Here is a 57,671-nt window from a genome sequence, read left to right on the forward strand (position 1 = left end):
ACTGGCCGCGATAACATTGGATAAAACATTCAATGATCCAATGAAAATTCAGGCGGGCGGAAAAATCATCGGCAGCGTCGCAGGCGCCATTGCGACCAACAGCGCCAAAGGGGCTAACAGTGGGGCTAATGCCGGAGAAATTGTTATTCTCTTTAACCACCTGAACTCCATGAATGCCTACAATCTGGTCAGAGAACTACAGGAAGCCAATAAGCAAGGAACGCCTACCGAAGCAATCTGGAACAAATACAACAAACTGAGCGCCGCGCAACGGGCAGAAATGTTATCTCACTGTGCCGGGAATGGTGGGTTATGCACACTGACCTATCAGGCCGAAATGGAAGGTGGAACAAAAACAGCGGATGCTATTAGTGGCTTAAGATGGATGTTTAACTTATCGGCTGAGGATGCCCATCGTATCAGCCAGTTTGTGACGACAGAAAACCAGAACGATTTAGGGCTGTTATATAACTCGCTGCCCGCTTGGGAAAAAGGTGCACTAATAGCCAAAGAGGCCGTAGAATCTGCCGGTATTGGTGGTGCTATCGGCGGTAAAGCTTCAGTTGCTTCGATTGTTGGAGGAAATAAATCAACTAACATAGGGAAAGAAAGTAATGTACGTATTAATAGTGAATCATCTGTAAGACCAAATAATCAGGTAACTATTCCTAAGTCACGAGTTGGACATATTTTCCGCAAAGCGGAAGGACACATTGCTGATACTCCTGAAAACAGAAAATTAATATTGGATGTTGCAAATGATAAAACGGCTATTTTAGGTGGTGATCGTTATGGTAACAGTTGGTCTGCACGCACGTTGCCGGATGGAACTCAAGCTTGGGTTCAAACTCGTGGGGATACAGTAATAAATGCTGGGATAAATAATCCACCTAAATCATATGACCCTCAAACAGGACTATCTTCACTAAAACCAAGAGGTAGTAAAAATGGACAATAAGATGATTACAATAGAACAAGCTTACAAAGCTATGTTTTATTTTTTGGAGCATGAATACGAATTAACGAAGTCAGATGATATCGGTTGTTTATTGGGATCAATGGATTGGACGATCTGGGATGATTCAATTGGCCCAGCAGACCCAGCTATGTGGGAAGATTGGCTAGCCGCAGTTAAACGGACTTTATAATAGATTAGATCCCGACCAGAGAGTCGGGCTCTTTCCCTTCTTTGAATCTAGTTGTTTTGCAGTCATTACGATTACGGTGGCTACAGTGATAGAGGGAAGTTACCGCCAGCACCGCCGCTACCATCGGTTCCGTGACTTATGGCGCGAAGGCTTTAGCCTTAGTCGGAAAGAGGATAACGTCAAATGGATATAAGGTTCCCAATGGTTCTGAAAATGTAATTGCTAAAAGTAGGTTTAGCTCATCCAATAGTTCAGTCGCGCATCAATCTGGAACAAATACAACAAACTGAGCGCTGCGCAACGGGCAGAAATGTTATCTCACTGTGCCGGGAATGGTGGGTTATGCACACTGACCTATCAGGCCGAAATGGAAGGTGGAACAAAAACAGCGGATGCCATCAGTGGTCTGAGATGGATGTTCGGCCTGTCAGAAGAAGATACCCATCGTATCAGCCAGTTTGTGACGACAGAAAACCAGAACGATTTAGGGCTGTTGTATAACTCGCTGCCCGCTTGGGAAAAAGGTGCACTAATAGCCAAAGAGGCGGTAGAATCTGCCGGTATTGGTGGTGCTATCGGCGGTAAAGCTTCAGTTGCTTCGATTGTTGGGAAGAACCGTAATGTTGGCAACACAGTAGGTTCAAGCAAAACGAAAGAAACTCAGATATGGACAGAGACAAAGAAAAAAGAACCTGTAGCAAATGCTTATGGTCACTGGGATAAACATAAAAATGAATTCCCTGAATATCAAAATTCAAAACAATATGTCGAAGCCACCCATGACTTTATTAAAAATCCTCCAAAAGAAACTTTAATCAAAACCCGAGCTAATGGTGATACCTTGTATTACAATCCAAAAACAAATATTTTTGCAGTAAAAAATGTGGATGGCGTCCCGAAAACAATGTTTAAACCAAATCCAGTAGATCATGGATATGAAACAAATTTGGATTACTTCAATGCACAAAAATAATAGATTGTATGTATGCCGTGTGTGTGGCGCAGAACAGTTAGATCCTCCGTGGGGTGCAGATGGTGACTCACCAACATTTGATATCTGTGACTGCTGTGGTGTGGAGTTTGGCTACGAAGACGCTACTTTAGCAGCATTAAAGAATTACAGATCCAAATGGTTGGATAAAGGCGCAAAATGGAACTCTGAAAAATCCAAGCCAGAAGATTGGTCGCTAGAGGAGCAGATATCAAATATACCTAAAGAATATTTGTAAAATTTAAGAGCTTGCAAATGGATCTGTGTGCTCTCTTATCAATGGAATGATTATCCTCCCGTGTTAGCAATATGCTAACACGGGGAATTTATAGCCCATCATATCAGCCAGTCGGTTGATTATTAGGAAGAATAAACAACCTTATCAGCCGAATAAGGGTGCTGTTGGTAATATGGCAGAGTTTTTTAAACAACAAAGAATCACTTTCTCTTTTTACTGGTTTTCCCTTTTTTAGCGATCGCAAGCTGCTTTTTTTCGGTGATTAGCCAAAAAACATACCCCTCATTAATGTCAGATTTTTAAAAGGTGAAGAGTGATTACCCCTCCTATTCACGGCTATGTTTAATGCATGTATCGGAGGTTATTACCTCAGTTAATGTCACATTTACCTAGCCTACCACCACCATTTAAAAGCACAAATACAGAAATATTAAATTTTTTATTTAAGATTTAGATTTAACTATAAGTGTGATTTTTTAAAATAACAGTTAATTGCATTTAATCGAACTCCATTAACCGTTAACAAATAATTGAAAAGAAATCACAACAAAAATAATATCATCCACACAAATTGATGTTTAAACGCTCTCTGCGTTATTTTACAAAGCCAGCCATAAAAACAACATAATAAAAAACGGGAAAAACGGTTAATCTTGCATGATTTAAGCCCTGAAAAAAGGGAATTATCCGAAAGATAACAAAGGGGTTTCTTTATATCATCAAGCTATTTACCAGTTGATTTATAAAGATAAAAAGCGAGGCTATTTAAATGTAAAACACAATATCCCATGATGATTAAAATTAATAAAGATCAGATGTTAACAGTGGTAAAAATCCGGTTAAAACCTGATGCCGATTAAAACCAAAGGTTAAAATAATGGCTTTTCATAACAGTTCAAAACCTGACTACTATAAAACCATTAGTGAAAAATGAGAAAAAACTGACTTTATTAATTCTTTTTTATCCGTAAAAAGACGGATGAAAATGTGAATCAGATAATCAAACAATATATTTAAAAAAATGAGCCGACTTTAATAATGTTTTTAACCGGCGAATAAATTAACATTAACAATCTCCCTATCATTAGAATAGGGAGATTATATCTTAGATAATTAAGTAAAAAGAAAAACTAACATTGGGGAGCCAAGACTAATTTTTCTTTTCGCCAGAAACGGAAAAGAGATATTTTCCTACGTTGTAGAGTGAAGCGACGAACAAGATAGTTTGCTGTCAATTCCAGAGCCAAACACATCACGAAATAAATTAACGCGACAAATAAAAAGACTTCTGTCGGGTAAACCATGCTGCGGTTATTAACCTGGGCCGCCAGAAATGACAGTTCCGCCACACCAACGATATAAGCCAAAGAGGTATCTTTTATCAGCGCAATCCACTGATTAATAAAGGAAGGCACCATCATACGCAATGCTTGTGGCAACACAATGTACCAAAGCACCTGCCAGCGATTGAAACCTAATGATAGCCCTGCTTGCCACTGACCGGCGCCAATCGCAATAATCCCCGCTTTCACCCCATGAGCCAAGTAAGCCGATGTGATCAACGCCAGAGCGCAAACCACCGTGGTAATTTCTGGAATTTCCATACCGAGCATCACCGGCAACAGGAAGTAAGTCCAGAAAATCAGCATAATGACGGGAATTGCCCGGAAAAAGCCCAATACTGCCGCTAACAGGTTAACCCAAAATCCTTTCAGCATTGCCAAAGCAATACCGGCAACTGTACCCAATACAATTGAAATCGCCCCGGCTGTCAGGCTAATAATCAATGTCAACGCCGCCCCTTCAAGAGGACCATCCGGGAATGTACCTAGCAGTAGATAACGCCAGTTTTCTATAATGACTGAAAAATCCATTTTAATGTCCTCTCGCTATAGCTTGTTGTTGACGCCATTGCCCCCAACCTTCCATGACGGCAATGGTAGCGATATACAGCACCGTCGCCACACCAAAGGCTTCAAATGTTTTCAATGTTTCGGTCTCTACTTGACGGGAAGCATATGACAACTCAGCCACGCCAATTGCCATTGTCAGTGACGAGTTTTTCACAATGTTCATATATTGCCCTAACAATGGCGGCGTCGCGATCTTCAACGCTTGCGGCAACACCACATAACGCATTGCCTGCCAGCCAGTAAGTCCCAATGCATGAGCCGCATATTTTTGCCCGCGCCCTATCCCCTGAATACCAGCACGTAGCTCTTCCGCCACGAATGGCGCTGAATAGAGGGTTAAACCAATAAACCCAGCCAAGAATTCGAATGAAGGCCAAGACAATGGTAGACCTAATAGATTGATTTCATGAGGCGTGTTCAGCCAAAGCATCACCTCTTGCGGCAGTATTTGCCCTGAGGCGAAGTACCAGAAAAACAGTTGCACCAGCAAAGGCGTATTGCGAAATAACGTGGTGTAAGCGGTTACCGACCAACGGAGAATGTTCAGTTGGCTATCACGGGCAGCCGCCAATACAAACCCTAGCAAGGTGGAAGCGACAACGGTACAAGCGGATATCCACAGCGTAATCAGGAAACCCTGCCAAAGCCACCCCAAATATTGGGGAGCAAGCAACTGTTCTGTAACAAATAATTCAAACATATCTTACGATTACCCGGTATTACCAATGACAAAGCCCCGCAACAAAAGGCGAGGCTAAAATTATCAAGGACTTACTACTCATTAGGACTTAACTTGCTGCTCCAACGGCGCAAACTTAAAGTCACCTCTCGGTTGAGCTGATTTGGTTTCCGGGCCAAACCAACGGTTATAAATTTCCGCCGCTTCACCCTCTTTTTCCAGTTTCAGCAAAGTTTGGTTCACCGCTTCAACCAAGCGCTCTTGTCCTTTCGCCGCAGCCACTGCCTGATATTCACGGGTGATGCTAAAAGGAGAGATCTCAAATTCAGCTTTTTGCGCTTCCGGTACATTAGCCAGCAAACCGACTAACTTAGCGTCATCCTGCGTGATGGCCTGCACATTGCCGTTACGTAGCGCAGCAAAGGCCAGAGGCGTGTCGTCATAAGAGATCACTTTGGCTGTCGGATAATGTTCACGCAGTGTAATTTCCTGTACTGTTCCTTTATCAGCACCGATACGTAAGTTTTTAATGTCTTCGGGAGATTTTAAAACACCTTTACGGGCAATAAATTTTTGCCCAGTGGCAAAGTAAGGGATTGAGAAATCAACCTGTTTTGCACGCTCATCAGTGACGGTAAAGTTGGCGGCAATCAAGTCAACTTTCTTGGATGCCAACAGAGGTAAACGGTTTGCCGGGTTAGTTGGGCGCAGCTCTAATTTAACACCCAAGTCATTGGCAATCGCGTTTGCGATATCCACATCATAACCCGCCAGTTTTTTGGTTTGTGGATCAATAAAACCAAACGGTGGATTACTGTCGAAAACAGCGATCCGCACTGCTCCAGCTTTTTTAATATCATCCAGTTTATCCGCCTTCGCGGCGCCGGTAACCAGTGCTAACCCGGCCAATAACGTCGTAATAAGAACGCGAGATTTCATTAAACACCCCTGACGGTAATTAATTCTTTATTAATCATCACAAGCTATCAATTTCACTATAGTGCATGAAATAATATAAATAACTATATTTATAACTATTAAGAATTATTAGCAAAAAAATGCCGGCAATAATACCAGCATTGTCAGCAAGTTACTTGTTATCTTTCGTCAACAGCTTTTCCAGTTCATCACCACCTACATGCCGGAAATCCTGCCCTTTAACATAGTAGAAAATGAATTCACAGATGTTTTGACAACGATCGCCAATGCGTTCAATAGAACGGGCGCAAAGCAGGACGGTTAGTACACTTGGGATGGTTCGGGGATCTTCCATCATATAAGTCATAAGCTGGCGGACCACACCTTCATACTCTTTATCCACCTTTTTATCTTCATGATAGATACGAATCGCTTCTTCCACATCCATACGGGCAAAAGCGTCTAAAACATCATGCAGCATTTGGATGGTATGGCAGCCAAGAGACTCCAAGCTAACCAACAGGGGTTGATGCTGATGTGAGAATTTCTCAAGTGCCGTCTGGCAAATTTTATTTGCCACATCACCAATTCTTTCCAACTCAGCAATGGTTTTCGAGATTGACATAATTAGCCGCAGATCACTGGCCGTTGGCTGGCGCTTAGCAATGATGCGAACACACGCTTCATCAATCGCCACTTCCATCATATTGACCTTATGGTCATCCTCAATCACTTCACGCGCCAATGCGGCATCCTGATTATGCATCGCGGTAATCGCTTTGGTGAGTTGCTCCTCCACCAGCCCACCCATTGCCATCAGTTCGGTACGGATATGTGCCAGTTCAGCGTTAAACTGACCAGAAATATGCTTATTGAGATTCAGATTGTCCATGTTACGCCCCGTAATCAACCATAACGACCAGTAATATAGTCTTCAGTTTGTTTCATTTTTGGTGTGGTAAACAATGTGTCTGTATCACTGAATTCAATTAATTCACCAAGGTACATAAACGCAGTGTGGTCTGAACAACGCGCGGCTTGTTGCATATTATGCGTCACAATCACCACGGTATATTCAGATTTCAATTCGCTGATCAACTCTTCAATACGACCAGTAGAAATCGGGTCGAGGGCTGAACAAGGTTCATCCAACAGTAAAACCTCTGGACGGATCGCAATACCACGCGCAATGCACAAACGTTGCTGTTGCCCGCCAGATAGACTGTATCCGCTCTGATATAGCTTATCCCGGGTTTCATTCCATAACGCCGCTTTCGTCAAAGCCCACTGAACACGTTCATCCATTTCCGCTCTGGAGAGTTTCTCAAACAGACGAACACCAAACGCGATATTGTCGTAAATAGACATCGGAAATGGCGTTGGTTTCTGGAATACCATGCCGACTTTAGCTCGTAGTAGCGCCACGTCCTGTTTATCAGTCAGGATATTATTGCCATCCAGCAAAATTTCACCTTCCGCCCGCTGTTCGCCATACAGTTCATACATTTTGTTGAAAGTCCGTAACAACGTAGATTTACCGCAACCCGACGGGCCGATAAAGGCAGTCACTTTATTCTTTGCAATATTCAACGTTATGTTTTTCAGCGCGTGAAATTTGCCATAGTAAAAGTTCAGATTGTGAACCTGAATTTTGCTGCTAGCGATATCATTAACTATGCTCATTTACTTCTCTCTGTTGAAAATATCCGTCAGTGCTTTTTCTTGGCAAATAACACACGCGCCACAATGTTAATCAGCAATACACACAGGGTTATCAATAATACGCCGGCCCACGCCAGTTGCTGCCATTCGGAGAATGGACTCATGGCAAATTTAAAGATGGTAACCGGTAAGTTAGCAATTGGCTGGCTCAGATCAGTACTCCAGAACTGATTGGAAAGAGAGGTAAACAGCAATGGCGCCGTCTCTCCGGCAATTCGGGCAATGGCCAGCAGTACACCGGTGATAATGCCGGATACCGACGCTTTCAACGTAATGGCTGAAATCATCTTCCACTTCGGTGTGCCTAAGGCATAAGCGGCTTCGCGCAGGCTATCAGGCACCAGTTTTAACATGTTTTCGGTAGTTCTGATCACAATCGGCACCTGTAACAACGCCAAAGCAATCACCCCCGCCCAGCCGGAAAAGTGCTGCATTTTCGTCACAACAACGGTGTAAACAAATAAACCAACGACAATAGAAGGGGCTGATAGCAAAATATCGTTTATAAAGCGGATCACCTCTGCCAGCCATGAACGACGACCATATTCCGCTAAATAGATACCCGCCATGATCCCCAAAGGCGTACCGATAACTGTCGCCCACAGGATCAATAATCCACTACCGACAATGGCATTTGCCAAGCCGCCGCCTTCCGTATTTGGCGGTGGCGTCATTTCGGTGAACAACGCCAATGACATGCCGTCGAAACCTTTGGTGACGGTCGAAAACAGAATCCACACCAGCCAGAACAGACCAAACAACATGGTCGCCATTGATAACAGTAGAGCGAAGCGATTTTTTTGACGACGCCATGCCTGTTTACGGCTACGGGCATCTGCATCAGTAGGCTTTTGTCTATCTATGGTTGCCATATCAGCGTCCCTCATTCTTCGCCAGACGCATAATCATCAATTTCGATAACGCCAGCACAATGAAGGTGATTACAAATAGAATCAGACCAAGCTCCATCAATGCGGCGGTATGTAAACCAGACTCCGCTTCCGCGAATTCGTTCGCCAGCGCGGAAGTGATGCTGTTACCGGGCATAAACAGTGAAAAACTGTCGAGCTGGTAGGTATTACCGATGATAAAAGTCACCGCCATCGTTTCCCCCAACGCACGACCAAGGCCCAACATGACACCACCAATTACCCCGTTTCGGGTGTAAGGCAACACGATGTGCCAGATAACTTCCCAGGTCGTACAGCCGATACCATAAGCGGATTCTTTCATCATCACTGGTGTTTGTTCGAAAACATCACGCATAACCGAGGCGATATAAGGAATGATCATGATAGCGAGAATGACGCCTGCGGCCAGAATACCGATACCAAAGGCAGGGCCGGAGAATAATTCGCCCACAATCGGCATACTGCCGAGGAGATTGCCGACAGGCTGCTGGAAATAGGCGGCAAATAGCGGCGCAAAAACAAACAACCCCCACATGCCATACACAATACTTGGGATGGCGGCCAGTAACTCAATGGCAATACCAAGCGGACGCTTCAGCCAGTTAGGCGCCAGTTCCGTTAGGAACAGAGCAATCCCAAAACTGACAGGCACGGCGATAATCAACGCAATCAGCGAAGTCACCAATGTACCGTATATCGGTATTAAAGCGCCAAATTGCTCTGCCGGGGCATCCCACGCTTCCTGCCAGAGGAAAGAGATGCCGAACTGCTGAATACTAGGCCAGGAGGCAATAATCAGCGAGATAATGATGCCTCCTAACAAAAATAAAGTTATCAGCGCAGCTAGCCTAACCAGTGCGCCGAAAATAATATCGCCATTTTTACTGGGTGCTTTCATTGCCGTTTTTTGTTCGGCCATAGAGCTTATTCTCATTCGGGGTTAACTCCCCCCTTAAATGGGGGGAGAAATTAAAACAACAAATTTAATCGATATTTAAAGCGATCGATATTTAAAACGATCAACAGTTAAAACCATCGATATTCAAAACCATCGCTATCAACACGACTTAGTACAGGGCCTTGCCATTGCTATCTTTTATCTGCGTTTTCCACGCGGCACGCACTTGCTCAATCACCTCTTTGGGCAGGGTGGCATAATCCAGATCGTTTGCCTGTTGACTGCCTTTCTCATAAGCCCAATCAAAGAATTTCAATACTTCCGCCCCTTTCACTGCATCTTTTTGCTGTTTATGAATCAGAACAAATGTGGTGGAAGTTATCGGCCACGCATTTTCACCTTGTTGGTTTGTCAAATCCTGAGCAAAGGTTTTATGCCATTCCACTTTCTTCGCCGCGGCACTGAAACTCTCTTCTGTCGGGCTAACCACATTACCGTTAGCAGATACCAGTTTGGTATAAGCCAAATGATTCTGTTTCGCGTAAGCATATTCAACATAACCAATGGAACCCGTCAGACGCTGAACAAACGCGGCGACCCCATCATTACCTTTACCGCCTAAACCAATAGGCCAGCTTACGGTGGAACTGGCGCCAACTTTTTCTTGCCACTCTTTATTCACTTTAGAGAGGTAGCTAGTAAATACAAAGGAGGTACCGGAACCGTCAGCACGACGTATCACAGCAATATCTTGCTCCGGTAGTTTGACTCCCGGATTTAATTGCGTAATTGCTGGATCATTCCACTTTCTCACTCTACCTAAATAAATATCAGCTACAGTTTTACCATCCAGTGTCAATTCACCGGCTTTAATCCCTGGGATATTGACCGCCAGTACCACCCCACCGATGACTGTCGGGAACTGAAACAGGCCATCAGCAGTTAACTTTGCATCGGATAAAGGGGCATCGGAAGCACCGAAATCAACGGTGTTTGCCAGAATTTGTTTTACGCCGCCGGAAGAACCGATGCCTTGATAATTGACTTTATTACCTGTCTCTTTTTGATAAGAATCCGCCCACTTGGCATACACCGGTGCGGGAAATGTCGCACCTGCCCCGGTTAAGCTAGTGGCAGCAAATACAGACAAGGTTGTCAAAGAAAACGTCGCTGCCATTATGCCGGCTACGGTGGTACGCATCAGTTTCATAATCCCTCCTAATGGGATATTGAGAATCAACAAAGAAATCTATTCGTCAAATTCAAAAAAGGTGCAGGAGGGAAAATAGGTTAATTTAATTACAGCAAAATGTCTCAATTATGACATTTTTATGACAGCACAATCGGCACTTAGCCTGAGACTGACATAAAACTGTCATCTCCACACACCGTTAAAATCGAATATAGGAGATGATTATCAAGCCGTTAAAAATTATCTTCCACGACAGGAATACAGACACGGATAGATAATCCCCCTCTAAGGCTGACGCCCATTTCAATTTTTCCATCATGAGCATCAATAATTCGCTGAACAATCGCCAGACCTAACCCTGTTCCACTGCTGCTGCGCGCTCTTTCGCCGCGAACGAATGGCTGAAATAACCGCGGCAAATCTTCTTGCTTAATGCCGGCTCCATTATCTTCGACCTGAAACCAGGCAAATTCATTTGTCTGACCACTACTCACTTTAATCCAGCCGTTACCATAACGATTGGCATTTACCAACATATTAGCCAATGCTCGTTTAATAGAAATCGGATTGGCGTTAACGGTTATTGGGTTAAGAGACAGATGGTTTTCAATATCCTGTTCATAACCATTCTCCGCGGAAATAACCTCTTTAAGAATAGCGTTCAGTTCGCAGAACTCCATTGGCATCTCTTGCCCGGTACGGAGATAATCAATGAATTGTTCAATAATCGCGTTACACTCTTCAATATCTTTATTGATAGATTCAGACAGATAAGCATCTTCCTTGCTCATCATTTCTGTCGCCAGTCGAATACGTGTCAGCGGAGTACGCAAATCATGGCTTACGCCAGCAATTAATATCGTCCGGTCACTTTCCAATAACTTTATCCCGGCGGACATTTGGTTAAATGAGCGAATGGCTGCGCGAACTTCCAGAGAACCCGCTTCCCGCACCGACGGCATCATAATACCTTTACCTGTTTGCCTGGCCGCATACTCCATTTCCAGTAAAGGCCGGTTTTGAAAACGGATATAGAGCCAGATACAACCAAATATCAGTAATAGAATTGCCAGTGTATAGCGGAAAATAGGCGAGAATTGATTTTGTTCGATCTCAGTCAGAGGAACCCTGACCCAAATATCGGGGGCTAAATAGGAATTAAGCCAAAGTATAGGGCTATCTGTGTTTATTTCCAGACGAAGATCAGCCTTGCCGCCAAGGTATTCGCCCATCTTTTCACTCAAGAAATCATAACGTCTGGCCCAACGTAAACCTTGTATCTCCGCGTCAGATTCAGAATAGAGCGTAATACCCAATTCCTGATAAATCTCCCGGCGAACTACCGGCGATATCACCAGAAAAGAGCCATCCTCCAGCTTTAACTTTTCAGCCATTAAGGTACGAACTTCATACGCTAATACCTTATTGAATTGCTGCAAGCTTGGCATGATAACGAAATTCACAACAACCAAGTAGCTGGTTACCAGACTGATAAACAGCATAGCCATAATCAGGAATAAAATATGGGTAAACGTGCTGCGAGGGGAGAATCGCAATAATCTCATACACGAATTCCGTCAGGCACAAAGACATAACCCAGACCCCAGATAGTCTGGATATAGCGAGGATGCGCAGGATCTTCTTCAATCACACGGCGCAGACGTGAAACCAAGACGTCAATAGATCGCTTCATCGTGCTATATTCCCGGCCATGAGCTAAACTCATCAGCTTATTACGGGACAGTGGCACGCCAGGATAAGAAACCAGTACTTTCAATACGGCAAATTCCCCACTGGTTAATTGAATATGTTCATCTCCCTGAAACATCTCCCGCGTACTCAAATTGAGGCTAAACTTGCCAAAATTAATAATCGCATCATCCTCAGCCGGTAGGCCCAATAACTTATTCGCCTGACGACGTAATACCGCCCGGATACGCGCCAATAGCTCACGAGGATTAAATGGCTTCGGAATATAATCATCAGCGCCAATTTCCAACCCAACAATACGATCTACTTCTTCTCCTCTCGCCGTCACCATAATAATCGGTACCGGATTACTTTGGTTTCTCAGCCTTTGGCAAACAGAAAGCCCATCCTCTCCGGGTAACATTAAATCCAATACGATTAAGCTAACAGGTTCCCGTGTCAGTAAACGGTCCATCTGCTCCGCATTAGCGGCACTACGTACCTGAAAACCTTGTTCTGTCAGATAACGCTCTAATAACGTTCGTAAACGCATGTCATCATCCACCACAAGGATCTTGTTATCTACTTGCATTATCAAACTCCAAAAAACACTACATGCTTTGATAAATTTATCATTTTGAAAGAGATTAACCCAAAGATAGAAACCAGATATCTGTATTTTGAGACTATTCCTAATAGGACTTATTTTCACTGTTATTAATTATAATGATTAATTTAGTGGTTTATTACTGACAACGAGAACACAGTAATTCACTGTCAACTATCGAATTTCTACCGTTATTTCGCCATCCGCCAACCTATCAATTAGCGCCCTGGCTACCGGCAAATCGATAGAAAACCATGTATTAGTTGGATTAAATTCATCAGGCAGACTAAACGAAAATTGCCTTTCGCTGCATATTACCTTCTTACCTCCGCCACAGTTTTCGGCTTTTCCTTACTAACGAGGATCTGGATCGATCATGTCCAGCTCACCAACGTTTGGGCAAGAAACCACTCGGCAGTCGATTTTTTGTCACCTTTCCTTACTATAGTAAACAATTTCGCTTGTTTTTTCTCCACTTAAACCTTAATAGCCTGTCTCATCACCAACAAGATTCACTGCATACATACTATTCAGTACACAGAATCATAAATTATATGATGAACACTATAAATATTAGAGCCAAATATCATAATGAGTGGACAGGTAAAGCAATCTTGTTACCGATAATGCTAACTCGAAACCGTCTGTTAACCGCTCATCTCTCGTTTTAAACCCGTATTCATCGCAGTGGGAGCCTGTCATATTTGCTGTCATGTAGCCGATAATCCATCAACAGTGGTAAATTTATTCAACCAACGACTACCTGAATGTAACTAATACGTTAATCTTGCAAAACAGTCGGGATTTATTGATTAACGACTAAAAACCGAGTCTTAATTTGACATCTACCAAAATGGGCTGTTTTATACATTTATGAGGTTAACTACGGTATCTACATCAACATAAAATGAAGACTAAACTGATAACCCGCGAAGGCTACAACAAATTAAAGGAAGAATTGGATTATCTCTGGCGTGAAGAGCGCCCAGAAGTGACTAAAAAAGTGACTTGGGCAGCAAGCCTCGGTGACCGGAGTGAAAACGCAGATTATCAATATAACAAGAAGAGACTACGGGAGATTGATCGCAGAGTTCGATATCTAACCAAGAGCCTGGAAGAGTTGCGGTGTGTTGATTATTCCCCCCAACAAGATGGACGAGTGTTCTTTGGCGCATGGATCGAGATCGAAAATGATCAAGGCGAGATTAAACGCTTCCGTATTGTCGGGTACGACGAAATTTTTGGTCGCAAAGACTACATATCAATCGATTCTCCAATGGCCCGGGCTTTATTGAAAAAAGAAGTTGGAGACAGTGCAATCGTTCATACACCAACGGGAAAAGTGTTGTGGTATGTGAACGAGATCGAATATATGAAATAGCCGGTATAACTCAATAAGGTTGGAAGATTAAATAATCTTCCAACCTTAACTAACAAAACAATAAAATTACCTTAAAATAAGATTCATTTAGTTGGTTATAAATATCTAAGCAGGTCAGAACAATTCCATTAAATAAATTCTTCAGGTAATCTCTCCATTTTTAACGAAAGTCAAAAGTAGATTTATCATTCATTATTTTACTGACTTCATGGGCAACACTATGAAGCTCAGATTTTTCCTACTTTAGCTATTCTTTCAGTTGAATTTGTATATTCAGAAACAGCTCATAGCAAGTCCTGCAACACACCTATGGTTCCAGCGATAACTTTTCACATTTGAGTTCAATCGCGGTTGCTATAGCGTAACCGGCAACAAATTCGTTGAATGATATCGTAATACGTCAAAATAAGATTAGACGTAAACTGGAAATTATTCTTCTCAAAACGTATAAAGGAGTTTTGTGAATATTTGAAATTTGAAGCTTATCCACCAGAAGAAAACGCAACATGAATCAATCTCTGAACCAAATTATTGCAAGTGAGCTACAAGCGCAGCCACAACAGGTACTTTCTGCCATTAGCCTGCTTGATGAAGGGAATACTGTCCCTTTTATCGCACGATATCGTAAAGAAGTCACCGGCGGTCTGGATGACACCCAACTTCGCCAACTTGAGACCCGCCTTAGTTATCTACGCGAATTATCGGACCGCCGCCAAACCATTCTTAAATCCATTGACGAGCAAGGCAAACTGACCCCAGAACTGGCCGCAGCCATTAATGGCACTCTCAGCAAAACAGAGCTGGAAGATCTTTATCTGCCATATAAACCGAAACGCCGTACCCGTGGACAAATCGCTATTGAAGCGGGTCTTGAACCTCTGGCGGATTCCTTGTGGCGAGATCCACAGCAAGAACCGGAGCAGGTTGCGGCTACTTTTATTGATCCTGATAAAGGTGTCGCTGATACCAAAGCTGCGCTGGATGGCGCGCGTTATATCCTGATGGAACGTTTTGCCGAAGATGCCGCATTATTGGCAAAAGTACGTGACTATCTATGGAAAAATGCCCATCTGGTCGCTAAAGTCATTGTAGGAAAAGAAGAGGAAGGCGCTAAATTCCGCGACTATTTTGATCACCATGAACCTATCGCACAAATCCCTTCTCACCGCGCATTAGCTATGTTTCGCGGCCGTAATGAAGGCATACTGCAACTTTCCCTAAATGCCGATCCCCAGTTTGATGAACCACCGAAGGAGAGTTACGGCGAACAGATTATTACTCAGCATCTTAATCTGCGCTTGAACAATGCGCCGGCAGATAGCTGGCGCAAAGCGGTGGTGAATTGGACCTGGCGCGTCAAAGTATTGCTACATCTTGAAACTGAATTGATGAGTACCTTGCGTGAGAAAGCGGAAGATGAAGCTATCAAAGTATTCGCTCGCAACCTGCAAGATCTATTGATGGCCGCACCTGCGGGCATGCGTGCGACAATGGGACTCGATCCCGGTCTGCGTACCGGCGTCAAAGTGGCCGTTATCGATGCAACCGGCAAACTGATTGCCACAGACACGATCTATCCACACACCGGGCAAGCGGCTAAAGCCGCTGCAAGCGTGGCAGCATCGTGTATCAAACATCAAGTAGAACTGGTCGCCATCGGTAACGGAACTGCTTCCCGTGAAACAGAACGTTTCTTCGCGGATGTGCAAAAACAATTCTCAGAGATAAAAGCCCAAAAAGTGATTGTCAGTGAGGCAGGAGCATCGGTTTATTCTGCTTCTGAACTGGCGGCACAGGAATTTCCCGACCTGGACGTCTCACTACGCGGGGCAGTCTCTATCGCCCGCCGCTTGCAAGATCCTCTCGCTGAATTAGTGAAAATCGATCCGAAATCCATCGGCGTCGGTCAATATCAACATGATGTTAGCCAGACTCAGCTTGCCAAAAAACTGGATGCCGTCGTTGAAGATTGTGTAAACGCCGTCGGCGTGGATCTCAATACCGCCTCTGTTCCACTGTTAACCAGAGTTGCCGGATTGACCCGTATGATTGCCCAGAACATCGTCAACTGGCGCGATGAGAATGGCCGTTTCAATAACCGTACACAATTACTGAAAGTCAGTCGCCTTGGGCCAAAGGCTTTTGAGCAATGTGCTGGATTCTTGCGGATTAATCACGGTGATAACCCGCTGGATGCATCGACCGTTCATCCGGAAGCTTATCCAATAGTTGAAAAAATCTTGGCCGCCACTGAGCAGAAACTCCAGGAATTGATGGGTAACTCTGCTTCACTGCGTGGGTTGCAACCTCAGAATTTCACCACCGAGCAATTTGGTGTCCCAACTGTGACCGATATTTTGAAAGAACTGGAAAAACCTGGCCGCGATCCACGCCCGGAGTTCAAAACCGCGACTTTCGCGGAAGGCGTGGAAACCATGAATGATCTGCGTCCGGGAATGGTGCTGGAAGGTGCGGTCACTAACGTGACCAATTTTGGCGCATTTGTCGATATCGGCGTTCATCAAGATGGCTTAGTGCATATCTCTTCGCTGTCCGATCGCTTTGTAGAAGATCCTCACACCGTGGTAAAAGCGGGTGATATCGTTAAAGTAAAAGTGCTGGAAGTTGATCTGAACCGTAAGCGCATCGCTCTGACCATGCGTCTTGATGAACAACCGGGAGAAACCCAATCACGTCGCAGTAACAATACGCAAACTGACCGTCGCCCTGAACGTAATGACAGGAACCGTAATACTTCCCGTTCTTCTACCTCAGCCGGAAACAGCGCTATGAGCGATGCACTAGCCGCCGCATTCGGAAAAAAACGTTAAGATTCCTATCGCTGCAATTTCTATCACTATAAACAGATGCACTGCTTCGGCAGTGCATATTTCGCCGTCTCTGTCAGAAAGAAGATTCATGTCAACCTAAGTGATTAAATTAACACCAACAATGAAAATAGGATTAACATTGAAATTAATATTGGTTATTATTCTTATTTGCAATTATTATGAATTGAACTCAAATCATACTTCATAGTAATGAGTATGACTAATTTTCGACATTATACCCTACAGATTTCAAGATGCATCGCGACGGCAAGGGAGCGAATCCCCGGGAGCATAGCGAACTATGTGACCGGGGTGAGTGAGTGCAGCCAACAAAGAGGCAACTTGAAAGATAACGGGTATATCTTACTTATCACACATCCCGGAAGGTTATATGCAACTTCTTCCAGACCATAGTTACAAGATCATTGGCTTTTCTCCGAAGATCAGCCCTGCTTACCGACAAAAATTACTGTCATTAGGTATGTTGCCCGGTTCTTCTTTTCACGTTGTCCGTCTGGCGCCTTTAGGTGATCCGATACAAATTGAGACTCGCAGAGTCAGCCTAATTCTGAGAAAAAAAGACTTAGAATTTCTCACATTAGATGACGCTCAATGCAACGCATAACCCGTTGCAAACAACGAAACGGTTACTCCTAATTTAATCTGGCACCAAAAACATGAAAGCACTGACCATTGGCTTAATTGGCAACCCCAATGCCGGCAAAACAACATTATTTAACCAACTTACTGGCTCCCGACAACGTGTAGGCAACTGGGCTGGCGTTACAGTAGAACGAAAAGTTGGTCGTTTTACCACCACAGAACATAAAATTGAGTTAGTTGACCTGCCGGGAACCTACTCTCTAACCACGATTTCCGAACAAACATCACTGGATGAGCAGATAGCCTGCCACTATATCTTGAGCGGTGATGCTGACATGCTGATTAACGTCGTAGATGCTTCTAACCTTGAGCGAAATCTCTATCTGACGTTGCAGCTATTGGAATTAGGCATTCCATGCATCGTTGCACTCAATATGTTGGATATCGCTGATAGTCAGCGTATCCAAATTAATATTGCCGAACTGGAGCAACGCCTTGGTTGTCCAGTTATTCCAATGGTTTCGACCCGAGCAACTGGAATGAATGAGCTAAAACAGGCGATTGATCGTCATAAACAGAATTCCGGGCAGTCACTGATTCACTACCCTGACTGCCTGTTGCAAGAAGTTGAGACATTATCTGGTGCGATTTCAGACAATTTTCATACTCAACAACGCCGTTGGTTAGCGCTTCAGATGCTTGAAGGGGATATTTACAGCCTGGAACGCTCCGGCCTTGCTACCTCAATGCTGACTGAATCCAAGCAACGCTTGCAACAACAGCAATATGACGAGCCAGAACTGTTGATTGCCGATGCGCGCTATCAAAGCATCAACACATTGTGCATGGCCGTGATCGATACCCAAAAAGCCATGCCGAATAAACTCACCCAGGCAATCGATAAAATTATCCTCAATCGTTGGTTAGGCGTACCTATTTTCCTGGCTGTCATGTATTTAATGTTCGTGCTGGCAATTAATATCGGTGGTGCGTTACAACCTATCTTTGACAGTGGTTCTATCGCGGTTTTCATTCATGGGGTTCAATGGCTTGGTCATACCTTAAATTTTCCTGAATGGCTGACGGTTTTTCTCGCGCAAGGTATCGGCGGCGGTATCAACACCGTTTTGCCGCTGGTACCACAAATCGGCATGATGTATTTATTCCTCTCTTTTCTTGAGGACTCAGGCTACATGGCCCGAGCTGCATTTGTCATGGATCGTCTGATGCAAGTTTTGGGACTGCCGGGTAAATCATTTGTCCCGCTGATCGTTGGCTTCGGTTGTAACGTCCCATCTATTATGGGAGCGAGAACGCTGGATGCCCCGCGTGAACGTTTGATCACAATTATGATGGCGCCCTTTATGTCTTGTGGTGCGCGATTAGCCATCTTTGCCGTATTTGCCGCCGCATTCTTTGGCAAAAACGGGGCGACTTTTGTTTTTTCCCTTTATATATTGGGTATTGTCGTCGCCATTCTGACTGGCCTGATGTTGAAATACACCATTATGCGCGGCGAAGCTTCACCGTTTGTTATGGAGCTCCCGGTTTACCATATTCCACATCTAAAAACTCTGCTTCTGCAAGCCTGGCAACGTCTGAAAGGTTTTGTTATCCGTGCCGGTAAAGTGATCGTTATCGCCAGTATATTCATCGGCGCTCTTAACAGTTTCTCATTCTCTGGTAAGGCGGTGGATAACATCAACCAATCGGCACTGGCTTCGGTTAGCAAGATTATTACGCCAGTATTACAGCCAATTGGCGTTCACTCAGATAACTGGCAGGCAACTGTAGGTCTGATAACCGGTGCAATGGCAAAAGAAGTGGTGGTTGGGACGCTGAATACTCTGTATACCGCAGAAAGCATTACTAATGAGCCGTTTAATGCAAATGAGTTCAACCTGCTTGATGAACTGAAAGATGCGATTGGTGAAACCTGGGATAGTTTAAAAGAGACATTTACTCTGAGCGTGCTTGCCAACCCAATCGAAGCTAATAAAGGCGACGGTGAGATGGATAGCGGTTCTATGGGAACAATGAGCGCCAAATTTGGCTCCGCTATTTCAGCTTACAGTTATCTGATCTTTGTTCTGTTATATGTACCTTGTGTTTCAGTGATGGGCGCGATTGCTCGCGAAACAAGCCGTGGTTGGATGACATTCTCCATTCTGTGGGGACTGAATGTAGCTTATTCAATTTCAGCTTTGTTCTACCAAATGGTGACTTTCTCACAACATCCACAAAGCAGCCTAATTACCATTCTGACCGTCGTCATATTTAACGCGCTGGTGTTCTACTTCCTACGTCGGGCTCGCAGCCGTGTGACAATGAAATTAATCAGCAACCCGGGAAATAGCTGCCACTGCTCCAGTGGAAGCTGTCACTAGGAATTGAAAATGATTAGCCTATTACAAGTAAGGGATGCGGTCGCGCTGAATGGACGGGCAGATGCTAAGTTGTTAAGCCACCAGCTTTGTGCTTCATTATCGATGGTAGAAGCGATGCTTGAACAACTCACCGTAATGGGCAAATTGGAAAAAATTGATGCAACTGCTTGCCTAAGCGGCAGTTGCAAACAATGCCCTGAAACACAGAAATGTGATACGGCGGTTTATCGGATCGCTGGGGAGTGTTAATCATTTAAATCTTTCCCGGCCAAGTCCCAGTTAAGATTGTTATCCCGTGTTTGCTTAGTTTTTCCTTTCAGGTACAAGTCATAGTGTTTTGTATCGATAAAATCTTTTATTTGGACTGTACATACTTATTCCTTTCCTCAGTTACTTTATGCTTTTTAAATAAAAAATATAGGAATATCACCGCAAGCAGAATGCTTGTTAATTTGAAAGTAAACTCGATAGAAATGAGTTTTGCAGTATACCCACCAATAACCGGCATCAAAATTGCCACTACAGATGAAATTTTCTGTATATCTCCAGTCGCTTTCCCTACGTGTTCAAAACCAATGATATTTCTTACGCCGTATCTAATTGCGAAAAATGTGACACCAGAGGCCGTACCAACAAGGAAAACCAACAAATAGTATGTGGCATAATGATGTGTTTTTGCGTCTAAAAAACCAAATCCCCAAAAGGCCACAAAATTAATCATAATGGAAAATAACAAAACATTCTTGGCTGACAATTTTTTAAGTAACCAACCAGAAACTCGTGTTCCTACTATGCCACCAACCCCGAGAAGTGAAATTATGTAACCTATGCTACTTTCATTTTGCCCAATCCTCTCAAAGAAGATACCGAGCATATCGTTGCTAAGAAAAAAGGCTAAGTTTGACAAAGTATAGGCCGAAACAAGTAAATATAAATCCGGTTTATTCTTTAATTGCTGTATGAATGAAAAACGTTCTACAGCAGCAGAACTTACGCTTGCATTTATATCAAGCCGAAAAGTATCATCAAAGTATGATGTCAACATGCCAACCAAATTAAATGTCATTGATAATAACACGACAAACCATAATCCATAGTTCGTGTTTAAATATACAACAAATAAGGGAATAACTATTCTGCTAAAGTTGGTGATATATCCATAAATTTCATAAAATCTTTGAGATTCACTATCATCTACATTCAATTTTGTGTTTGATATTCCAAGCCCACACCGACAGGTTGTTTTGATTAATGTAATAACATAAAGAAATATAATTGGATCAGCTACAGATAAAAAAGGCATGACAATGCCATTAATACAGAACAGCAATGTCCTCCAATTTAGTACATTTCCATTGTCAAACAGCTTGCCGAATAATCCACTTGCCACCAAAAACGGAACAGCGAAACAAGCACCCAATATCCCCATTTCGGATGGAGTCGCATGCAGGCTATATATAGCTATGATGCTTAAAATAGCGTAATCAAGATAAGTATCAAGTTCATGTACACCTATACTAATGTATTTTTTCATTGGTTAATCACCCACATGAGGCTAGCCAGATGTTGATATTTACTTATTTCCCGTGAGGGAATTTAAATATAAGCAACAATCTTTCTCCATGTAAATTAGATGTTAAAGTGAAAATTTTATTATTGTGAAACAACTCATGTTTTTTAACCGCCTAATATCTTCATTATTGCCTTTAAAAATCATTTAAATAGTACCATTAAATTATTGTCTGATTTATTTGAGATCATTCAGACTGGGCTTTCTCGTTTGATTTATACAGAATTATTACTTTTATTCCCTGATTTTTTAACCGATTGATTAGAATAACCTTTATCAGCAACAGCCAATATAGCTTCCACTGTTCAAGTGGAAACTGTCACCATAAAGGGATACTTGAACAAATCACCGTAATGGGCAAACTGGAAAAAGTCGATGCAACTGCTTGCTTAAGCGGCAGTTGCAAACAATGTTCTGAGGTACAGAAATGTGATACAGCGGTTTATCGGATCGCTAGGGGATACTAATCCTTTAATTATATTGGTGTTATGCGTTTCATTTAGCTCTTATTGCAGCTTTCTTTTCTTCCATTCGCAATTTTGCTTTTTGACGAGATAAAAATTGTGATTCGCCTGCCGCTAACTTTTCAAAGGCAGTATCGACTTCTGTCTTTAACCATTGCTCATGTTCACCTAATTTGCGTTGTCCTTCTGCAAGACTCTCAACAAATCTCCTACATACATCGCTGAGTGTTACACCTTCTCTCTCTGCTGATTGTTGAGCCAGCTTTTTAGTTTCATTACCAATGCGGAACTGAATACGAGATTCCATAAAAAACTCCTTCTAAGAGTGCACCGATGTTAGCACAATTGTGATGACAAAAAGTTATTTTTCACATTATTAGAGGAAAAAATCTAGTTCTACAATTTTAAATATTTCTAATTTATTGAATTTAAAAAATTTATTTTTCCACTCTAGTAGATTACATTTGGATTCTTAGAGTATTAGTACACAAAATTACAAGATTAATTACCATACAAATATAGCTCAAAATGAGAAAATTTTTTTATAACATTTATTTATACTCAGAAATGGAGGATTTATGGCATTCAAAAGTCAATTGCAAGAAAGTAAAGTTTCATCTCGAAGAAAATCATCTGCATCTATTGTAGTCTCACAAACCTACAAGCAGTCTACAAACTCTCAAGAATTATCCGTAAGGATTTCGTCAGATGTTATAGATTCAATTAAAACAAAAATTGGTGGAAAGGTTGATGTTTTATACGACCAAGAAGAAGATCTATGGATGGTTAAACCTTGCGGAAATAACGGATTTACTATCTCAGGAAAACAAGGAGCAGCCACTGGATTGGTCCGTTATACATTAAAGAAAGGTCATACGAGATTCACTGAGGAGAAAACACTTCTTCCAATCAAACGAGAATGTGACGAAGACAGCCTCCTATACAAAGATGGAGGAGTCATTTTTAAGTTGGTTATTGAAGACAAAGAAATGTAAGGAGATTCTTCATGGAAGACGATATTTCTCTAGTCTGGGAGCTTGATGCTCTAAATGATCGGGAAAATATTTTTGAGTACCTCTATGAATTCAATCCTATTTCGGCAGATAAGACTGATGAGATTATTGAATCCATCGAAGATATTTTAATATCAAGTCCTCTCGCAGGCGTCTGTAAAGAAGGAGTTAGGGGAAGATGTTTCATACTCACAGCCGTTCCCTTTAACATTTATTACGACTTCGATGGGAGAGTAATCAGAATTCTTCGTGTTCTACACCAGAAACGGCAGTTCCCAAAACTAACCGCTTCTTATGATCTCTGTTAATTCCAGCATAGTCTTCATGTAAAAACTGAACCGTCGCATCATAAGCGACGGGCGCTTTACTATTTTAAGAACTCATCAAACTCACAGCGCTTCTCTACTAACAAATTCAGTCAATAACCCAACAAACTCATCAGGATGAGAAATAAAAGGCGCATGAGCGGCATGACGCATTATAGCTGAAACTGAACGCGGCCATTTTTCATCAAGAATGTTGAGGATTTTTCTTGGCACCAACCCATCCAGATAACCGTAAATCCGCAGGAACGGTATGGCAAGTTCAGCCAAAGGCTCCCTTAAATCTTCGGTACGCAAAATTTCTAGTCCAACATGCAGTACTTCAACAGAAGGCATCGGCTGTGCCAACACAACGGATTTCAGCAGCCGCGCATCCTGACGAGCGCTATCTGTGCCCAACGTCTGTAAAGCAAGAAAACGCTCCACCGTGCGCTGGAAATCTTCACTCAACTGATGTTCGAAATCGCGCAAGACTTCTGGCTTAATCCCTGGCCAGTCACTTTCTGCGCTGAAATGCGGTGAAGAAGCCACAGTAATTAATCCGGCAACCTTATCCTGATGGTCAAGCGCAATCCGGCTGGCAACTAATCCTCCCAACGACCAACCTAGCCATAACGCGTTTTCAGGCGCGTATCGCCAAACTTCATCCGCCATGTCAGCAAGGTTCATCGGGCCATATTTCTGGCTACGGCCATAACCCGGTAAATCCACCAAATGCAAACGAAAATGCGGAGCACATCGCATTTCAATGGAACGCCAAACTTCCGCATTCAATCCCCATCCGTGCAGCAACACAAGATCACGCGAACCTTCATCAGAAGTCTGCCAAAACAGATCAGCCATTGTTATTCTCAACTTTATTTGCCATCAAGGAAGAACTCTATGCTAACAATGGTTGGGTACTGTTGGCTATGCCGTCAGCCTCTTTGGTTTCCACATCATGGAGTATGCAGCTTTTGCAACAAGCGGTTGAAACGATTGACAAACATGTGTCCGTGTTGCGCTCTGCCCTCAGAGCTCCCTTCACTGCCTTGTGGACGCTGCCTCAAAAAACCTCCTCTATGGGAGAATATGATAGCGATTACCGACTACTGCCCACCATTGAGTGGCCTAATTCGTCGCTATAAATATCACAGCACTCCACAACTTGCGTCAGTGCTAGCGCGTCTGTTTCTGCTGCATTGGCAACAGGGCTATCGTGATGGACGATGGCATAAACCCAACATTCTGCTCAGTGTGCCGCTGCATCGGCACCGGCGATGGAAACGAGGATTTGATCAAAGTGTATTAATGGCAAAGCTGTTATCAGAATGGCTACAATGCGATTACCAGCAAAGCTTTCTACAGCGGACGCATGCTACACTACCACAAAGAAATTTATCGGCAGCACGGCGTAAAATTAATCTCAGGAAAGCATTTCAGCTTTGTGGCCCAGTCGCGGGACAACATGTCGCCATACTGGATGATGTGATTACCACCGGTGCGACCATGACTGAGATCTCCCGTTTGTTAATTCGTGCTGGCGCCCGTTCAGTACAGGTCTGGGCGATTTGTCGAACCTTGTAGTCAATACGAGAATGGGCGTATTATAACCAACTATAGTAGTCAACTATTGAGCAAATGATATGATTAATATTACTGAAGCAGCGCAAGCTCATTTTGCCAAATTACTGGCAAACCAAGAACCAGGCACACAAATTCGCGTATTTGTCATCAATCCGGGTACACCTACCGCTGAGTGCGGCGTATCTTACTGCCCGCCTGATGCCGTTGAAGCGACAGACACTGAACTGAAATTTGATCAACTGTCAGCTTACGTTGACGAACTGAGCGCCCCCTTCCTCGAAGAAGCTGAAATTGATTTTGTCACCGATCAGTTAGGTTCTCAGCTAACATTAAAAGCCCCTAACGCCAAAATGCGTAAAGTTTCTGACGACGCTCCACTTGTCGAACGTGTGGAATACGTTTTGCAATCACAAATTAATCCACAATTAGCCGGTCACGGCGGCCGCGTCAGCCTGATGGAAATCACTAATGATGGTTTCGCTATCCTTCAATTCGGCGGTGGTTGTAATGGCTGTTCAATGGTTGATGTCACTTTGAAAGAAGGGATTGAAAAAGAGTTGCTGAACATGTTCCCAGAACTGAAAGGGGTAAAAGACCTGACTGAACACCAACGCGGTGAACACTCTTATTATTAATAACGTATTACTGATCACTTATTACTGATAACAAATTTTCCCGCTCGGATAATCGTCGGGAAAACATTATTACAATAATAATCTAACGGGATAATCTCTATACCCTATGGATTTCAAGATGCATCGCGACGGCAAGGGAACGAATCCCCGGGAGCATAGCAAACTATGTGACCGGGGTGAGTGAGCGCAGCCAACAAAGAGGCAACTTGAAAGATGACGGGTATAAGTTTTCAAGAGCAAGTCAAAACATATATGGAACATTTTCAAACCATCAGCCCTGAGCAGGCTTATCAACACTGGCAGGACAAATCCGCCATTATGGTGGATATCCGCGATCCACAGAGTTTCCGGGCCGGTCACGCCTGTGACGCTTTTCATTTAACCAACGACACATTGAATGAGTTTATGTTACAGGCTAATTTCGAACAGCCGGTTATGGTCATGTGTTATCACGGTCATAGCAGCCAGAGCGCCGCTCAGTATTTATTAAACATCGGTTTTGAAACTGTCTACAGCATTAATGGCGGCTTTGAAGCCTGGCGTAGAGACTATCCTCACGCTGTTGACTCCTTACCTAATCCGGCATAACACATCTTATGATCCGCGTAATCGCTATTTCAAACCCGCGTCTGGCGCAAGCCTTTATCGATTATATGGCAACCCATCAGGTCCATCTCACCATGCGCCCCAGTGGCGATGGGCAACACGTCGAACTGTGGCTAGAAGATGACACTAAACTGACTATCGTTCAGCAAGAGCTAGAGCAATTTACTCGCGATCCGCTAAATGAACGTTATCAAGCGGCCAGTTGGCAATCTGGTGATGTGAATCACCCATTGAAGTACCAGAATAATCTGAATTGGCAATATTTAAGTCGTCAGGCTGGCCCGTTAACCATTACCGTTTTACTTCTAAATATCATCGTTTATCTCTGGATGCAATTTGCCGGGGATTATCAGGTGATGTCCTGGCTAGCCTGGCCTGACGATAGCCAACATATGGAGCTATGGCGTTGGGTCACCCACGGCTTACTACACTTCTCACTGCTGCATATCATCTTTAATCTCATGTGGTGGTGGTATCTTGGCGGGCAAACAGAAAAGCACCTCGGTACAGGAAAGCTCTTTGTCATTATGATTGTTTCCGCTGTTTTCAGCGGTTGGGGGCAATCATTATTCAGTGGTTCTCATTTTGGCGGCCTTTCTGGGGTTGTTTACGCTTTAATTGGTTATGTCTGGCTAACTGGTGAGCGGGCGCCCGAACAGGGTATTGGCATTCCCCGCGGTTTGATGGCTTTTTCGATCTTCTGGCTGATTGTCGGATACTTCGATGCATTTGGACTATCCATTGCCAACGCCGCCCATTTCTCCGGTTTAATTATCGGTTTACTGATGGCGTTGTGGGATAACCGTCACACATTCAAAAATAATAACCGGCACTTTTAGACACTTAGAGGACTATCGTGAAGCAAACTCAACGGCATGATGCAATAGTTGAGCTGGTGCGCCTTCAGGGCTACGTCAGCACTGAAGAGCTGGTTGAACACTTTAATGTCAGCCCCCAGACTATCCGCCGTGATTTGAACGATTTGGCAGATAAAAACAAAATACAGCGGCATCACGGCGGAGCCGCATTGCCATCAAGTTCAGTTAATACTGCTTATCACGACCGCAAGATCATGTGGTCAGCAGAGAAAGCACGTATTGCGCAACGTGTTGCTAGCCATATCCCGGACGGTGCAACGCTGTTTATTGATATTGGCACGACACCAGAAGCTGTCGCTCACGCACTGTTAAATCATAAAGATCTACGGATTGTCACCAATAACCTCAATGTCGCTACCCTGTTGATGACAAAAGAAGATTTCCGTTTAATCCTGGCGGGGGGGGAGATTCGTTCTCGTGATGGCGGCATTATCGGTGAAGCCACACTGGATTTTATCTCCCAGTTTCGGCTCGATTACGGCATTCTCGGCATCAGTGGCATTGACATGGATGGCTCACTACTGGAATTTGATTACCATGAAGTGCGTGTAAAACGCGCAATTATCGAAAACTCCCGTTGCGTTATGTTAGTCACTGACCATTCCAAATTTGGCCGTAATGCTATGGTCAATCTGGGCAATATGAACCTCATTGATCATCTATTTACTGACCAGCTTCCCCCGCCAAGCATCCATAAAGTCATTGAGCAACATAACGTACAACTTGAACTCTGCTAAGAATGTTCTCTATATTCGGGGATAGCACTATCCCCTATCTCCCCTTATCACTCCATAGTTAAACTTCTTTATTAATACCATGTAAATTATATGGGTATGGCAACATTTGTTATCTATATCACGTGAACATATTTTTTCTTAACAAATAGTTGGCTATTGATCGATTTCTGATTACAATCGTGAGCGAAAACGAGCATTAAAGAACTGTTTCGAACATTTTAAGGGGATGCATGGAAACTAAAGACTTGATTGTGATCGGCGGCGGGATCAACGGCGCCGGAATTGCGGCAGATGCTGCTGGCCGGGGGCTCTCTGTTCTGTTGCTGGAAGCACAAGATTTAGCCAAAGCCACGTCATCCGCCAGTTCAAAACTGATCCACGGCGGCTTACGCTATCTGGAACATTATGAATTCCGTTTGGTCGGCGAAGCGCTGGCAGAACGTGAAGTTTTACTGAACCTTGCACCACACATCGCTTTTCCGATGCGTTTCCGCCTGCCGCACCAGCCACATCTGCGTCCAGCATGGATGATCCGTATTGGCCTGTTCCTCTATGACAATTTAGGCAAACGTGTCAGCCTACCCCGCAGTAAAGGGCTGAAATTCGGCGCCAATTCTGTTCTGAAACCAGAATTGGTCCGTGGCTTCGAATATTCTGACTGCTGGGTTGATGATGCTCGTTTAGTTGTCCTTAACGCTCAGGAAGTTAAAAAACATGGCGGAGAAGTCCGTACCCGAACAAAAGTAACCCGTGCATGGCGCGAACAAGAGGGTTGGATGGTTGAAGCCGAAGATTTGCATACCGGCAAGACTTATACCTGGCGAGCAAAAGGTCTGGTTAATGCTACCGGCCCTTGGGTTAAAGAGTTCTTTGACGATGGTTTGAAATTAAAATCACCTTATGGTATTCGCCTGATCAAAGGCAGTCATATTGTGGTGCCAAGAGTACATGATGAGCCGCAAGCTTATATTCTGCAAAACGAAGATCATCGTATCGTATTTGTTATTCCTTGGATGGATGAGTTTTCCATTATCGGAACCACCGATGTGGAATATCAAGGTAATCCAAAAGAGGCGAAGATTGACGATCAGGAGATTAATTATCTACTGGGAGTTTATAACGACCACTTCAAGAAACAACTTAGCCGTGACGATATCGTCTGGACCTATTCTGGCGTACGTCCACTGTGCGATGACGAATCCGATTCACCTCAGGCCATTACACGCGACTATACCCTTGACATTCATGATGAACAGGGCAAAGCGCCATTACTGTCTGTGTTTGGTGGTAAGTTAACCACTTACCGTAAACTGGCGGAACACGCAACCGAGAAGCTCATGCAGTACTATCCCAATGCCGGAAAAGCCTGGACCAAAAATGGTCAGTTACCGGGTGGTAATCTGGAAGGGTGCGATCGTGATGGTTACGCCCGTTTATTGCGTAAACGTTACAACTGGTTACCGGAAGGTGTTGCTGTACGTTATGCGCGTACTTACGGCAGCAACAGCGAACTAATTCTGCAAGGCGCTAATAATCTGACCGATCTGGGCGAATCCTTCGGTCACGGCCTGTATGAAGCAGAGCTTCGTTATTTGGTCGATAATGAGTGGGTTGTTGAACTAGATGACGCAATCTGGCGCCGTACCAAATTGGGTATGTGGCTGAAAGAAGAACAGAAACAATGTATTGCAACATGGCTGGCGGAGAATGCTAAGCCATTGTGAGTTAAAATTAAATCAATATAAAGATAGCTAATATAAACTTAGGCGCAAAATTATATATTGTGCCTATTTTTTTACTTATTTACGCTCAACTTAACTGCAATTACAGATATCAGATAGACAAATATAATTTTGTTATTTAAATATTCCCCAGTCATTTATTAAAAAAACAATCTCCACCCTACAGAACGAATAACTTATTCAACAAACAACAATATTTTTTATCGAAAAATAAAGCTCCAGAATAAGCTCATTGAACATTTCATATCATGAATAAGGTATAAAATAACCGAACAGCTTTCAAAGAAGAATAACCCAATTATCATCTTTAGGGTTTCTAGTAATCAATAACCACCCATTTTTCTAAGCCGTTGCCCAGATTATTGCATCAGGCAGCTTTATCTTTTTTTCATGACAGACAATTACTGCACGTTTTACTACCTAGATTCTTGTTACATTTTCTTTGTCCCTATCCAGAGTCTTAGCTCCCACCATAACCGTCATCTACATTATTAGCTTGTTCATATCCATTTAAATAATCAATATATTAGTATCGAATAACGACTTCATAGCAATCATTGCCATTCCTTGCGTAAATTATTTTGATATTCCAATCCATCCAATTTTTTATCCCCCCACAAACCAAAAGCACTGTTATTCTGTTCTGAAATATTAGCATCAAGGTAAGCATCTATTGCTTTCCGGATCTGTGCAGCACGTGACTTATCGGGAGAACACTCCTTTAAAATCTCGAGCTTTCTAATTGTTTCTTCTGGCAGATCTATATTAATTCTTACCATAGCAACCATATTTATTTCCCCTTATCAGATATCAGGTATATGTATCATATACCTCATTAGTTCGATTGTCTATTTTTTGACCCAAAAAATTATTGTGATAACTAATCAACAGATTTTACTCTGAAAATATCTATTGATCATGTAAACAAAACATTTAAAACATGTGACTTTTCCATTTGCAACAATACCTAAAATAACCTATAAATAAAGCTGTTACATACATATCGGTACTGTTTAACCCTATCTTTGATTAGATAAAAATTCAAATAAAAACAAATTATTAAGTTATTTTTAGGGAATGAACTTAACAAACAACCTGGTAGCAATAGATGCCCCAAAATTATAACTTGTGAGATATTACATGACCTATGGATATGAATATTAATGAATTATTGACAGCAGAAGCTTCATTTATGCTGGGAACTCTGACGTTAGAATCCAACATTATCGGGGTTATGAGATACGAAGATGGCACCATTTTGATCACCCAAGATAGTCCATTCTACCCAAAGAACTATAAGTGGCCAGACCAACTACATGATAACGGAATAATTTCAATAGGCGATAAAGAACTTACTGTGACAAAAGTTTACACCGCTGGTCTTATTGATAGTCATTTATATATAGATCAGGAAATAACGAAACAAACAACGTCGCCAGACAAAATTATGCCAGCACACTACTTACCTGATTTACACGGAATTTCTGAAACAGATCTCATAGGGAAAACGGTAACTCTATCTGTGAACGATGAAACAAGGTATAAGGTAAGTGCCGCACACTCGATAGCCCATTTTATGTCCCTTGCTTTAAATAAAGCGACACATCATATATGGTCCAAAGTGTACGATACCGATGATTTGGGAAACTATAATTTAGATAAAGCCGCCATTTACCAATCTTCTATCACAGAGCTTCAATCCGTTGATATTTATCGCTTTGGTAAATCACTCAGAAAGAAAGGATTTGATAAAAATATATTAATTGAAAATCTGGACAAAATTAATAGAGAAATTAATAACACTCTCAATAATTGGTTATCTCAGGGTGCTGAAATAACTATTGAATATAAATCAAAAGAGATTAATGACACCAGATTATGGAAATCTACAATTGACTCTAGGGCAGTCACTATCCCATGCGGAGGCACACATATAAATAATCTTAATGAATTCAAAGACGTAAATGTTGAAATAAAGATCGGTGAATCTGCTTATTTTGTCCAAGTAACGACTCATTGCAGAGTATAAAGTCATGAATCTCGACCTACTTTATTTTTATCTTCTTCTGGTTGTTTTATCCTATACCCTATGGATTTCAAGATGCATCGCGACGGCAAGGGAGTGAATCCCCGGGAGCATAGATAACTCTGTAACCGGGGTGAGCGAGTGCAGCCAACAAAGAGGCGGCTTGAAAGATAACGGGTATATATATTTTGGATAACCCAGCATGCTTACGTTTCATAAGATTTCAAATGGAGACGCCAAATGTATATCTATTAGTTACACAACCGCTATAATGACTGTCTATCAATTTGCTACACAGGTGATTTATGAGAACACAACCTAAAGAAACCCCGATCAACATCCGGGCGAAAGCCTTTCAGCGAGAGCTTATTGACCATGCAGCAAACCTGCTCTCAAAGACCCGAACTGATTTCATCTTGGATGCTGCCTGCCGCGCAGCCGAAGATGCCATACTCGATCAGCGCCACTTTTTCGTTAACGACGAAAAATACCATGTGTTCATGCAGATGCTGGAGCAACCGCTTTCTGATAATGAAGGTTTTAAAAAACTGATGGGATATAAAGCTCCGTGGGAATAAGCACACCTGAAATATTAACGGCTGAACATAATATAAATGATTTTTATTGCCAGCATGAAACATTAAACGAATGGCTTTCACGCCGGGCTTTAAAAAATAATAAGTTCGGCGCGAGCCGCACATTTGTTATTTGCAAAAAAGGCACAAAAGACGTTATCGGTTATTATTGTCTAAGCGCCGGTTCAATTAATCATATTGAATCTACACCATCGCTTAAACGCAATATGCCAGATCCTATCCCTGTAGTGCTTCTCGGCCGTCTGGCTGTCGATGTGGAATATCAGGGGAAGAAGCTCGGGGCATTGCTTCTCCAAGATGCTTGGAAGCGTGTCGCCAGCACGGCAGAACAGGTGGGTATTTCGGCTATAATCGTCCACGCACTTGATGAGAGCGCTCGAACGTTCTATACGCGTCTTGGCTTCGCCCAGTCACCGTTGGAGCCATACACGCTGATGCTTCCATTAGGCAAACAGAAGTGACCGCTCCCCGCCGTAAAAAACGGCGAGGCTTCCCACTTCTCAGGCCGCAACCGTCTTTATGACAGATTAACTCTGGCCTCCGTGGGCAGAGACGACGAGTCCCGCCGCCTGTAATTCTCTCGTGCCCTTGCTCTGGATGTTGATCGCCGCATTGATAAACACAAGAACAACTATTCCTTAAGCATTCACCAAATCCACCGCTTCACGCGTCAGGCGACCAATTTCCTGCCAATTTCGGTTATCCACCAGCGCTTTACTGACCATCCATGAACCACCACACGCCACAATACGCGGTACAGCAAGATAATCGCGGATATTGTTTGGCCCAATTCCCCCAGTCGGCATAATTTGCAGTTCAGTATAAGGCGCTAATATCGCTTTAATCATTGGCAAACCACCGGAAGGTTCCGCCGGGAAGAATTTCAGTAGTTTTAACCCCAATTCCATCGCGCCTTCAATCGCACTCGGATTATTCACGCCCGGAATAATAGGAATATTCAATTGCTGACAGGCTTTGACCGTATTTGGATTAAAACCCGGCGAAACCATAAAATCGGCGCCAGCCTGCTTTGCAGCAACTACCTGTTCACGATTCAGAACAGTACCCGCGCCAATCAGCATATTCGGCTGAGCCTCTCTCAGCAGACGAATAGCTTCCGCCGCTACCGAGGAACGGAAAGTAATTTCCGCTATCGGTAAGCCATTATCAGCTAATACCTTACCTAGCGGAATAATGTCTTCCGCACGTTCAACAGTAATCACAGGTACAATTTTTAACTGACGTAACTGCTCAATCATCTGTTTCATCAATTTTCTCTCCGCTGTTGAAAGAAACTGTCAGTCACTGCTTGAGTTGCACTGATTGGAATAATCGCCCCTTTATGCTGAATAACTGTACCAGCGAGACGATGCCCCATGATTGCCGCTTGTTGTATCGGATAATCCATCAGAAATCCGGCTAGAAACCCGGCATTAAAGGCGTCGCCCGCCGCTGTGGTATCAACCACGTTAATAACCGGTGCCGTTGGGATCAGCTCAATTGGTGTGTTTTGTACCAAATGCTGATAATAACAACCGACAACACCGGCTTTAACAACCGCTTCTTTAACGCCTGCTTGTTTAAGGCGAATCATAGTTGCTGTAATCGATTTATCACCCCATAGATTGCCCTCATCGTCATTTGTCACCAGCGCTAGTGAGGTAAAGGCGAGTAATTTCTGATAACAAACTTGGGTTTCTGCCACACTTTCCCACAATGCCGGACGGTAATTACTGTCGAAAACAATGGTTTTTCCTTGCGCAGCCAGTTCAGCCAACAAGTTCAGTAACTTTTCACGATCATCGGCAGGCAAGATAGCCAAACTGATGCCACTGAGATAAATGACATCTATCTGCCGCAACGCTTGCATAACCGAAGAGAAATCAGGATGACGCACCATATAACGGGCAGCGGAATCATTACGCCAGTACAGAAAGGTTCGTTCTCCCTGTTCATTCAGTTGAATCAAATACAATCCCGGCTGATGAGCCGGATCACGCAAAACCAGATGGGTATGAATACCCTCGTCTTGCCAACGTTTAATCATTCCTTCACTGAGTGAATCCATCCCTAACGCAGTCACAAAATGAACGGCAATCTTCTGTTGGCCCGCACGGGCTAAATAAACCGCGCTGTTCAGGACATCACCACCAAAAGCCTGATGCATGGTAGCGAAAGGGGTGCCATTAAGTTCAATCATACATTCACCAAGGAATGCAATCTGCTTCATGGATTTTCCCCCGGCAAAGCAAAATAACGGCGGGCGTTATTAAAGCAAATATCCTCAATCATCTGCCCTAACATGGCTTTGTTGTTAGGAATTTCGCCCTTTTCTGCCCATTGACCTAACAAATTACACAGAATGCGACGAAAATATTCATGCCGTGTGTATGAAAGAAAGCTACGAGAATCGGTCAACATACCAACAAATTGACTCAACAGCCCAAGTTGGGAAAGTTGTTCAAGCTGACGCGACATGCCATCTTTCTGATCATTGAACCACCAGCCCGAACCAAACTGCACTTTACCGGCGATACCACCACCTTGAAAGTTACCGGCCATCGTCGCAATCACTTCGTTATCTCGTGGATTCAGACAGTAAAGAATCGTTTTCGGCAACTCATCCGTCACATCCATACTATCCAGCAGGCGAGATAACGGCCAAGCGATATTGTTATCCCCAATGGAATCAAAGCCGCTATCCGCGCCAATTAAGCGGAACATCCGGCTATTATTGTTGCGAATCGCGCCGATATGCATTTGCATCACCCAACCACGGGCGGCATATTGTCGGCCAAGCCATACCAGAATCGCCGCGGTGTACTGAGCAATTTCAAGCTCAGAGAGCGCCCCCCCAGCCAACCGTTTTTGCAGGATGCCATTTAATACCGTTTCATCAGGAATGGATGCATAGCGCAGATTTTCTATGCCGTGATCAGCCGCCCAGCAGCCATGAGCGGCAAAATGCTCAAGGCGACGCTCCAACGCGTTCAACACATCAGCAAAAGCGGTGATTGATATATCAGCTACAGCCTCAAGCTGTTTGATATAGTCGCTGAAACCCGCCAGCTCAATTTTAAATATCCTATCAGGACGCCAACTTGGTAATACTTCGATATCGAAACTCTCATCTGTCGCGATTTGGCGGTGATATTGCAGGGAATCTACCGGATCATCCGTGGTTCCCACCATACGCACATTCATTTGCTGCATAATGCCACGAGCTGAAAACGCCGGTGTTGCCAGCTTTTCATTGCATTGATGCCAGATTTCATCAGCAGTTTGCGGCCCGAACAATTTCCCGGTAATACCAAATGGACGACGCAATTCTAGATGAGTCCAGTGATAAAGCGGATTGCCTAACGTCAACGGTACTGTTTTTGCCCATGCGTGATATTTTTCATAATCATGGGCTTGCTTACCTGTGATCAGCGATTCATCAATACCCGCACAGCGCATAGCCCGCCATTTATAGTGGTCCCCTTCTAGCCAAATCTGACCAAGGTTATCAAACCGGCGATTTTCAGCAATTTCACGCGGATTAAGATGACAGTGATAATCATAAATCGGCATATCTGCGGCATGTTCATGATATAGCTGACAGGCAGTTTCATTGTTCAGCAGAAAATCTTCACCCATAAAATTTTTCATATCTTTATTCCTGTCAGCCAAATCAAAGTGTCGCCACAGCGTGGCAAGCGCCGCGTTTCAATAATAGTTGGTAAGCTTCAGTAACCACCTGGACAAAATGCGGATCGGCTGACAATGGATTGCCAAAAACAGCCAGCAATGTGGGAACTACATCAATAGATAATCCATACTGTTGGTAAATGGATTTAAATTGGTCAACCAATGGATCGCGCACATCAATCAATTTGCCTTGTTCATCTCTACCGCTGATATAACGCATCCAGCCAGCGATACCCAATGCCAAGTGACGGTAATCACTGCCATTTGCCAGATGATAAGTGACAGAATCAAACATGCGTTGTGGCAATTTCTGGCTACCATCCATTGCTATCTGCCAGGTTTGGTGCTTAAGGTTAGGGTTACTAAAACGCTCAATTAGCCGGTGAGCATATTGAAAAAGATCGGTTCCTGTCGGCATTGTCAGAGTTGGCGCCTGCTCTTTCAGCATCAGATCCAAAGCAGCTTGCCGGTAATCGGGGTTCGCCATTGCGTCAGCAATATGCGTATATCCAGCCAAATAACCCAGATAAGCCAGAAATGAGTGACTACCGTTTAGCATCCGTAATTTCATGGTTTCAAAAGGCGCCACATCTTTAACAAACTGCGCGCCTGCCACGTCCCAGTTTGGACGGCCATTAGCAAAGTTATCTTCAATCACCCACTGACGGAAAGGTTCACAGGTGATTGCACAGGGATCGCATACACCTAACTGTTCTGCTATCTCTTCCAACGATTCTGGCGTGGCCGCAGGAACTATCCGGTCAACCATTGTGCATGGAAAAGTCACATTCAGTTCAATCCATTGCGCTAACTTCTCATCACGTAAACGGGCAAAATCCACCACAGCTTCACGGGCAACTTTGCCATTTTCTCTGACATTATCGCAGGACATCACCGTCAATGGCGGCAAGTTACGTTCATAACGCAGGCGAAGCGTCTCGACAATATAACCAATAGCGGATGTTGGTTCAGTTGGGTTAGCCAAATCCTGTTGAATTAATACATTATTCACATCCAACTTGCCGCTGGCTGCATCGATGCAATACCCTTTTTCGGTAATCGTCAGAGAAATAATCGCCACTTGCGGCTGCGCTATAGCTTCCAGAATACCTTTATGACCCACAAACTCTGGATGCAAAGCATCAATCATAGAGCCGATAATTTTTAGCTCCGTTTTCTCTGCTCCTTTTTCCGCAATGGCACACAGGTAATTCTGCTCTTTAAGTTGCTGAATCAACCTATGACCGGAGAATAAACTGACTTCACAAATTCCCCAGTCACTGCCCGTTTTTTCCAACATATGGTGAGTAAAAACCGCCTGATGCGCCCGGTGAAAAGCGCCACATCCCAGATGAACAATACGGGTAACCAACCTCTTACGATCATAGGAAGGGTGAGGAATAGCAGGATTGATTTTGCAATTGGCTATATTGCGATTCATGGAACAATTCCTTTTTAAAACGCAAACTACCTGAATAGTCAGTAATTCAGTAACATCTGAGGCAACCACAAACTCAGTTGCGGGATAAAGGTCACCAACATCAACGCGATAACCAAAGCGCAATACATGGGTACCAAAGGTTTCAATACCTTATTAATGCTGACATCACCGATGGAACAACCCACAAACAGCGCACTCCCTACCGGCGGCGTACAGATACCAATAGCCAGGTTGAAGGTCATAATGATGCCGAAATGTACCGGATCAACGCCCATATTCTGCGCTACCGGCAGGAAAATCGGAGTAAAAATTAGAATCGCCGGAGTCATATCCATAAAGGTTCCGACCAGCAGCAGAATGATATTAATGACCAGCAGAATAACCAGTGGATTTTCAGAAACCGCCATTAGGGCATCAGCGATCAAATAGGGCAGATCCGCATTCGCCATTGCCCAAGACATGCCCATTGACGCACCAATCAACAACAAAACAATGGAGGTGGTCACCGCAGAATCGAGAATGATTTTTGGGAGTTTAGTGATACTGACTTCACGATAAATCAGCACTGCCAATACAAAACTGTACAACACAGCAATCGCCGAGGCTTCTGTAGCAGTAAAAATACCCGCAATGATCCCTCCCATAATGACCACAACCAGCATCAGGGAAGGCAATGCGCGAACCAACGTGGTGAAAAACTCATTCCATGTGGGCTTAGGCGACACTGGATAACCACGGCGTTTGGCAATAATTGCCGCCACAATCATCAAGGATACACCCATCAAAATGCCGGGAATATAACCTGCCAGAAACAGTGCGGCAATTGATGTGCCGCCAGAAACCAGTGAGTAAACAATCAAGGTGTTACTTGGCGGGATCAACAAACCGGCAGGGCAGGAAGCAATGTTTACCGCGGCGGAATATTCTGGTTCATAACCCTCTTTTTTCTGCATTGGCGCCATCGTTCCACCGACCGCCGCAGCCGATGCCACCGCAGAGCCTGAAATCGCACCGAAAAACATATTCGCCATAATATTGACGTGCACCAGAGAACCGGGCAAACGGCCGCCCATGACTTTCGCCAGATTAATCAGCCGGGCAGCGATTCCTCCCTGATTCATAATATTTCCCGCCAGAATAAAGAATGGAATAGCCAGTAAAGAGAAATTATCAACACCCACCGCCATACGTTGCGCGACAACGGTAATCGCCGCTTCCATTGGCAACGTCATCATAATTGCCAGTAATGATGACAGACCAATCGCAAAGGATACGGGTACACCCAGTGCCAACAACACGGCAAAACTACCGAACAACGCTAAAACCACTTGCCAATCCATAAGCTTATCCTCTTCTGCCTGGTGACTTTATTGATTTTCAGAGACAACCGCATCTTTACCTGAAAAATTCTGAATAAGCGCAACAATGTCTACGAGCACATAGCAAATCATCAGAACACCGCTAATTGGCAGACATAAATAGACATATCCCATCGGTAGCCCTAGCGTGGGAGTGATTTGTCCGGTTTTAAGGGTTGAGATCACCAATATCGATCCTCCATACACCAGCACGATCGAAGCAAACAGCGCGATCGCGGCCTGGATCACCAAACCCACACTATTTTTGCCTATTCCCTTAAGTTTCATCGTTAACAGGTCGATAGCTAAATGGCGATGTTGACCCGTGGTATATGCCGCGCCAATCATAGCAACCCACATAAACAGATAACGAGCGAGTTCATCCGTTACCGTACTCGGCGTACCAAACACATAGCGGGAAACCACCTGCCATGTGACACAAAACACCAAAAAAACGGAAAGGCTGACGGTAAAAAACGCCAAACCTTTATTAACGCAATACACAAGGTTTTTCACGGGGCTTTGTCCTTATTGGTCTCAATGTACGCCCTATTTGATTGACCAAATAGGACAAACTGTCTGACCAAAATCAGTAAAGGAAGCTTTACGTTGCTTGGATTATAAGATCCGGGTCAAAAAAACATCCAGTGAGCGGGATCACAAACTGACTGGTTTACCCATTGTGCCGATTATTTTGTGATATTGGTCAACCAAATTGCTTTTACTTTTTGACGAAACTCGAAGTGATGCTTATGGTTTGCCCGTCAGTTCAGTTGTGCCCGTAACCTATTTACAACAATTGGAGAACGAACAATGAGCAATTCTAAGCGTATTTTATCTACTGTAATCGGTGCGATATTTGCCCTAAGCGCGTCACAAGTTATGGCGGTGACAACATTAAAACTCAGCCATAACCATAACCGCGACCATGCGGTACACAAGGCAATGAGTCAGTTTGCAGATGAAGTTCGCCAAAAAACGAATGGTGATGTTCGTATTCGGATCTATCCAGACGCACAATTGGGTAACCAACGGGAATCGATGGAACTGATGCAAAACGGCGCGCTGGATTTAGTCAAATCCAATGCCGCGGAACTGGAAGCTTTTTCGCCCGCTTATTCTGCTTTTAACTTACCTTATCTATTCCGCGATACAGCCCATTATGAAAAAATTAAAAATGGCGAGATTGGCAAAGAGATTCTGACATCCAGCAAAAACCGCGGATTTATCGGTATAACCTACTACGAAGCCGGCGCACGTAGCTTCTACGCCAAAAAACCTATCCGCACGCCTGAGGATCTAAAAGGCATGAAAATTCGGGTTCAGCCTAGCCCAACCGCCATTTCAATGGTGAAAAACTTAGGCGGAAACCCAACACCATTGGCTTACGGCGAGCTGTATACCGCCTTACAACAGGGTGTCGTAGACGCCGCGGAAAATAATATTCCCTCTTTTAGCCTGAGCCGTCACAGTGAAGTTGCCAGATACTTCTCACTGGATAAGCATACGATGGTGCCAGACGTCCTGGTTATTTCGACTAAATCGCTAAATAAACTGTCATCGGAACAACAAAAAATTCTTATAAACGCCGCCATTAACTCCTCTCAATATATGACGAAATTATGGGAAAAATCAGAAGAGAAAGAGCGTCAGAATGCAGAGAAAATTGGCGTTAAGTTTGTCGATGTAGATAAAAAATCGTTTGAAGAAGCGGTCAAACCTATGTACGACGACATTAAGAAAAGCGATCCAATGCTTTATCGTATGGTAGAACGTATCCGCGCAGTCAGATAATCATCGGAGAAGGCCAAATGATGGCTTTCTCCCTCAAGCGGTATTTTTGGTTGACCAATTTCCGCTTTTGGCTATTATCTACACAACACTATCGTTAATCATGACAACAACAGTGACATAATGAAGCATTTATTTGAGCCAAAACGTCCTTACCAAGAAGTCGGCATCTCATTAAGAGAGACGATTGCCAACCAGAAATATCGTATTGGGGATCGCCTACCACCAGAGCGAGAACTTGCTGAACTATTAGGAGTTTCCAGAACGGTTGTGCGTGAAGCATTAATTATGCTCGAACTCGAAAACCTTATTGAAGTCCGCAAAGGTTCCGGGATCTACATTATTAACCGCCCTCACCCGCCAACTTCTTCTTCATGCTCAGTTAACGCAGCGGGACCTTTTGAGCTATTACAAGCTCGCCAATTACTGGAAAGTAATATTGCCGAATTTGCCGCCATGCAAGTGACGCCAAATAACATTGCTAACATGCGTCGAGCATTACAAAAAGAATCCGAAGATTTGGCCTCCGGTGAAGATGAATCCGGTGACAGAGAGTTCCATCTGGCGATTGCGGAAGCCACCCACAACAGTATGTTGGTTGAACTGCTCAAGCAATCTTGGGGATGGCGGGAAAATAATCCCATGTGGCAAAAACTGCACACTCGAATTACCGATAAAGATTATCGTAAAGAGTGGCTGCATGACCATCAGCTCATTTTATCCGCCATGATCAAGAAAGATCCGGCGGCAGCCAAACAAGCAATGTGGCAACATTTAGAGAATGTAAAATTACGTTTACTGGAATTGTCTGATATTGACGATCCCTATTTCGACGGTTATCTCTTTAATTCATATCCCTGTAAATAAGTTTTTATATCCAGTTGTTATGGTGACTGTTTTTCATTCTAGCGTTTGTATAAAGGTAGATAACAATGGAACAAACCTGGCGTTGGTTCGGCCCAAATGATCCTGTTTCTTTAGATGATATCCGTCAGGCTGGCGCAAGCGGCATCGTTACCGCATTACACCATATTCCTAACGGACATGTCTGGAACAAAGACGAAATCTTGGCCCGTAAAGCTCTCATCGAAAATAAGGGGCTTATCTGGTCAGTTGTTGAAAGTGTGCCTGTCCATGAAGAGATTAAAACCCAGACCGGTCACTATCAGCAATGGATTAATAACTACAAAACTTCACTGAAAAATTTAACGGAATGTGGCATCGATACCGTCTGCTATAACTTTATGCCCGTACTAGACTGGACACGCACCGATCTTGAATATTCACTCCCTGATGGCTCTAAAGCCCTGCGTTTTGATCAAATTGCCTTTGCCGCATTTGAAATCTATATTCTCAAACGCCCAGATGCAGAAACTGATTACACCACCGAAGAACAAGTTCAGGCAAAAATCTATTACGACAACATGTCTGCTGCTGATATTAAGAAACTCACCACTAATATTATCGCCGGTCTGCCGGGGGCCGAAGAGGGCTATACGTTAGCGGAATTTCAGGTGCAATTGGATCGCTACAAAGATATTACCCGCGATAAGCTGCGTGAACATTTGGCTTATTTTCTACACCAGATTGTTCCTGTTTGTGAGGAATATGATTTACGTCTGGCAATTCACCCGGATGATCCGCCGCGTCCTATTCTGGGCTTACCACGTATCATTTCCACTATTGAAGATATTGCATGGCTGACCACCATTGAACCAAGCCCGGTTAACGGCATTACCATGTGCACCGGCTCCTACGGTGTTCGCGGTGATAATGATTTGGTTGAGATGATTAAACGCTATGGCAACCGAATCTATTTCACTCACCTGCGCTCTACCCAACGGGAAGAAAACAGCAAAACTTTCCATGAAGCCTCTCATTTAGCAGGTGATGTGGATATGTATAACGTAGTGATGGAAATCCTGCGTGAAGAATATCGCCGTAAACAAGCTGGAGATAACCGTTTGATACCTATGCGTCCTGATCACGGCCATCAAATAATTGATGACCTAAAAAAACAGACTAATCCCGGCTATTCCTGCATTGGCCGATTAAAAGGTTTGGCAGAAATTCGCGGTCTGGAATTAGGTTTAAGGCGAGCGTTTTTTGAAAATAAATAATGAGTTTTAGTTATTCACTATATTTACTAGTAACCCTAAAAAGGGTTACTTTATTTAGATTAAGCCACGTTAAAACAATTGACTACAACTTTATGTACAGGTTCACTTTAAGCTAAAATTTTAATTTATTATTTTAGTTGATTTATTAATATATAAATTGGAGGTGAAAACGTAAAATTCTTATCGGATTTTCTATTTTTCAATAAATAAGAATAGGTTATGCCAACTTATTTTCAGCCTCATCCGTCGCATAATCCTTAGATTTATTTTCATCAGATGTCTGCAAGTTACGATAGGTTCTCAATCCACCTTTCTTCCAATCTGGCCATTGCTCAACTATTTTACTCGCTTCATTTAAATAAGCCAAAAATTCCTCTCTCTTAGTCATTTTTTTAACTCCTTTACTAAGTTATCTATGTTAGCTGCTGATTCGGTTTCTTTTTCTATATAAGATAATGATAGCATCTTCATTCTCAGCCTTCCATCCTTTCTATGCCATTTAATAACTTTACCATCCTTATTTTTTCTTTTTATTTTATATCCTATCCCCAGATTTATTGAAAACAAATTAAAGAAACAGCGAGGTCCAACACCCACGAATGGTTCAAAAATCACTTTATTATCATAAGACTCTTCTTCAGGTGTTGAAATAGAGTCAAGATGAAAATCAAAAGCTTTACTTTTAGGATAAGGCTCAATATAGACAACCCGCCGTATACCGCTGGCAACAATATGTTTTGCACAGTTATGGCAAGGAAATGTAGTACAATATAATATCCCATTATGAGTGCTAATGTTACTTCTTACACATGCTAAGATGGCTTCCATTTCAGCATGTACAACCCTACCATATTCGGTAATATCCTTTATCTTGCTATTTAGGAGACATCCTCTAAAATTTTCTTTTTGTTCCTCTTCAATATTTTCAAGTATATCTTCAATAATTAATCCTTTCTCTTTAGCGTTTGAATCTTCACCTAATTTATAATCTCTACCATTTTCAACATCTTCAATTGCATCTCGTACATAATCAGGCCAATATAACCCTCCACCGAATCGCGGTACATCATTAGCGCCAGTTGAGATTATATTCTTGTCTTTCGTTAATACAGCACCAACCTGACGGGAAAGATCTCCTGATCTCAGAGAAGCAGAAAAAGCCATAAACATGGCGTATTCATCAAAGGTTGGCGTGACATATGGATTACCAAAAATAAGATCTAATATTCTCCATATATTATTATCGGCCCTATTTTTATTTCCATCATAATTTATAAAGAAATCTGATAACTCATAAGTATCTCGAGTACGTTGCCCCCATTTATTCCCTTCATTAGAATCACGATTAATCAATTCTCTAGCTTTTACTTCATCAATATATTTATCAACGATAAGATTTCTTAATCTCTGAGATTCACTCGTATATACACCTATCAGGAAAAACCCATTTGTGTAAATCTCTCTTAATGCATTGACTTCATCCGGGTGTTTAAGAGAATTTATAATATATGCCCTCCTAATAGATGGTATTGATGAAAAATGCTTTTTCTCCCTTCTTTTATTTATTTCTGCCACCGCAGCTAATGCCAATATAGAATTATCCTTACTAGTCTCCCGTAAATAATTACCTTCTGACATTAAACAACTTATCCTCTCATAATTATCCTTTGTTGAGGGAATATCTCTTAATACTGAAATGATTTCAGAAGATATTCTTACCTCCTGTACATCATACCTGAACGCATTAAGCTTCTGTGTTATGGAATCTTTAATTATTTCCAAATCCGTTCCTACAGCGCCGACTAACCCAATAACGACCTCAGAATCAAAGTCACAAGATATCTGCTCATTCTCAAGTAGATATGTTTTATTATTATCAACCATGTTAAATATTTCCGTTCATTATTTATTTAATTTATCTAAAATAACGTTAATTATATCTATAAAAAATACAATATAACATTTATAACCATATTATTTCTCCGATGAATATAAATGTTTCATTTACTTTAACCTGTATATAGTGATTTAAGCTATTTTCCTAACACCAGATTAGAAAACATGAGCCAATATTACATAATGCACCTTTTATCATAAATTTATCCCACTCTATTATAATAAGAATTAAATTATATCTCTAACCAGAGGAAAAATGCATTCTCAATGGATTAGAATGCGATAGGAATATAAACCAAAAACAATCGATGAAGCAATTAAAATATCAAAATCATGACGAACAGGCAGAACATAATAGAAATAGTTCTGCCTGAAAATAAATAGGTTAGATAGAAAATCTCTTTATGTTCTCAATCGAATCTCTTCATCCTATAAAAAACATTATTATTTTATAGTTACAGTTTTATCAATTAAACCAGAACAAACTCTATCTTCCAACAACGTGAATCATTGACATAAAGACGAGGTTTATTCGTATCAGGATTCAATTCGAAATCAATAATAAGTTGAGTACTTGGGGAGAAATAACTATTCTCATAAACCCATCGTAAGACCTCTTTTTCTCCAGGCAAGACAATCGCATCAATACAAAGCGCATCACCAGACACGTCAATATTGATCATCGATTCTGTTTCGTCATTATAATAGCGACCGGATAATCGATGAATATCAATATCACTTTTATCAGTTATCTTTTTCAAATAATAAACATTATCATTTTCATCAATCTGTTCCAGTGCGATAACACTGTTATTTTCGATGATAGGTCTGAACCGGATGTCTCCCCCCTTCTCTTGGAATGTTCCATCGGCGTTAAAGATAATCGGATTACCTTTCTCGAATAAATTACCTAATAAATAGCAATCTTCCTTGGTAATAATATAGGGATAGGGATCAACCCCCTTGAACATACCTGTAATATCAATATCACTGGTCAGGCAATGCTCTGGTTCAGTCATATCAGTGTTAAATAATACATTAAGACATTGATTAGTAAACTCAACACTATTAATACCTGTTGCAGCCGTAATCACAATACCTAATTTAGCATCAGGTAAAACACAAACATCAGCTTTAAAACCACCATAGGCACCATCATGCCGTATTATCTTTTGTCCTTCACGTTGGCTGATCATCAAACCGTAAGCATAATTGTTACGATTGCCATTGGCCAAATTTGGCATACGAGATAAATGAGGCAACATATCCCGAACAATCGATGGTGAATAAAATGCTTTCATCCAGCGGCATAAATCACTCACTGTAGAACGCAGCCCCGCACTACCTATAGTTGAATCGTTGTGATCATATCTTATCCATTGATTTGAATCTTCGTTATAGACATAACCTATCGCCCGATCAGAGATAATCTCAGTAACATCATCATAGAAAGAGGTATTATTCATCTTTAATGGAATAAAGATATTCTCTTTCGCATATTCTCTTAACGATTTACCCGAAACCACTTTGATGATTTCCGCCAACAAATTATAGCCCGTATTGCTATAGCGAAAATATTCCCCCGGCGTGAAATTAAGCTTTTGTTGCCGTTGGATCAGTTTTCTCAATAAATCCATACTACGGTGGTCAAAATCTGAATTTTTACCGGCAAAGCCATAAGGGACATATTTATCCCGTAATCCACTGGTATGATGAATAAGATGCTCAATAGTAATATCAGAGAAATATGCCGGGAAATAATCCACATATTTCCCCACCTTATCCTTGACGTTGAGTTTTCCTGCTTTCTCCAACAAGGCAATACAAAAAGCGGTGAATTGCTTTGAAACACTCGCCATATAAAATTTCGTATTTTGGGTTACAGCAACAGAATGTTCAATGCTGGCTTGTCCAATATAGCGTTTATAAATGGTTTCATTTCCGTGGGTAACCGCAACTGCGAGGGCACCGCCATTTTTCTTATTTTCAATATTAACCAATTCGTCTATTTTCTTGAGAAGCAACTTAATTTTATCTTTAGATATAATAGATTCCATCATTAATTCCCTTATTTAAGGTTATATAAAAATAACATATATACAGTGTGATAAGGCAGAATAATAATATGGAAATTCTGCCTAATATAATTCAATCAATTCTACCAGAAAAACACTATTCTCAACTCGTGTTCACAACACTATCAATTAAACTGGGACGAATTCTATGTTCCAGCAACGATCATTACTGAGATAAAGATAAGGTTCATTAGTGTCAGAGTTTAATTCAAAATCAATAATAATCTCTGTGCTAGGAGAAAAATAACTGTTCCCATAAACCCGATGTAAGACCTCTTTTCTTTCAGGAGAAATAATGCCATCGATATAAAGCTCATCTTCAGAAGCTGCAACAGTGAGCACAGATTCTGTTTCGTGGTTATAATAATATCCTAATAGTAGCTGAATATTGGTACCACCATCATCAATCATCTTATCTAGATAAAAAACATTGCCATTTTCATTAATCTGCTCCAATGCAATAATACTGTCATTTTCAATGATAGGTCTGAACCGAATTTTCCCATCCACCTCTTGGAATGTTCCATCAGAATTAAAGATAATCGGGTTGCCTTTCTCGAATAAATTACCTAATAAATAGCAATCTTCTTTGGTAATAATATAAGGATAAGGCTGTATTCCTTTGAATATACCCGTAATATCAATATCATCAGTCCGACAAGGCTGTTTTTCTAGTTTAGTACCATTGGGATTAAACAATACGTCAAAACATTGTCGAACAAGCTTAGAGACATTAGTATTCATTGCAGAAGTAACAGCAATCCCTAATTCAGCATCAGGCAAAATACAAACTTCTGATCTGAAGCCACCATAACCACCATCATGTCGTATTATCTTTTGCCCTTCACGTTGGCTGATCGCAAAACCGTAAGCATAATTGTTACGATTGCCATTAGTTAAATCTGGCATACGAGATAATTGAGGCAATAGATCCTGAACAATCGATGGCGAATAAAACGCTCTCATCCAGCGACACAAATCATTCACTGTAGAATATAGCCCCGAACCTCCTACCGCCGCATCATTGAGATCTTCTCTTATCCATCGGTTCGAGTCCTCGTTATAGGAGTACCCCATTGCCCGGTCAAAAATAATCTCGGTAACATCATCATAGAAAAAGGTATCTTTCATCTTTAATGGGACGAAAACATTTTCTTCCGCATATTCTCTCAGCGACTGGCCTGAAACTACTCTGACTATTTCCGCCATTAAATTATAACCCGTGTTGCTATAGAGATAATATTCTCCAGGCGTAAAATTAAGCGCTTGTTGCCGTTGCGTCAGTTTTCTCACCAAATCAATATGACGGTGGTCAAAGGCTGAATTTTTACCTGCCAGGCTATAAAGTAAAAATTGATCACGTAATCCACTGGTATGGTGAATAAGATGCTCAATGGTAATATCAGAGAATTCTGCGGGGAAATAATCCAAATATTGTCCAACTTTATCCTTAACGCAAAGCTTTCCCTCTTTCTCCAACAAAGCAATGCAAAAAGCGGTGAATTGTTTTGAGACACTCGCCATATAGAATTTCGTATTTGGGGTTACAACAGCAGAATGTTCAATGCTGGCTTGCCCGATATAACGCTTATAAATGGTTTCATCTCCGTGGGTTACAGCAACGGCGAGGGCTCCACCCTTTTTTTTATTCTCAACATTAACTAATTCATCTATTTTCTTGAGAAACAACTTAATCTTATCTGTAGATATAGTAGATTCCATCATGAACTTCCTTATTGTATTTAAGATTACAAAACAGAACATATATATTCAATCTAATAGCAATACATATGTGGACAGTACTGTAAGATGTAAACAGGAAACATCCAAGTGATAACGATTATCATTTAATATATAGAGGGCAATATAAAGTGACTACCGGAGCTAATGTTTACAAAAAACAGACAGAATATAAATATAATAGTTCTGCCTGGAGTAAAATGCATCTAATGGAAAATATCTTTAGGCCCTCAACAGCATTAATTACATCCTGTTACAACAATACCATTCTTCATTCTGATTTATCACTTTAAAAATTAAACTGCAAAAAATTCCACCCTCCAGCAACCCCAGTCATTGATATAAAGGTGAGGCTTATTCATATCAGAGTCCAATTCAAAATCGATAACAAATTCAGTACTCGGGGAGAAATAACTATTACCGTAAACCCACCGTAAAACCTCTTTGTTCTCAGGATAAGTAACTCCATCAATATAAATTTCATCTCCAGAAGCAGAAATAGTCACCGTTGCTTCTATTTCATGACTATAATAACTTCCTAACAATCTCTGAATATCGATAATATCGTCATCAGTCATCTTGTTAAAATAAAAAACATTGCCACTTTCATCAATCTGTTCTAATGCGATAACACTATTATTTTCAATGATAGGTCTGAATCGGGTTTTACTTCCCTGCTGTTGGAATGAACCATCAGAGTTAAAAGTAATCGGTTCGCCTTTTCCGAATAAACTACCCAATAAATAGCAATTCTCCTTGGTGATAATATAAGGATAAGGCGTTGCCCCTCGGAAAATTCCTGTGATATCGATATCACAGGTTAGACAATGTGGTTTTTCCGGTTCAATTATATTCGTGTTAAACAACACATCAAGACACTGTTCAATCCATTGAATGACATTAATATTTGTTGCAGAGGTAATAGCGATACCTAATTTAGCGTCAGGCAAAATACAAACATCAGATTTGAAACCAGCATAGGAACCATCATGCTGAATTATTTTTTGCCCTTCTCGTTGGCTGATAATCAAACCGTAAGCATAATTATTGTGATTGCCATTGGTTAAATCTGGTGTACGAAATAATTGAGGCAACAGTTCCTGAACAATGGATGGTGAATAAAATGCTCTGATCCAACGACACAAGTCATTCACCGTAGAATAAGCCCCTGTGCCACCTACCACCGAACCATTGAGATCATATCTTGCCCACCGGTTCGGTTCCTTGTTATAAGTGTAACCCATCGCCCGATCAAAAATAATCTCTGTGACATCATCATAGAAAGAAGTATCTTTCATCTTTAACGGGGCGAAAATATTTTCTTCTGCATATTCTCTCAATGATTTACCTGAAACCACTCTGACTATTTCCGCCAGCAAATGATAGCCCGTGTTGCTATAAGTATAATATTCGCCAGGCGTAAAATTAAGCGCTCGTTGCCGCTGCGTCAGTTTTCTTATCAAATCAATATTATGGTAATCAAAACGCGAGTTTTTACCTGCCAAGCGATAAAGTAAAGATTCATCACGTAATCCACTGGTATGATGAATAAGATGTTCAATAGTAATATCAGAAAATTCTATCGGGAAATACTCCAAATATTGCCCAACTCTATCCTTAACACAAAGCTTTCCTGCTTTCTCCAACAAAGCAATGCAAAAAGCCGTGAATTGTTTTGAAACGCTTGCCAAATAGAATTTAGTATTAGGTTGTATAGCAACTGCGTGTTCAATGTTGGCCTTTCCGATATAGCGCTGATAAATAGTTTTATTACCGTAGGTAACAGCAACAGCGAGAGCGCCACCCTTTTTTTTATTTTCAATATTAACTAGCTCGTCTATTTTCTTGAGAAATAATTCAATTTTATCAGTAGATATCTTTAATTCCATCATGAGCTTCCTTATTTTAAGGTTATAAAACAGAACATATATATACGACCTGATAGTAATATATATACGGGCAATACTGTAAGATGTAAACAGGAAACATCCAAGTAATAACGATTATCATTTAATATATAGATGGCAATATAAAGTGACTACCGGGACTGATATTTTCAAAAAACAGACAGAACATAAATATAATAGTTCTGCCTGAAACACAGTTCATCTAAATAAAAATATCTTTAGACTCTCAATAGAATCAATCCCATCCTGACAGGCAGCACTGCCCTTTGATTCGTATTATCATCTTATCCGTTAAACTGCAACAAATTCTATCCTCCAACAACGTGGATTACTGGTATAGAGATGAGGTTTATTGGCATCAGTATCTAATTCAAAATCAATAATCAGTTCAGTACTGGGAGAGAAATAACTATTCCCATAAATCCGCCGTAAAACTTCCTTTTTACCAATATAAACAACCCCATCAATATAAATCCCATCGCCAGAAGCGGAAACAATCATCGTTGCTTCTGTTTCACGGTTATAATAACGCCCTGACAATCGCTGAATATCGACACCACCGTCATCAACCCTCTTTTTAAGATAAAAGACATTGCCATTTTCATCAATCTGTTCTAATGCAATAACACTATCATTTTCAATGATCGGCCTGAACCGAATTTTACCGCCTTTCTCTTGGAATGTGCCGTCAGAGTTAAAAATAATCGGATTACCTTTTTCAAATAAATTACCTAACAAATAGGTCTCTTCCTTAGTAATAATATAAGGATAAGGCTCCGCCCCTCGAAAAATACCGGTGATATCGATATCACTGGTTAGGCAATACGGTTCTTCTGGCTTAATATCGGTGTCAAACAAGATATCAATATTCTGCTCCACCCATGCAGAAACATCAACACCTGTTGCAGTGGTAATCGCGATACCTAATTTAGCATCTGGAAAAATACAAACATGAGATTTAAAGCCAGTATAGGAACCACCGTGTTGTATTATCTTTTGTCCTTCTCGTTGACTGATAATAAAACCGTAAGCATAATTATTACGATTGCCATTGGTTAAATCTGGTGTACGAGATAATTGAGGTAACAACTTTTGAACAATCGATGGTGAATAAAATGCTCTCATCCAACGACACAAATCATTTACCGTAGAATGAAGCCCTGAACCACCGACTACCACATCGTTGAGATCATCCCTTACCCACCGGTGCGACCCCTCCTTATAAGCGTAACCCATCGCTCGATCAGGAATAATCTCAGTTATGTCATCATAGAAAAAGGTCTCTTTCATCTTTAATGGGGCAAAAACATTTTCTTCCGCATATTCTCTTAACGATTTACCTGCAACCACTCTGACTATTTCCGCCAGCAAATTATAGCCCGTATTACAATAGAGATAGTATTCTCCAGGCGTATAATTAAGCGCTTGCTGCCGTTGAGTGAGTTTTCTCACCAAATCAATATGACGGTGGTCAAAGTCTGAATTTTTACCTGCCAACTCATAAAGCCCAAATTCATCCCGTAACCCACTGGTATGGTGAATAAGATGTTCAATGGTAATGTCAGAGAATTCAGCGGGGAAATAATCCAAATATTGGCCAACTTTATCTTTGACGCTGAGCTTACCAGCTTTTTCCAGCAAGACAATACAAAAAGCCACGAATTGTTTTGAAACACTCGCCAAATAGAATTTAGTATTAGGTTTTACAGCAACAGCATGTTCAATGCTAACTTGTCCGATATGACGCTGATAAATGGTTTTATTGCCGTGGATGACAGCAACAGCTATGGCTCCGCCTTTTTTTCTATTCTCAACATTAACTAATTCGTCTATTTTCTTGAGAAACAACTTAATCTTATCTGTAGATATAGTAGATTCCATCATGAGCTTCCTTATTTTATTTAAGATTATAAAACAGAACATATATATTCAGTCTAATAGCAATACATACGTGGGCAGTACTGTAAGATGTAAACAGGAAACATCCAAGTAATAACGATTATCATTTAATATATAGAGGACAATATAAAGTGACTACCGTAGATGATGTTTACAAAAAACAGACAGAACATAAATATGATAGTTCTGCCTGGAACAAAGTATATCTAATAGAAAATATCTTTAGTCACCAAATAGCATTAATTCCATCCTGTTATAACCATGCCATTCTTCATTCTAATTTATCACTTTATAAACTAAACTGCGACGAACTTTATCTTCCAACAACGTGAATTATTGATATAGAGATGAGGTTTATTCGTATCAGGATCTAATTCAAAATCAATAATCAGTTCACTACTGGAGGCAAAATAGCTATTCCCGTAAACCTGACGTAATATCTCTTTCTTCCCAGTATAAACGATACCATCAATATAAACCCTATCACTAGAGGCAGAAATAGTTATTGTTGCTTCTGTTTCATGATTGTAATAATTTCCAGACAACCTCTGAATATCGACACCACCTTCATCGATCATCTTTTTCAAATAAAAAACATTGCCATTTTCATCAATCTGTTTCAGTGCGATAACACTGTCATTTTCAATGATAGGTCTGAATCGGATTTTAGCTCCTTCCTCTTGGAATGTACCGTCAGAGTTAAAAGTAATCGGATTACCTTTTTCGAATACATTACCCAATAAATAGCAATCTTCCTTGGTAATAATATAAGGATAAGGCTCTATCCCTCGGAAAATACCGGTGATATCAATATCACTGGTTAAGCAATGCGGTTTTTCCAGTTCAATATGGGTATTAAACAATATATCAATATTCTGCTCCACCCATGCAGAAACATTAACGCCTGTTGCAGCGGTAATTGCGATACCTAATTTAGCATCCGGTAAAATATAAACGTGAGACCTGAAGCCAGCATAAGCACCACCATGTTGTATTATCTTTTGCCCTTCGCGTTGACTGATAATCAGACCGTAAGCATAATTATTGCGATTACCATTGGTTAAATCTGGTGTACGGGATAATTGAGGCAACAGATCCTGAACAATCGATGGTGAATAAAATGCTCTCATCCAACGACACAAATCATTCACGGTGGAGTGAACCCCACCACCACCCACGGCAGAATTGTTGATATCATCTCTTACCCACTGGTGTAGCTTCTCGTTATAAGCATAACCCATAGCCCGATCAGAAATAATTTCGGTTATGTCATCATAGAAAAAGGTATCTTTCATCTTTAATGGGACGAAAATATTTTCTTCCGCATATTTCCTCAACGATTTACCTGAAATTACTCTGACTATTTCCGCCAGTAAACTATAGCCCGTGTTGCTATAGAGATAATACTCCCCAGACGTGAAATTAAGTGTCTGTTGACGTTGGACCAGTTTTCTCACCAAATCAATATGACGGTGATCAAAATCTGAATTTTTACCTGCCAGGTGATAAAGTAAAAATTCATCCCGTAATCCACTAGTATGGTAAATAAGATGTTCAATAGTAATATCAAAAAATTCTGCGGGGAAATAATCCAAATATTGCCCGACTTTATCCTTGACGCTGAGCTTTCCTTCTTTCTCTAATAAGGCTATGCAAAAAGCCGTGAATTGTTTTGAAACACTCGCTAAATAGAATTTAGTTTTAGGTTTTACCGCTATAGCGTGTTCAATGCTAGCCTGCCCGATATGACGCTGATAAATGGTTTTATTGCCTTGGGTAACAGCAATGGCAAGAGCTCCACCCTTTTTTTTATTTTCAATATTAACCAGTTCGTCTATTTTCTTAAGAAACAAATTAATCTTATCTGTAGATATAGTAGATTCCATTATGAACTTCCTTATTTTATTTAAGATTATAAAACAAAACATATGTGGGCAGTACTGTAAGATGTAAACAGGAAACATCCAAGTGATAACGATCATCATTTAATATATGGTAGGCAATATAAAGTGACTACCGTAGATGATGTTTACAAAAAACAGACAGAACATAAATATGATCGTTCTGCCTGGAACAAAGTATATCTAATAGAAAATATCTTTAGTCACCAAATAGCATTAATTCCATACTGTTATAACCATGCCATTCTTCATTCTAATTTATCACTTTATAAATTAAACTGCGACGAACTTTATCTTCCAGCAACGTGAATCACTGATATAGAAATGAGGTTTGTCAGTATCAGGGTTCACTTCAAAATCAATAAACAGTCCATCATTGGGGGCGAAATAGCTATTCCCGTAAATTCGACGTAAGATCTCTTTCTTCCCAGTATAAACAATACCATCAATATAAACCTTGTCACTAGAAGCAGAAATAGTCATCGTTGCTTCTGTTTCATGGCTATAATAATTTCCTGACAATCTCTGAATATCGATACCACCTTCATCGATCATCTTTTTTAAATAAAAAACATTGCCATTTTCATCAGTTTGCTCCAGTGCGATAACACTGTCATTTTCAATGATGGGCCTGAATCGACTTTGACCTCCTTTCTCTTGGAATGTACCGTCAGAGTTAAAATTAATCGGGTTACTTCTTTTAAATAAATTACCTAAAAAATAAAAATCTTCTTTGGTAATAATATAAGGATAAGGTTCTATCCCTCGGAAAATACCGGTAATATCGACATCACTGGTTAGACAATGTGGTTCTTCTGGCTCAATATTGTTAAGCAAAATACCAATATGCTGATCCATCCATTCAATAGTATCAACACCTGTCGCAGCAGTAATCGCAATACCTAATTTAGCGTCCGGTAAAATGCAAACATTAGATTCAAAACCAGCATAGGAACCACCATGTTCTATTATCCTTTGCCCTCCCCGCTGGCTGATAATCAAACCGTAAGCGTAATTATTGCGATTGCCATTGATTAAATCTGGCGTACGGGATAATTGAGGCAACAGATCCTGAACAATCGATGGGGAATAAAATGCTCTCATCCAACGACACAAATCATTCACAGTGGAGTAAACCCCGCCGCCACCCACGACAGAATTGTTGATATCACCTCTTACCCACTGATGTGAATCCTGGTTATAAGTGTAACCCATCGCCCGGTCAAAGATAATTTCAGTTACATCATCATTGAAAAAGGTATCTTTCATCTTCAATGGGGCAAAAACATTTTCTTCCGCATATTCTCTTAACGATTTACCTGAAACCACGCTGACTATTTCTGCCAGCAAATTATAGCCCATATTGCTATAGAGATAATATTCTCCAGGCGTAAAGTTAAGCTCTTTTTGCCGTTGAACTAACTTTCTTACTGAATCAGCATCTCGGCAGTCAAAATCCGAGCTCTTACCAGCCAGACTATAAAGTAAAAATATATCCCGTAACCCACTGGTATGGTGAATAAGATGCTCAATAGTAATATTAGAGAAATGCGCGGGTAAATAATCCAGATACTGTCCAACTTTATCTTTGACATTGATCTTCCCTGTTTTCTCCAGCAAAGCGATACAAAAAGCCGTGAATTGTTTTGAAGTACTCGACAAATAGAATTTAGTCGTAGGTTTTATAGCAGCGGCATGTTCAATGCTAGCTTGTCCGAGATGACGCTGGTAAATGATTTTATTTCCGTGGGTAACAATAACGGCGAAAGCTCCACCATTTTTTTTATTCTCAACATTAACTAATTCGTCTATTTTCTTGAGAAATAACTTAATTTTATCTGTAGATATAGTAGATTCCATCATGAACTTCCTTATTTAAGGTTACAAAACAGAATATAAATAAGATTCCAAAATAGCGCCACATCTTATACTACCCATAATTCTATGTATAACAATAGGTTGGAGAAGGTCATGTGTAGCAGAATTATGAAACGTTATTTATACGACCTGATAACAATACATATGCGGGCAGTACTGTAAGACGTAAACAAGAAATATCCAAGTGATGATGATTGTCATTTAATGTGTGAGTGGCAATATAAAGTAATTATAGGTGCTGATGTTCACAAAAAACAGGCAGAACATAAATATAACCGTTCTGCCTAGAATGAAGTGTATCTAATAGAAAATATCTCCAGGTTCTCACAATAGCATCAATCCTATCTTGCTAGCTAAATACTGTTCTAAATCTGTATTTACTAACGTGTCCATTAAACTGCAATGAATTCCAAATTCAAGCAACGCGAATTACTAACATAGAGGCGACATTTATTTTCATCAGAAAAAAACTTAAAATCAATAATAAGATTAGTTCCTGTGGACAAATAGCTATTCCCATAAATATGCCGCAAAACCTCTTCTTTCATAGGATGGACAATCCCATCAATATAGATATCTTTACCAGACGATATAACATTAATTATCGCCTCTGTTTCGTAACTATAATAGCGCCCTGACAATAGCTTAATATCGATACTACCTTCATCGTTCATTTTTTTAAAATAAAAAATATTACCATTTTCATCAATCTGTTTCAGTGCGATAACATTGTCATTTTCAATGATAGGCATGAACCGTGTTTTACCTCCTTGCTCTTGGAATGTACCGTCAGAGTTAAAAGTAATCGGGCTACCTTTCTCAAATACATTACCTAAGAAATAAACATCTTCTTTGGTAATAATATAAGGATAAGACTCTATCCCTCGGAAAATACCGGTAATATCAATATCACTGGTTAGGTAATGCGGCTTTTCTGGCTCAACATCGGAGTTAAGCAATATATTAATATACCGATCCACCCATTTAGCAACATCAACACCTGTTGCAGTGGTAATCACGATACCTAATTTAGCATCCGGTAAAATACAAATACTCGCTCTGAAGCCAGCATAAGTACCACCGTGTTGTATTACCGTTTGCCCTGCACGTCGATTGATAATCAAACCATAAGCATAATTGTTACGATTACCATTGGTTAAATCTGGTGTACGGGATAATTGAGGCAACAGATCCTGAACAATCGATGGTGAATAAAATGCTCTCATCCAACGACACAAATCATTCACGGTGGAGTGAACCCCTGCACTACCCACCACGGAATTGTTGATATCGCTTCTTATCCACCGTTGTGAATCCTTATTATAAATGTAACCCATCGCCCTGTCAGAGATAATCTCGGTTACATCATCGCAGATAAAGGTATTTTTCATCTTTAATGGGGCGAAAACATTTTCTTCTACATATTTTTTCAATGACTGGCCTGAAACCACGCTGACGATTTCCCCCAGCAAATAATAGCCGGTGTTGCTATAAAGATAATATTCCCCAGACGGGACGTTAAGTACCTGTTGTCGTTGGATCAGCTTTCTCTCTAAGTCAGCATGGCAGTAGTCAAAATCTGAGTTTTTACCTGCCAGACCATAAAGTAAAAATATATCCCGTAACCCGCTGGTGTGGTGAATAAGATGTTCAATAGTAATATCAGAGAAATGCGCGGGTAAATAATCCAAATATTGTCTGACTTTATCCT

General features: G+C 41.6%; 51 protein-coding genes and 3 pseudogenes (1 of these 54 cut by a window edge). 24 read left to right on the forward strand and 30 right to left on the reverse strand.

Annotation, left to right across the window (positions count from 1 at the left end; translation table 11 throughout):
- The 4 genes and pseudogenes from Phpb_RS26915 to Phpb_RS14345 form a co-directional block, all read left to right on the forward strand.
- Positions 1-958, forward strand: a pseudogene (locus Phpb_RS26915) (hypothetical protein); the annotation flags it as partial.
- Positions 948-1,148 (forward strand): hypothetical protein, encoded by a 201-nt coding sequence (locus Phpb_RS14335; RefSeq protein WP_036783417.1) that lies wholly within the window; start codon positions 948-950, stop codon positions 1,146-1,148. The pseudogene Phpb_RS26915 and the gene Phpb_RS14335, both read left to right, overlap by 11 nt.
- 262 nt (positions 1,149-1,410) lie before the next feature.
- Positions 1,411-2,121, forward strand: a pseudogene (locus tag Phpb_RS14340) (DUF637 domain-containing protein); the annotation flags it as partial.
- Positions 2,108-2,377, forward strand: coding sequence for a hypothetical protein (locus tag Phpb_RS14345; RefSeq protein WP_036813717.1), 270 nt, complete (start codon positions 2,108-2,110; stop codon positions 2,375-2,377). The pseudogene Phpb_RS14340 and the gene Phpb_RS14345, both read left to right, overlap by 14 nt.
- A gap of 1,130 nt (positions 2,378-3,507) precedes the next feature.
- On the opposite strand, the gene Phpb_RS14350 is transcribed toward Phpb_RS14345, so the two are convergent.
- From Phpb_RS14350 to ompR, 10 genes are all read right to left on the reverse strand, one after another.
- Positions 3,508-4,251 carry an amino acid ABC transporter permease gene (locus Phpb_RS14350; protein WP_065390932.1) on the reverse strand — a complete coding sequence of 248 codons (744 nt, stop codon included), beginning with the start codon at positions 4,249-4,251 and terminating at the stop codon, positions 3,508-3,510.
- Between the two features lies 1 nt (position 4,252).
- Positions 4,253-4,990, reverse strand: coding sequence for an amino acid ABC transporter permease (locus tag Phpb_RS14355; RefSeq protein ID WP_065390933.1), 738 nt, complete (start codon positions 4,988-4,990; stop codon positions 4,253-4,255).
- Between the two features lie 81 nt (positions 4,991-5,071).
- Complete coding sequence (locus Phpb_RS14360) at positions 5,072-5,908, reverse strand: ABC transporter substrate-binding protein (protein WP_065390934.1); 837 nt, start codon at positions 5,906-5,908, stop codon at positions 5,072-5,074.
- A 151-nt stretch (positions 5,909-6,059) separates the two neighbouring features.
- Complete coding sequence (phoU, locus tag Phpb_RS14365) at positions 6,060-6,779, reverse strand: phosphate signaling complex protein PhoU (protein ID WP_065390935.1); 720 nt, start codon at positions 6,777-6,779, stop codon at positions 6,060-6,062.
- 14 nt (positions 6,780-6,793) lie between these two features.
- Positions 6,794-7,570, reverse strand: a complete 777-nt coding sequence (gene pstB, locus Phpb_RS14370) for a phosphate ABC transporter ATP-binding protein PstB (RefSeq protein WP_036813691.1) — start codon at positions 7,568-7,570, stop codon at positions 6,794-6,796.
- 26 nt (positions 7,571-7,596) lie between these two features.
- Positions 7,597-8,481, reverse strand: coding sequence for a phosphate ABC transporter permease PstA (pstA, locus tag Phpb_RS14375; RefSeq protein ID WP_065390936.1), 885 nt, complete (start codon positions 8,479-8,481; stop codon positions 7,597-7,599).
- Position 8,482: 1 nt separating this feature from the next.
- Entirely contained in the window at positions 8,483-9,439 is a 957-nt protein-coding gene (pstC, locus tag Phpb_RS14380; protein ID WP_036813685.1) for a phosphate ABC transporter permease PstC, read from the reverse strand.
- A 148-nt stretch (positions 9,440-9,587) separates the two neighbouring features.
- Positions 9,588-10,628 (reverse strand): phosphate ABC transporter substrate-binding protein PstS, encoded by a 1,041-nt coding sequence (gene pstS / locus Phpb_RS14385; RefSeq protein WP_065390937.1) that lies wholly within the window; start codon positions 10,626-10,628, stop codon positions 9,588-9,590.
- Positions 10,629-10,843: 215 nt separating this feature from the next.
- Entirely contained in the window at positions 10,844-12,175 is a 1,332-nt protein-coding gene (gene envZ, locus Phpb_RS14390) for a two-component system sensor histidine kinase EnvZ (protein WP_065390938.1), read from the reverse strand.
- Positions 12,172-12,891 carry an osmolarity response regulator transcription factor OmpR gene (gene ompR / locus Phpb_RS14395; RefSeq protein WP_046396395.1) on the reverse strand — a complete coding sequence of 240 codons (720 nt, stop codon included), beginning with the start codon at positions 12,889-12,891 and terminating at the stop codon, positions 12,172-12,174. Before ompR ends, envZ begins: the two co-directional genes overlap by 4 nt.
- A 922-nt stretch (positions 12,892-13,813) precedes the next feature.
- On the opposite strand from ompR, the gene greB reads away from it, so the two are divergent.
- The 5 genes from greB (at position 13,814) to Phpb_RS14420 (ending at position 20,357) form a co-directional block, all read left to right on the forward strand.
- The gene (gene greB, locus Phpb_RS14400; protein WP_065390939.1) at positions 13,814-14,287 is read left to right on the forward strand and encodes a transcription elongation factor GreB; all 474 of its coding nucleotides are present in this window, start codon (positions 13,814-13,816) and stop codon (positions 14,285-14,287) included.
- Between the two features lie 506 nt (positions 14,288-14,793).
- Positions 14,794-17,118: a Tex family protein gene (locus Phpb_RS14405; protein ID WP_065390940.1), complete on the forward strand. Its 2,325-nt coding sequence runs from the start codon at positions 14,794-14,796 to the stop codon at positions 17,116-17,118.
- A gap of 391 nt (positions 17,119-17,509) precedes the next feature.
- A complete protein-coding gene (feoA, locus tag Phpb_RS14410; protein WP_065390941.1) occupies positions 17,510-17,743 on the forward strand; it encodes a ferrous iron transporter A in 234 nt (77 codons plus the stop codon).
- Between the two features lie 52 nt (positions 17,744-17,795).
- A complete protein-coding gene (gene feoB / locus Phpb_RS14415; protein ID WP_065390942.1) occupies positions 17,796-20,108 on the forward strand; it encodes a Fe(2+) transporter permease subunit FeoB in 2,313 nt (770 codons plus the stop codon).
- Positions 20,109-20,117: 9 nt separating this feature from the next.
- Entirely contained in the window at positions 20,118-20,357 is a 240-nt protein-coding gene (locus Phpb_RS14420; RefSeq protein ID WP_065390943.1) for a FeoC-like transcriptional regulator, read from the forward strand.
- Positions 20,358-20,463: 106 nt separating this feature from the next.
- Here the strand turns inward: Phpb_RS14420 and Phpb_RS14425 are convergent, their stop codons facing one another.
- Positions 20,464-21,642: an MFS transporter gene (locus Phpb_RS14425; RefSeq protein ID WP_065390944.1), complete on the reverse strand. Its 1,179-nt coding sequence runs from the start codon at positions 21,640-21,642 to the stop codon at positions 20,464-20,466.
- 293 nt (positions 21,643-21,935) lie between these two features.
- Between Phpb_RS14425 and Phpb_RS27265 the strand changes: the two genes are divergently transcribed.
- Positions 21,936-22,145, forward strand: coding sequence for a FeoC-like transcriptional regulator (locus Phpb_RS27265; protein ID WP_165603300.1), 210 nt, complete (start codon positions 21,936-21,938; stop codon positions 22,143-22,145).
- 28 nt (positions 22,146-22,173) lie between these two features.
- Here the strand turns inward: Phpb_RS27265 and Phpb_RS14430 are convergent, their stop codons facing one another.
- Positions 22,174-22,449, reverse strand: coding sequence for a damage-inducible protein J (locus Phpb_RS14430; protein WP_065390945.1), 276 nt, complete (start codon positions 22,447-22,449; stop codon positions 22,174-22,176).
- 271 nt (positions 22,450-22,720) lie between these two features.
- Between Phpb_RS14430 and Phpb_RS14435 the strand changes: the two genes are divergently transcribed.
- A complete protein-coding gene (locus tag Phpb_RS14435; RefSeq protein WP_065390946.1) occupies positions 22,721-23,137 on the forward strand; it encodes a hypothetical protein in 417 nt (138 codons plus the stop codon).
- A gap of 11 nt (positions 23,138-23,148) precedes the next feature.
- Positions 23,149-23,463, forward strand: a complete 315-nt coding sequence (locus tag Phpb_RS14440) for a type II toxin-antitoxin system RelE/ParE family toxin (RefSeq protein WP_065390947.1) — start codon at positions 23,149-23,151, stop codon at positions 23,461-23,463.
- 81 nt (positions 23,464-23,544) lie between these two features.
- Here Phpb_RS14440 and bioH read toward each other — a convergent pair whose 3' ends face one another.
- Positions 23,545-24,321, reverse strand: coding sequence for a pimeloyl-ACP methyl ester esterase BioH (bioH, locus tag Phpb_RS14445; RefSeq protein ID WP_065390948.1), 777 nt, complete (start codon positions 24,319-24,321; stop codon positions 23,545-23,547).
- 39 nt (positions 24,322-24,360) lie between these two features.
- Here bioH and gntX point away from each other — a divergent pair, with 39 nt between their 5' ends.
- The 6 genes from gntX to glpD all read left to right on the forward strand — a co-directional run bounded on the left by gntX (position 24,361) and on the right by glpD (position 29,624).
- Entirely contained in the window at positions 24,361-25,044 is a 684-nt protein-coding gene (gntX, locus tag Phpb_RS14450; RefSeq protein ID WP_036815094.1) for a DNA utilization protein GntX, read from the forward strand.
- Between the two features lie 59 nt (positions 25,045-25,103).
- Complete coding sequence (gene nfuA, locus Phpb_RS14455) at positions 25,104-25,679, forward strand: Fe-S biogenesis protein NfuA (RefSeq protein ID WP_065390949.1); 576 nt, start codon at positions 25,104-25,106, stop codon at positions 25,677-25,679.
- 252 nt (positions 25,680-25,931) lie between these two features.
- The gene (glpE, locus tag Phpb_RS14460; protein WP_065390972.1) at positions 25,932-26,267 is read left to right on the forward strand and encodes a thiosulfate sulfurtransferase GlpE; all 336 of its coding nucleotides are present in this window, start codon (positions 25,932-25,934) and stop codon (positions 26,265-26,267) included.
- Between the two features lie 8 nt (positions 26,268-26,275).
- Positions 26,276-27,124 (forward strand): rhomboid family intramembrane serine protease GlpG, encoded by an 849-nt coding sequence (gene glpG / locus Phpb_RS14465; RefSeq protein ID WP_065390950.1) that lies wholly within the window; start codon positions 26,276-26,278, stop codon positions 27,122-27,124.
- A 17-nt stretch (positions 27,125-27,141) separates the two neighbouring features.
- Complete coding sequence (locus Phpb_RS14470; RefSeq protein WP_065390951.1) at positions 27,142-27,900, forward strand: DeoR/GlpR family transcriptional regulator; 759 nt, start codon at positions 27,142-27,144, stop codon at positions 27,898-27,900.
- 230 nt (positions 27,901-28,130) lie between these two features.
- Positions 28,131-29,624, forward strand: coding sequence for a glycerol-3-phosphate dehydrogenase (glpD, locus tag Phpb_RS14475; RefSeq protein WP_065390952.1), 1,494 nt, complete (start codon positions 28,131-28,133; stop codon positions 29,622-29,624).
- Between the two features lie 572 nt (positions 29,625-30,196).
- On the opposite strand, the gene Phpb_RS14480 is transcribed toward glpD, so the two are convergent.
- On the reverse strand, positions 30,197-30,430 hold the full coding sequence (locus tag Phpb_RS14480; protein WP_240492558.1) for a ribbon-helix-helix domain-containing protein: 234 nt from the start codon (positions 30,428-30,430) through the stop codon (positions 30,197-30,199).
- A 359-nt stretch (positions 30,431-30,789) separates the two neighbouring features.
- Here Phpb_RS14480 and Phpb_RS14485 point away from each other — a divergent pair, with 359 nt between their 5' ends.
- The 3 genes from Phpb_RS14485 (at position 30,790) to Phpb_RS14495 (ending at position 32,725) form a co-directional block, all read left to right on the forward strand.
- Positions 30,790-31,671, forward strand: a complete 882-nt coding sequence (locus tag Phpb_RS14485; RefSeq protein ID WP_082302587.1) for an alanyl-tRNA editing protein — start codon at positions 30,790-30,792, stop codon at positions 31,669-31,671.
- 302 nt (positions 31,672-31,973) lie between these two features.
- A complete protein-coding gene (locus Phpb_RS14490) occupies positions 31,974-32,246 on the forward strand; it encodes a type II toxin-antitoxin system TacA family antitoxin (protein ID WP_046396352.1) in 273 nt (90 codons plus the stop codon).
- Positions 32,237-32,725: a GNAT family N-acetyltransferase gene (locus tag Phpb_RS14495; protein WP_065390954.1), complete on the forward strand. Its 489-nt coding sequence runs from the start codon at positions 32,237-32,239 to the stop codon at positions 32,723-32,725. Before Phpb_RS14490 ends, Phpb_RS14495 begins: the two co-directional genes overlap by 10 nt.
- Before the next feature lie 66 nt (positions 32,726-32,791).
- On the opposite strand, the pseudogene Phpb_RS24525 reads toward Phpb_RS14495, so the two are convergent.
- From Phpb_RS24525 to Phpb_RS14525, 7 genes and pseudogenes are all read right to left on the reverse strand, one after another.
- Positions 32,792-32,881, reverse strand: a pseudogene (locus Phpb_RS24525) (RNA-guided endonuclease InsQ/TnpB family protein); the annotation flags it as partial.
- 21 nt (positions 32,882-32,902) lie between these two features.
- Positions 32,903-33,532: a bifunctional 4-hydroxy-2-oxoglutarate aldolase/2-dehydro-3-deoxy-phosphogluconate aldolase gene (locus Phpb_RS14500; RefSeq protein WP_065390955.1), complete on the reverse strand. Its 630-nt coding sequence runs from the start codon at positions 33,530-33,532 to the stop codon at positions 32,903-32,905.
- Positions 33,532-34,494 (reverse strand): sugar kinase, encoded by a 963-nt coding sequence (locus Phpb_RS14505; protein WP_065390956.1) that lies wholly within the window; start codon positions 34,492-34,494, stop codon positions 33,532-33,534. The genes Phpb_RS14500 and Phpb_RS14505 overlap by 1 nt, the downstream gene beginning before the upstream one ends.
- Complete coding sequence (uxaC, locus tag Phpb_RS14510) at positions 34,491-35,915, reverse strand: glucuronate isomerase (RefSeq protein ID WP_065390957.1); 1,425 nt, start codon at positions 35,913-35,915, stop codon at positions 34,491-34,493. The genes Phpb_RS14505 and uxaC overlap by 4 nt, the downstream gene beginning before the upstream one ends.
- Positions 35,916-35,937: 22 nt before the next feature.
- Positions 35,938-37,395 (reverse strand): fructuronate reductase, encoded by a 1,458-nt coding sequence (locus Phpb_RS14515; RefSeq protein WP_065390958.1) that lies wholly within the window; start codon positions 37,393-37,395, stop codon positions 35,938-35,940.
- Between the two features lie 38 nt (positions 37,396-37,433).
- Positions 37,434-38,735, reverse strand: a complete 1,302-nt coding sequence (locus Phpb_RS14520) for a TRAP transporter large permease (protein WP_065390959.1) — start codon at positions 38,733-38,735, stop codon at positions 37,434-37,436.
- Positions 38,736-38,762: 27 nt separating this feature from the next.
- Positions 38,763-39,269 (reverse strand): TRAP transporter small permease, encoded by a 507-nt coding sequence (locus tag Phpb_RS14525; protein ID WP_065390960.1) that lies wholly within the window; start codon positions 39,267-39,269, stop codon positions 38,763-38,765.
- Between the two features lie 297 nt (positions 39,270-39,566).
- Here Phpb_RS14525 and Phpb_RS14530 point away from each other — a divergent pair, with 297 nt between their 5' ends.
- The 3 genes from Phpb_RS14530 to uxuA all read left to right on the forward strand — a co-directional run bounded on the left by Phpb_RS14530 (position 39,567) and on the right by uxuA (position 42,664).
- Positions 39,567-40,547 (forward strand): TRAP transporter substrate-binding protein, encoded by a 981-nt coding sequence (locus tag Phpb_RS14530; RefSeq protein WP_065390961.1) that lies wholly within the window; start codon positions 39,567-39,569, stop codon positions 40,545-40,547.
- 120 nt (positions 40,548-40,667) lie between these two features.
- The gene (locus Phpb_RS14535) at positions 40,668-41,411 is read left to right on the forward strand and encodes an FCD domain-containing protein (protein ID WP_065390962.1); all 744 of its coding nucleotides are present in this window, start codon (positions 40,668-40,670) and stop codon (positions 41,409-41,411) included.
- 65 nt (positions 41,412-41,476) lie between these two features.
- Positions 41,477-42,664 carry a mannonate dehydratase gene (gene uxuA / locus Phpb_RS14540; RefSeq protein ID WP_065390963.1) on the forward strand — a complete coding sequence of 396 codons (1,188 nt, stop codon included), beginning with the start codon at positions 41,477-41,479 and terminating at the stop codon, positions 42,662-42,664.
- 217 nt (positions 42,665-42,881) lie between these two features.
- On the opposite strand, the gene Phpb_RS26085 is transcribed toward uxuA, so the two are convergent.
- The 9 genes from Phpb_RS26085 to Phpb_RS14580 all read right to left on the reverse strand — a co-directional run.
- Positions 42,882-43,052 carry a hypothetical protein gene (locus Phpb_RS26085; RefSeq protein ID WP_165603301.1) on the reverse strand — a complete coding sequence of 57 codons (171 nt, stop codon included), beginning with the start codon at positions 43,050-43,052 and terminating at the stop codon, positions 42,882-42,884.
- Positions 43,049-44,548 carry an anti-phage dCTP deaminase gene (locus Phpb_RS14545; protein ID WP_065390964.1) on the reverse strand — a complete coding sequence of 500 codons (1,500 nt, stop codon included), beginning with the start codon at positions 44,546-44,548 and terminating at the stop codon, positions 43,049-43,051. Before Phpb_RS14545 ends, Phpb_RS26085 begins: the two co-directional genes overlap by 4 nt.
- Before the next feature lie 482 nt (positions 44,549-45,030).
- Positions 45,031-46,620, reverse strand: a complete 1,590-nt coding sequence (locus Phpb_RS14550; protein ID WP_065390965.1) for a serine hydrolase domain-containing protein — start codon at positions 46,618-46,620, stop codon at positions 45,031-45,033.
- A 144-nt stretch (positions 46,621-46,764) separates the two neighbouring features.
- Positions 46,765-48,360 (reverse strand): serine hydrolase domain-containing protein, encoded by a 1,596-nt coding sequence (locus Phpb_RS14555; protein ID WP_065390966.1) that lies wholly within the window; start codon positions 48,358-48,360, stop codon positions 46,765-46,767.
- Positions 48,361-48,671: 311 nt separating this feature from the next.
- A complete protein-coding gene (locus Phpb_RS14560) occupies positions 48,672-50,267 on the reverse strand; it encodes a serine hydrolase domain-containing protein (RefSeq protein WP_065390967.1) in 1,596 nt (531 codons plus the stop codon).
- 306 nt (positions 50,268-50,573) lie between these two features.
- Positions 50,574-52,166 (reverse strand): serine hydrolase domain-containing protein, encoded by a 1,593-nt coding sequence (locus Phpb_RS14565; RefSeq protein WP_065390968.1) that lies wholly within the window; start codon positions 52,164-52,166, stop codon positions 50,574-50,576.
- A gap of 311 nt (positions 52,167-52,477) precedes the next feature.
- Entirely contained in the window at positions 52,478-54,067 is a 1,590-nt protein-coding gene (locus Phpb_RS14570; protein WP_065390969.1) for a serine hydrolase domain-containing protein, read from the reverse strand.
- A 288-nt stretch (positions 54,068-54,355) separates the two neighbouring features.
- Complete coding sequence (locus tag Phpb_RS14575; protein ID WP_065390970.1) at positions 54,356-55,945, reverse strand: serine hydrolase domain-containing protein; 1,590 nt, start codon at positions 55,943-55,945, stop codon at positions 54,356-54,358.
- A 407-nt stretch (positions 55,946-56,352) separates the two neighbouring features.
- Positions 56,353-57,671, reverse strand: the 3' portion of a protein-coding gene (locus Phpb_RS14580) for a serine hydrolase domain-containing protein (RefSeq protein ID WP_065390971.1). Its footprint extends 274 nt past the window's final position; 1,319 of the gene's 1,593 nt are visible here — the last part of the coding sequence; its start codon lies off the right edge, out of view; the stop codon is at positions 56,353-56,355.

It is taken from the genome of Photorhabdus namnaonensis, from assembly GCF_001684335.1.
Classification (GTDB): domain Bacteria; phylum Pseudomonadota; class Gammaproteobacteria; order Enterobacterales; family Enterobacteriaceae; genus Photorhabdus; species Photorhabdus namnaonensis.

Excerpts from the sequence above, each read along its gene's own strand:
- phoU (WP_065390935.1), bottom strand. The coding sequence starts at position 6,779 with ATGGACAATCTGAATCTCAATAAGCATATTTCTGGTCAGTTTAACGCT.
- Phpb_RS14405 (WP_065390940.1), top strand. The coding sequence starts at position 14,794 with ATGAATCAATCTCTGAACCAAATTATTGCAAGTGAGCTACAAGCGCAG.
- Phpb_RS14345 (WP_036813717.1), top strand. The coding sequence starts at position 2,108 with ATGCACAAAAATAATAGATTGTATGTATGCCGTGTGTGTGGCGCAGAA.
- envZ (WP_065390938.1), bottom strand. The coding sequence starts at position 12,175 with ATGAGATTATTGCGATTCTCCCCTCGCAGCACGTTTACCCATATTTTA.
- gntX (WP_036815094.1), top strand. The coding sequence starts at position 24,361 with ATGCTAACAATGGTTGGGTACTGTTGGCTATGCCGTCAGCCTCTTTGG.
- Phpb_RS14420 (WP_065390943.1), top strand. The coding sequence starts at position 20,118 with ATGATTAGCCTATTACAAGTAAGGGATGCGGTCGCGCTGAATGGACGG.
- pstC (WP_036813685.1), bottom strand. The coding sequence starts at position 9,439 with ATGGCCGAACAAAAAACGGCAATGAAAGCACCCAGTAAAAATGGCGAT.
- uxaC (WP_065390957.1), bottom strand. The coding sequence starts at position 35,915 with ATGAAAAATTTTATGGGTGAAGATTTTCTGCTGAACAATGAAACTGCC.
- Phpb_RS14440 (WP_065390947.1), top strand. The coding sequence starts at position 23,149 with ATGGAAGACGATATTTCTCTAGTCTGGGAGCTTGATGCTCTAAATGAT.
- greB (WP_065390939.1), top strand. The coding sequence starts at position 13,814 with ATGAAGACTAAACTGATAACCCGCGAAGGCTACAACAAATTAAAGGAA.
- Phpb_RS14570 (WP_065390969.1), bottom strand. The coding sequence starts at position 54,067 with ATGGAATCTACTATATCTACAGATAAGATTAATTTGTTTCTTAAGAAA.
- nfuA (WP_065390949.1), top strand. The coding sequence starts at position 25,104 with ATGATTAATATTACTGAAGCAGCGCAAGCTCATTTTGCCAAATTACTG.
- Phpb_RS14360 (WP_065390934.1), bottom strand. The coding sequence starts at position 5,908 with ATGAAATCTCGCGTTCTTATTACGACGTTATTGGCCGGGTTAGCACTG.
- glpG (WP_065390950.1), top strand. The coding sequence starts at position 26,276 with ATGATCCGCGTAATCGCTATTTCAAACCCGCGTCTGGCGCAAGCCTTT.
- Phpb_RS14575 (WP_065390970.1), bottom strand. The coding sequence starts at position 55,945 with ATGATGGAATCTACTATATCTACAGATAAAATTAAGTTATTTCTCAAG.
- Phpb_RS14530 (WP_065390961.1), top strand. The coding sequence starts at position 39,567 with ATGAGCAATTCTAAGCGTATTTTATCTACTGTAATCGGTGCGATATTT.
- ompR (WP_046396395.1), bottom strand. The coding sequence starts at position 12,891 with ATGCAAGTAGATAACAAGATCCTTGTGGTGGATGATGACATGCGTTTA.
- Phpb_RS14560 (WP_065390967.1), bottom strand. The coding sequence starts at position 50,267 with ATGATGGAATTAAAGATATCTACTGATAAAATTGAATTATTTCTCAAG.
- pstB (WP_036813691.1), bottom strand. The coding sequence starts at position 7,570 with ATGAGCATAGTTAATGATATCGCTAGCAGCAAAATTCAGGTTCACAAT.
- glpD (WP_065390952.1), top strand. The coding sequence starts at position 28,131 with ATGGAAACTAAAGACTTGATTGTGATCGGCGGCGGGATCAACGGCGCC.
- Phpb_RS14555 (WP_065390966.1), bottom strand. The coding sequence starts at position 48,360 with ATGATGGAATCTACTATATCTACAGATAAGATTAAGTTGTTTCTCAAG.
- uxuA (WP_065390963.1), top strand. The coding sequence starts at position 41,477 with ATGGAACAAACCTGGCGTTGGTTCGGCCCAAATGATCCTGTTTCTTTA.
- Phpb_RS14425 (WP_065390944.1), bottom strand. The coding sequence starts at position 21,642 with ATGAAAAAATACATTAGTATAGGTGTACATGAACTTGATACTTATCTT.
- bioH (WP_065390948.1), bottom strand. The coding sequence starts at position 24,321 with ATGGCTGATCTGTTTTGGCAGACTTCTGATGAAGGTTCGCGTGATCTT.
- Phpb_RS26085 (WP_165603301.1), bottom strand. The coding sequence starts at position 43,052 with ATGACTAAGAGAGAGGAATTTTTGGCTTATTTAAATGAAGCGAGTAAA.
- feoA (WP_065390941.1), top strand. The coding sequence starts at position 17,510 with ATGCAACTTCTTCCAGACCATAGTTACAAGATCATTGGCTTTTCTCCG.
- Phpb_RS14480 (WP_240492558.1), bottom strand. The coding sequence starts at position 30,430 with ATGGTTGCTATGGTAAGAATTAATATAGATCTGCCAGAAGAAACAATT.
- Phpb_RS14520 (WP_065390959.1), bottom strand. The coding sequence starts at position 38,735 with ATGGATTGGCAAGTGGTTTTAGCGTTGTTCGGTAGTTTTGCCGTGTTG.
- Phpb_RS14535 (WP_065390962.1), top strand. The coding sequence starts at position 40,668 with ATGAAGCATTTATTTGAGCCAAAACGTCCTTACCAAGAAGTCGGCATC.
- glpE (WP_065390972.1), top strand. The coding sequence starts at position 25,932 with ATGGAACATTTTCAAACCATCAGCCCTGAGCAGGCTTATCAACACTGG.
- Phpb_RS14545 (WP_065390964.1), bottom strand. The coding sequence starts at position 44,548 with ATGGTTGATAATAATAAAACATATCTACTTGAGAATGAGCAGATATCT.
- Phpb_RS14435 (WP_065390946.1), top strand. The coding sequence starts at position 22,721 with ATGGCATTCAAAAGTCAATTGCAAGAAAGTAAAGTTTCATCTCGAAGA.
- Phpb_RS14500 (WP_065390955.1), bottom strand. The coding sequence starts at position 33,532 with ATGAAACAGATGATTGAGCAGTTACGTCAGTTAAAAATTGTACCTGTG.
- Phpb_RS14485 (WP_082302587.1), top strand. The coding sequence starts at position 30,790 with ATGGATATGAATATTAATGAATTATTGACAGCAGAAGCTTCATTTATG.
- Phpb_RS14565 (WP_065390968.1), bottom strand. The coding sequence starts at position 52,166 with ATGATGGAATCTACTATATCTACAGATAAGATTAAGTTGTTTCTCAAG.
- Phpb_RS14515 (WP_065390958.1), bottom strand. The coding sequence starts at position 37,395 with ATGAATCGCAATATAGCCAATTGCAAAATCAATCCTGCTATTCCTCAC.
- Phpb_RS14430 (WP_065390945.1), bottom strand. The coding sequence starts at position 22,449 with ATGGAATCTCGTATTCAGTTCCGCATTGGTAATGAAACTAAAAAGCTG.
- pstA (WP_065390936.1), bottom strand. The coding sequence starts at position 8,481 with ATGGCAACCATAGATAGACAAAAGCCTACTGATGCAGATGCCCGTAGC.
- pstS (WP_065390937.1), bottom strand. The coding sequence starts at position 10,628 with ATGAAACTGATGCGTACCACCGTAGCCGGCATAATGGCAGCGACGTTT.
- Phpb_RS14490 (WP_046396352.1), top strand. The coding sequence starts at position 31,974 with ATGAGAACACAACCTAAAGAAACCCCGATCAACATCCGGGCGAAAGCC.
- Phpb_RS14350 (WP_065390932.1), bottom strand. The coding sequence starts at position 4,251 with ATGGATTTTTCAGTCATTATAGAAAACTGGCGTTATCTACTGCTAGGT.
- Phpb_RS14550 (WP_065390965.1), bottom strand. The coding sequence starts at position 46,620 with ATGATGGAATCTATTATATCTAAAGATAAAATTAAGTTGCTTCTCAAG.
- Phpb_RS14355 (WP_065390933.1), bottom strand. The coding sequence starts at position 4,990 with ATGTTTGAATTATTTGTTACAGAACAGTTGCTTGCTCCCCAATATTTG.
- Phpb_RS14335 (WP_036783417.1), top strand. The coding sequence starts at position 948 with ATGGACAATAAGATGATTACAATAGAACAAGCTTACAAAGCTATGTTT.
- Phpb_RS14505 (WP_065390956.1), bottom strand. The coding sequence starts at position 34,494 with ATGAAGCAGATTGCATTCCTTGGTGAATGTATGATTGAACTTAATGGC.
- feoB (WP_065390942.1), top strand. The coding sequence starts at position 17,796 with ATGAAAGCACTGACCATTGGCTTAATTGGCAACCCCAATGCCGGCAAA.